A 57,671-nucleotide genomic window follows, 5' to 3' on the forward strand; every position below is an offset into this window, starting at 1 on the left:
CGCCTTTGAGGTGCCTATTCAAGAAAAAGTTGATTTACTTCTAGGAGTAAACGACGCCGCTATAAAAAATGGAGCAAACTATGTTAACTCTATTCTGTTCTTAGTTAATGAACAAAAATACTTTGCCTCATCTGATGGCACTTATGTAGACCAAGACATACACCGCACTTGGCCGATTTTCAATGTAACTTGTATTGATCCTAAATCAGGAAAATTTGAAACAAGAAATGCACTTAGTGCTCCAATGGGCATGGGTTACGAGTATTTGCAAACCAATCCAAAGGACAAAATAACAGGCATAACTACCCGATATAACCGAGGCTATGACATGCTTGAAGACGCCATAGCGGCGGCCCAACAAGCCAAAGCGAAGCTTTCTGCAAAATCAGTAGAAGCTGGAAAATACGATTTGGTTCTAGATCCATCACATTTGTGGCTTACAATCCACGAGTCAGTTGGGCACCCACTAGAACTTGATAGAGTACTGGGTTATGAAGCTAATTTTGCAGGAACTTCTTTTGCGACTTTAGACAAATGGCAGTCTAAAAACTTCAACTATGGCAGTAAAGAAGTAACCCTTTTTGCTGATAAAACGCAAGTGGGATCATTAGGAGCAGTTGGTTGGGACGATGAGGGCGTTAAAACCAAAAAATGGGATTTGGTAAAAGACGGCACTTTGGTAAACTATCAAGCCATTCGTGATCAAGCTCATATTATAGGGGAAACAGAATCGCATGGATGTTGCTATGCGGACAGTTGGTCGTCGGTACAGTTCCAACGTATGGCCAATGTTTCCTTAGCCCCAGGCAAAGCTCCTCTTTCGGTAGAAGAAATGATAAAAGACGTTAAAAAAGGTATTTATATCATTGGAGATGGTTCATTCTCAATTGACCAGCAGCGTTATAACTTCCAATTTGGTGGCCAGCTTTATTACGAAATCAAAGATGGAAAAATAGGTGAAATGCTGAAAGACGTTGCATATCAGTCCAATACGCAGGAATTCTGGAATTCATGCAGTAAAATCTGTGATGAGAGAGATTATCGATTGGGTGGTTCATTTTTTGATGGGAAAGGCCAGCCTTCGCAATCAAGTGCTGTATCACATGGTAGCTCAACTGCCAGATTTGATGGAGTCAATGTCATTAACACCGGCAGAAAAATTTAATTGGTTAATTGGTTAATTGGTTAATTGGTTAATTGAAAATTAAGAGATGAATGGAAAGTTCAATCTGATTTAACAAAAAACCAAATCTGACCCAATTAGAATTTTAGTCATTCAAATCCTGAGTTTAAAATCATCAAAAAAGAACAAAGAACATGAACATAATATTAACAGAAGAAGAAGCCAAAGCCTTGCTCAAAAAAATCTTGAGCTACTCCAAGGCTGATGAATGTATTGTAAACATCATTGGCGAGCAACGTGGTAACATCCGCTATGCACGAAACGAAGTTTCTACGGCGGGTGGACTTACCAATAAAAACATCGCTGTTACCTCTGCATTTGGCAACAAAGTAGGCTCAGCCACCATAGACGAATTTGACGATGCCTCACTCGAAAAAGTTGTAAAAAGAGCCGAAGAACTGGCAAAACTGGCACCAGAAAATCCAGAATATGAAGGTTTAGTAGACCCACAAACCTACATGAAAGCCAATGGTTATTTTGAATCAACAGCCACCATAAATCCTGATAAAAGAGCCACCAAAGTAGCTCAAAGTTTGGAATTATGCCGAAAAGAGAAACTCGTTGGAGCAGGTTTTTTAGAAGACCAACATGGCTACACAGCCATTATGAATTCAAAAGGTTTGTTTGCATATTACGCATCTACCAATGTAAACTTCTCACTTACAGTAAGAACCGAAGATGGCAAAGGTTCTGGCTATGTGGCCAAAGGCTATAGTGATTTCAATAAATTAGATACGGCCGCTGCCACAAAAGTGGCACTCCAAAAAGCCAAAGCATCGGCAAGTGCTCAAGCCATAGAACCGGGAAAGTATACCGTAATTCTTGAACCAACAGCTGCGGCAGTTTTATTAGAAAACATTTTCTTCGGCATGGATGCTAGAAGTGCCGATGAAGGCCGTTCGTTTTTTAGTAAACCAGGCGGGAAAACTAAACTTGGTGATAAAATAGTAGACGAGGCCGTTACTTTCTACTCTGACCCCAACCATCCCGAATTGCCTGCTTCGCCATGGTCGGGTGATGGACAAGCCCAACAAAAACTCAAGTGGATAGATAAAGGAGTAGTAAAAAATCTGGCCTATTCTATTTTTTGGGCCAAAGAAAAGGGTGTAAAACCAGTACCATTTCCTAACAACATGATCATGGAAGGTGGAAAGGCAAGTTTGGAAGAAATGATAAAAAGCACAAAAAGAGGCATATTGGTTACCAAACTCTGGTACATCAGACCTGTAGATCCCCAAACATTGCTTTTGACGGGACTTACACGTGACGGGACTTTTTATATAGAAGACGGAAAAATAAAACATCCTATCAAAAACTTGAGGTTCAACGAAAGTCCGATTATCATGCTCAACAACCTTGAAACGCTTGGTGTATCTGAAAGAGTAGTAAGCACGGAATCTAACCAAAACTATATGATTCCTCCGATGAAAATCAGAGAATTTACTTTCTCGAGCTTAAGCGATGCGGTTTAGGAAACGCAAAAAATATGTTTCATTAAAGGCAAGACTTCAAAGAGTCTTGCCTTTTTTGTTCCCCAAAAACTATTCTAATGGCATAATTAAAATTAATTTGATCATTTATTTCAAAAAAGAACCAAACAAAAAACCAACATTATCAATATTTTTGTAAACAAAATAAAAGCATAAGATGTACAAAATCCTAGTGGTATTCGTCCTGTACTTTCAAATGGCCACCGCACAATCACCCATACATGACCTCAACAAAAAACTAGGAAAAGGAATAAACATGGGGAATATGTTTGAGGCACCGTCAGAAACCGAATGGGGAAATCCATTTAAAGATGATTATTTTACTCGAATAAAAAGCCAGGGATTTAATCACGTAAGAATACCTATCAGATGGGATGTAGCCGCAAGATGCCAACAAACTGAACCATTCACCATTAATGCTAACTTTTTAGAAAGAATTAAAACTGTTGTGGATTTGGCAAAAAAAGAAAATCTTTTGGTAATCATAAACATGCACCACCATGAGGCCATATTTGCAAATCCAGATGCACAAAAAGCGAAGTTTTTAAGTCAATGGACTCAAATAGCCACCTTTTTTAAAGATTATGATTCAAACCTGCTGTTTGAAGTCATGAACGAACCAAACACTAACCTCACACCAGATAAATGGAACACTTTTTTTGCTGAAGCACTTTCTGCTATTCGTAAAACCAACAAAACTAGGGCCGTTTTAATGGGAACGTCAAATTGGGGTGGACTTGCGGGTGTTTCATCGCTCAAAATACCTGCCGACGACAACATCATACTTACTATACACTATTACGACCCTTTCAATTTTACACACCAAGGGGCCGACTGGGTAGATGGCTCTACCCCATGGCTGGGTACAAAATGGGAAAACACTAACTTAGAAAGGGACGAAATAATTGGACAATTTAAATACTTAAAGGAATTTGGCAATCAAAATAACCTTCCGATTCATATCGGAGAATTTGGAGCGTTTTCAAAAGCCGACTTAGAAAGTAGGGTACTTTGGAGTAATTACCTCGCCCGATGGTTTGAACAACAAGGTTTTAGCTGGGCTTATTGGGAATTTAGTGCAGGTTTCGGAATTTACAATCCCTCAACTGGCCAATATCTACAACCTCTATTGGACGCTTTGGTCCGAAATCCAATTTCAGCCGCAAAAGAAATCAAAACCAACACTATTTACGAAAGTAACTTCACCTCAAATACCAACAATTGGAACTTATACCTTCAACCCTCAGCTACTGCAAACCTTGTAATTAAGGAAAACTTTGCAAACATTGAAATAAAGAAATCTTCCACTGAGGGATGGCATGTACAATTTGTAAAAAATGACATCCCGCTAAAAAAAGGAAAAAGATACTTAGTGCGATTTGAGGCAAAATCTGATACCGATATAGGCATAACCAACTATATTGGCCTAGCTTCTGGTACTTACAGTGCGTATTCAAGCTACAAAGGTTTCACTTTGACTAGCAACGAGACCAAATTTACCTATAGTTTTGTAATGACCTCACCAGATGACCCAAAAGCAAGAATAGTTTTTGATCTTGGTCTTAAAACTGGAAACGTATCCTTAAAAAATATCAAAGTTGAAGAAGTTCAAGACTCATCAAGTGTTTTATTATCAATTTCTAGCGAAAATAAAGTCCAAGTTTTTCCAAATCCAGTTTCTGACGAACTACACCTAAGCGAAATTCAAGAATTTTACCTACTCCATATTTACGACCAGCTTGGTCGAAAAATTCTCCAAAAAGACATTTCAAACCTAAAATCTACAAAACTTGACCTCAAAGAACTTCCACAAGGCGTATATTATTTGTACCTTTTGGGTTCAAAAGAACCAGAGAGCTATAAACTTTTTAAAAATTAAATAAATGCACCGCAATTTTATAAAAGTTCTATGTGCGATTTTGCTGCTTGGAAATTTTTCTTGCAGTAGAAAACCCATAGATATTAACCCCATAAACAACAACCCTAAGGATTCTACCATTACAATAGTTCCATCTAAATTTCTAAAAGAAAACAACTGGATTTATTCGCAAATGAAAAAGTATTATCTATGGGAAGAGGCCATGCCAGTAGAAGCCAAAACTGATAAATACTTAGAACCAATCAAATATTACAAATCGCTCATAAATGAAAATCAAGATTGGTTTTCATATATGAAAAGTGACAAAAACGACGTTTTGAACTTTTGGTTGGGCACACCAGTAGGATACGGATTTAGATACAAAACTTTTAAACCAGACCCATTAAAAGACCAAATATTTCTGGCGATTTCATTGGTAGCACAAAATAGCCCAGCAGAAAAAGCGGGCCTATACAGGGCAGATATTATCCAGAAGATAAATGGAAATACGATTACTGAAAATAATATTTTGACACTTTTAGCCCAGCCGAATATCGACATAACCTGGCTAAATACTTCAGACGAAATCAAAAATGCCAATATCGCAAAAACTGGCTACAAAGTAAAACCCATTTATGACTTTAGGGTGATCGAAACTGGAAAACAAAAAATTGGTTATTTGGCTTTTACACAATTTCTCCATGATATCGATCCAGAACTCAGAGCCGTTTTTGGCTATTTCAAAAACCAGAAAATAGATGATTTCATACTCGATTTAAGATTCAATCCAGGAGGATTTACACCAAATGCAGAAGTTGTAGGCTCTTTGATTGTTAAAAATCTAAATCCAAATGAGAAAATGTTTGGAGGCCACATGAATAAAAACCAAACACTCGAGGCTCAAAGCAAACCTGATGGAAATAAAGACGGAAGAAACTGGACAAATGAAACTTTTAATTTAAATACGCTCAATAGAGTTTTTGTAATAACCTCAAAATCAACGTCTTCTTCATCTGAATTGGTAATAAACTGCCTAAAACCGTATATGGAGGTGATTTTAATCGGAGACAATACCATGGGTAAAAGCGTAATTTCGACCATCATAACAGATGAAACTGGCCAACTACCTTTGGTTCTTATGCCTGCCTATTCAACCTTGGAAAACTCAAGAGGGGAAGCTATTTATGCAAGAAAAGAAGGATTTATCCCGAATTATGTGGTTCAAGATGATGTTTTGCCTTATTATCCCATCGGAAATCTCAATGAAACGCTTTTGAAAAAAACACTTCAAATAATTAACAATACCATAACCACCGATGTAATAGATTCAAACCATTACAAAGTGAACTTCATGGATAGGCTCCACCATTATGATAGTTTAACGCCGTTTGTATCCAACTAAAATTTAATTTAGCTGAAAGCATAAATTTTCTTTTTATTAAAAAAGCAACAAAAAATATAATTTGTCGTCATTTAATCTCCATTCGTCAAGTTTTTGAAGGTTAAATAAGCCTTTTTTATTAAGTTTAGTGGTTTTTTAATTCATCTGAAAAAGCAAACTTGAAACCTTTCGTATTTACACGTATTCAATATAACTCTGGCGACTGGGATACTGACCAACGTATGCCTAGTAATATCTTGAATTCGCTTGTCGAATATACAACCATTCCGATAGACGAAAAAGAACGAACCATTTTTCTGACTGATAAAAACCTATTCCGAAGTCCAATCTGTTATTTAAGTGGACACAAATTAGTAGAATTTTCGAGTATGGAAAGAGATAACCTGCATCGGTACATACAAAATGGAGGATTTCTTTTTGTGGATGATTGCAACCATGATATAGATGGACTTTTTGCAAAATCGTTTGAGCAGGAAATCGGGAGAGTTTTTGGACAAAAAGCCTTGCAGAAAATCCCAAATACGCATCCAATTTACCAATCTTTCTTTGAATTTGAAGGCCCTCCTACCACAAGTTTTGAGCTCAATGGCTGGGGTGACGACCTCGTTCATGATTATCTAAAAGCAGTAACGGTAAACGGAAGAATAGGAATTTTATACTCAAACAAAGACTACGGCTGCGAATGGGACTATGATTTTCGCAACAAACGCTGGCTGGCCGAAGACAACACCAAGTTTGGTGTGAATATTATCAACTATGCATTAACACATTAGAATAAATTGGAAACCAAAGAACAATACAAATCGCTGGTAGAGAAATTGCCGCTCTTAAAAAAAGAAATTGCCAAGGTAATAGTTGGGCAAAACGAAGTTATTGAGGAAATCTTAATCGCTTTTTTGGCAGGGGGACATTGCCTACTCGAAGGCGTTCCAGGATTAGCAAAAACCTTAATGGTAAAGACGATATCTGAGGCTTTAGAGATGGAATTCAAAAGAATCCAATTTACGCCCGATCTTATGCCAGGCGATATTATTGGAACCGAGATATTGGAAGAAGACCACGAAACTGGAAAGAAATTCTTCAAATTCAACAAAGGCCCTTTGTTTGCTAACATAGTTTTAGCAGACGAAATAAACCGTACGCCACCTAAAACTCAAGCTGCCCTATTGGAAGCTATGCAAGAATATAAAGTGACTTACGGTGGTGTAAATTATGATTTAGACAAGCCATTTTTGATTATCGCTACCCAAAATCCAATTGAGCAATCTGGAACCTACCCCTTGCCTGAAGCTCAATTAGACAGATTTTTGTTGTTTATAAAACTCTATTATCCTTCTGAAACAGAAGAATTGGAAGTGTTAAAGTCTACGACTGCTGTGAAAAAAAATACAATTAACAGTGTATTTAACGCACTGGATATCATAGCCTTACAAAATCTCACTCGCCAAGTTCATATAGACGACAGCTTGATAGTGGAAGTAAATAACCTAGTAAGAAATTCGCGACCACAGAATTCTACTTCAGAGTTTGTAAAAAAATGGTGTGAATGGGGTGCAGGACCTCGAGCGGGCCAGGCATTGATACTTTGTGCCAAAGCCAGGGCTGTGGTAAAAGGTAGATTTTCGGTAATTCCCGAAGACATTCATACGCTGGCATATCCAGTTTTAAGACATAGAATTTCGCTAAACTTTCGTGCTGAAGCCGAAGGAATAAGCACCGATGATGTCATAAAAAATTTATTGAAATCATAAAGCAAACTATCTCATAAGCTACGCATGTCTTTAGCCCAAGACCTAAAAAAAGTCAATAACCTACAGCTCGCTGCCAAATTGGTGAGTGATCAAGTAGTGCTTGGGCTTCATAATAGCAAAAGGTCAGGCACTGGGGCAGAGTTTGAACAATACCGACATTACAGACCGGGTGACGACCCAAAGAGTATAGACTGGAAGCTTTTTGCCCGTACTGAAAAACACCAGGTAAGAGAATCAGCCACTGAAAGTACACTCACTATCAACTTCATTATTGACCTATCTGGCTCGATGAACTATGAAGAAAAGGGCGTTTCTCGGCTATATTTTGCCAAAATATTACTCGCATCTTTCGCCTATCTGGGTTTTAAGCAGAGTGACAACATGAATCTTTTTGGCTTAAAAAATGGCAAATTGGAATTGTTGGCTAGCCAAGGCAAACAAAGTTTTCAAAAAATACTTTATGGCCTAGAAAATGCTAAAGCAGAAGGAAACTGGAATTTTGAGAAAATAAATTTTCCTGAATTTCAATCAAAAAATAAAGAATTATTGATATTCGTCTCCGACTTCTTTCAAACAAACAGTGAGTTTTATCAGCTCGTGAATCTATGGTCGAGGCCTGGAAAACAACTTTTACTCTTTCAAATTCTTGGTGAAAAAGAAGTTAGCTTTGAATGGGATGAAGTTATCAAATTTAAAGACTTAGAAACTGGAAAAAGTATAGAATTAAGTCCTGAGGAAACAAAAAACGCATATCTGAAATCCTTTCATGGTTACCTAGATGATTTTGAAAATGAGCTAAAAATTGAAAATGTCCATTTTTACAGGTGTCAACTCAATGACCCAATAGCTGAAGTATTGAAAAACTCTCTCAAAAAATTAAAATGGAGCTAATAAACCCAAATGTTCTTTGGGGATTAGCTGCTATAGCTGCCCCAATTTTGATTCACTTTTGGAATCAAAAACAAGCCAAAAATGTGGATTGGGCAGCTATGAAATGGTTGGTAGAAAGCCAAAAACTAAAAGCCAAAGGATTCAGGTTTGATGATTGGTTACTATTAATTCTAAGGATTTTAGCCATTGCATTATTAGTTTTAATAATTGCTAAACCTCTCTTAAATAAATTAGGAGAAAATAACGAGACTCCACTTGGTAAAATTCATGTTGTAGCAAAAGACAAAGCAACTACGGAGAATTTTAAATTCGAAATAAATGAGGCTTTAACCAAAAAAGAACCTGTATTTTGGATTGACAATCTCAATAAAAACATTGAGAAATTAGAAGCCAATTTTGTAGAAAAAGAAACGTATATTTCTGATATTCAAAACATTGCAAATAATAAAAAAATAGATTTTTCAAAAAAAATTCTTCACCTATATTTACCTAATGATATAAATTTAGGAGAAAACCCAAATCTATATTTACCAAGAAACTTTGAAGTTTTCTTTTCAAATAAAACCCCAAAAGAAGAAGGTAAGGCTCTGTCAACCAATGAATATATTTATGTAGATGCTGATAAAAAACTAACGAATAATAGCACCAAACCATCGAAAAAAATTATTGAGAAAAAAGAAATAAAAGTTGCCATAAATATCACGAATCAAACAGAAAACAATAATGCGAAAGCAGCTTTTGAAGCCATAAAAGAAGTTTATGGATTTCCATTTATTTACGTAAATCAAAGTCCAGAAATAGTTATCGGTGATCAAATTGAAAAATACAAAAATGCTGAATTGATAATTTTATTAAAAGGAAGTCAAAATACTGCCAAAAACGTGGTGTTTCTCAATGAAAATCTAAAAGCTGGAAGTGTATTCAGAGCAGAACTACCAGAACAAATACTTGAAATTCTTTTGAATCATTATCAATTGCACTCGCAGAAATCGCCATTGAGCAAGCAACAGTTAAGGCAGGTTTTTAAAGAGCATATAGGCAAAAAAACGAATGATAAAATACTTATTGACAAATACTTATGTTTGTTACTTTTAGGAATTATAATAACAGAGCGTTGGATATCACTAAAAAAAAATAAATGAACAGAATAAGTAATACAGTTTCCAAAATAGCCATCAGGTTGTTCTTGATAGACATGCTGAAGTGCATTTTTGTAGGCCTTGCTTCTTATTTCGTTTTAAACTACTTTATTCAAAATAAGTCGCTATCCATTTTAGGTGCAACCTTTGGATTTGTTGCATTGGGTTTTTATCTAAACATTTGGAAAAATAAAAAAGAAGCTGCCAAAAAATTTGTTCATCAACACAATCCAAAGCTAGAACACAGCCTTTCATTATTAGAGAAAAAGGAGCTAAACGTAGTGGAAATCATGCAAGTGGATAGAATCATGGACACAAAAATACAGCTCCCATTGAAGCTAGATAAGGCATTCTGGATTTTGTTATCGGTAGCCATTTTGAGTTCCGGATTTTCATTTATTCCAAAAAAACTGAAAAGCCTAAATTTGCCAATCGCAAACTTGCTTGATACAACCGAGAGTAGTTCGGCAGTAAAACAGCCAAAGTTCAACTCTTCCGTTCTAAAAATTACACCTCCAAAATATACTGGATTGAGCCAAAAAACTTCTGCCAACCTTAATGCGGAAGTAATAGTAGGTTCCAACCTCGAATGGATTGTGAAATTTGATAATTCACCAGAGGTCTCAGTTGTTTTAGAAAATGCCAAGGGTAAAAGCTTGGAATTCATCAAAAGTGGAGACAATTACCTACACATTGATCAAATATTACACAGCGGTTTTTATTCTATCAAAGCATTTCAAAAAGACTCATTAATATATCAATCAGCGTTTTACAGAATTGAAGCTTTGCCCGATAATCCTCCAAAAATAGAACCAGCCTCCAAAAATCTGTATACAATCCATCAAATGAAAGACCCGAAAACCATCCAAATTTCAGCAAAAATATCTGATGATTTTAAGGTGAGTCAAGCTTATATTGTAGCTACTGTAGCCAGGGGGTCTGGTGAAAATGTAAAATTCAGAGAGGCAAAGTGGCCAGTGGGAAGTACAAATTTTCAATCTGCCAATATCTCCAAAAATATAGATTTAAAAGCACTCAACTTCAGCCCTGGAGATGAATTGTACTATTATTGGGCTGCAATTGACAACAAACAGCCTGAACCAAATTTCACAAAATCAGATACTTACTTCGTGGTTTTCAAAGACACAGCTTCAAAAGATGAATCTGATTTAGCCACCATGGCCATGAATATTCTACCAGAATACTTCAGAAGCCAGAGACAAATAATCATTGATACCGAAAAGCTCATAAAAAAACGCAGTAAAATTAAAACTGCCATGTTTAATTCAGAATCCAATGAAATCGGATATGACCAAAAAGTGCTTCGGTTGAGATATGGACAATATTTAGGAGAGGAATTTGAAAATAGTATTGGAGCAGCTCCGCATGAAGAGGAAGATGGGGACTTCATGAAGGGTTTTGTACATGCCCATGACACTGAGGAACAGGAGGATAACCACGGGCATGAGGAACATGGACATGAACACGCACATGCTGTAGAAAATCCGAACACAAACCAGGATCCTTTAGCTGCCTTAATGGCCGAATATGTGCATTCCCATGATGATGCAGAAACCAACACTTTCTATGAGCAATCGACCAGGAGTCTCTTAAAAATGGCTTTGGAGCAAATGTGGCAATCGGAACTTCACTTGAGACTTTACGAACCAGAAAAAGCCTTACCGTTTGAAAACAAAGCACTTGCCTACTTAAAGGAAGCTCAACAAAAAGCCAGAGTTTATGTAAAGAAGACGGGATTTGACCCGCCTCCAATCAAAGAAAAAGAGAAAAGACTCACAGGTGAACTGACCAAATTCAATGCAAAACAAAATATCAGTAAAGTGTTCTTTGAAGACGAAACCAGACTATTGGCCGCTTCGATAATAGATATTCTTGAAAAAGAAAAGATTGATAATAAGGATAAGCAAAAAATGCTAAGACTTGGTCAGGCATTATCGGAATTGTCCAACATAAAAGGCTCTATTTTGAAGGATATTCAGACCATAATAAACGCCAAAAACGTAACAAAACAGCAGAAAGAAACGCTAAAAAATAGCTTATTGCTCATCTTAAATTTCGAAAATCAGAAAAATAAAGGAGGAAAAACCACCATAAATAATAAGGAATTGGAAACAGCTTTCAGAAAAAACTTAAAGTAAATTGTCAGAGAACATACAACATATTACCCTTATCACATTGCTAATCATATTGTTAGCTACTCAATTGTATGGGACTTTAAGTCAAAAAAATCTCAAAAGGAAATACACCAAACTAACGCTCAACATCTTGCTTTGGATATCTATTGTCATTTTGATATTTCCGCCAACGACGAACAACAATAAGTATTTAGTTAAAATTGGAATTAAGGATGAAATAGTTTCTCCAGATTTTGAAAAAAAAATAAAGGACAGTTTAGGCCTTAAAATGGTGGTTTCGACTAGCAAATTTGAAAAGGAATATGCCGATAAAAACCAAGAGGTAAAATTAATTGGTCAAAGCTTTAATCCAGAGTTTTTGAGTTTACTTTCTGACAGAAAAGTAGAATTTTTACCGGAATTCCAACAAAATGAAATCCAAAACCTGAACTGGCGAGCAGTCGTATTTCAAAACGAAACCCAAATGGTAAACGGATGGTTAGATTTAGAAAAAGCAGGTACATTAAAACTAAAATATGGAAGTCAAATACTTGATAGTGTGAAACTTGAAAAAGGAAAACAACACTTTAACCTGTCATACCCATCATTTTCAGTAGGTAAAACTAACATCAGTTTAAACCTTGAAGAAGAAACAATTTCTGAAATAAAGTATTATTCAAGGACATCTCCTAAACTAAAAATCCTTGTTTTGGCAGAAAATCCAGACTTTGAAACGAAAATGTTATCGGAGTGGCTAGGAAAAAATGGACATACCGTTGATGTTGAAACAATCATTACCAAAAACACACAAAACAAAACGGTCATAAATCAAAATAAAGATGCTAATTATAATATTGTTTTTACTACTCCAGCTAGAGCCAATAATCCCGTTTGCCAAAAAACTTTGAAGGCTGGCGGCGGCGTTTTTGTTTTCAATTTGACAGAAAACGACCTTTCAATTGTCAATAAATCATTCTCCGAAAACTTTGAAATTCAGAGAATTAGCCAAGAAACAGAATCTAAACTACCAAACGATTTAATTGGTATCCCCTTCGGCTTAAAAGAAAACAAAAACCAACAAAAATTCAACAAATGGCCAATTTCCGTATCAAATAAAAGAGTTGGAATAACCTTAATATCTGAGACCTATCCCCTACTACTTTCTGGCGATAGTATTACTTATCGGCAAATTTGGGGAAATGTGCTGCAATTTTTGCAACCAGTTCAAAAGAATAATATAGAAATAGCAGCTCCTATTGTTTCTGGTCTTTGGACGAACATAAAATTTAATAATTTCGATAATTCTTCAGCGATTTTCAAAACGACAAACGACACTATTTTCACTAGAATTTCGCCTATCAATTCGAAAACGCGAATGGGAAAATACGTATTTAGACAAACTGACTGGCAAAAAATAAATGATAGTTTAGAAGTATTTGTAGAAGTCAATGCTAAACCATATTTAAGTTTCATGCAGACAAAATCCATAATCAATTCTTACGATTCCAAAATGACTGCACATACTTTCCAATCAAATAGTAGTTTTGAAATTCTACCCGATTGGTTGAGATTAATTTTATGTATTATCCTGTTTATTGTGGTTTGGATAGAGGCAAAATGGTGAAACAAATTGATAAAACTTTGTTAACTTTTGGGTTTGCCACCAATTATTGTCATCTTAGTAGTCCAAAAATACCCAACCTTAAATGATTCTAATTATCGTTCTGATTGCAATTGCTTTCATTGTGCTGTCTTCTACGGTTTTCAAAATTCACCCACTGGCCGGACTGCTGATTGCGGCTCTGTTTGTGGGCATTTCAGCTGGCCTACCCATTGACAAATTGGCAGAAACCATAGGCAAAGGATTTGGGGATTTAATGACCAAAATAGGCTTAATGGTGATTCTCGGTTGTGTAATTGGGGCAATTTTGGATAAATCAGGAGCTGCTATAAAGGTAGCGGACTTAATCATTGATTCTTTTGGAAAAAAATATCCCACTTTCGCCATGTCTATCATCGGGGCTTTGGTAGGTATCCCCGTTTTCTGCGATTCAGGCTTTATTATACATTCTAAACTCAATAAAATAGTCGCTCAAAAATCTAAAGTTCCGCTAGGAACCATAGCTATTGGGCTCTCAGGAGGCCTTTTTGCTACCCATACTTTAGTGCCACCAACACCAGGACCATTATCAGCTGCTGGAAATTTAAATATTTCTGATTCTATTGGCTTGGTAATTATCATTGGTCTCGTAGTTTCTATACCAAGCTTATTTTTGTCCACTTGGTTTGCCAATAAATTTGCAAAAAACCTTACTTTAATATCAGAAGATGAAGAAAATATAGCCATTCAAAATCACAAAAAATTACCTTCGGCTTGGTTGGCATTTATGCCCATTTTGTTGCCTATTTTATTAATTTCATTGGCCTCATTCGCTAAAATATTACACTTTCCAGAAACCGTCACAACATGGTTGAGTTTTATTGGTAGTCCGTTGATTTCATTTTTACTTGCTATATTTCTTTCTTATTTTCTTTTTCCTGAGAAGCCCTCAGAATGGCTTTTAGAATGCTTCAAAAGTGGAATAAATCACTGCGGAACTACCTTGGTTTTGGTAGGTGCTGGAGGAGCTTTTGGTGCTGTTTTAAAAGAAACCTCACTTAAACAAACGATGACCGATTGGCTTATAAATAATCAAAGTTCTGGTCTATTATTCTTACTTTTTGCTTTTTTAATTGCAGCATTTTTCAAAACTGCCCAAGGTTCTACTACTTCGGCTATGGTACTCTCTTCAAGCCTCTTAGCTCCTATACTAATATCTGTAGGATTCACTCAAGCATTTGAGCTCACATTACTTTTGATGGCCATTGGTAGCGGTGCAATGGTGGTTTCACATGCCAACGATGCATGGTTTTGGGTGGTCTCTCAATTTACTGGAATCAGCCAAAAAGACGCTTTCAAAACGCACACGCTATTGACGGGCTTACAAGGAATTGCGAGTTTCATTACCGTGTGTTTATTATATATTATTTTCAATTAAGCATTAAAAAAACAACTAAACGCATGAAAATATTAAAAATAAGAATTCAAATATTTTTACTTCTTCTTTTAATAATAACAAAAACTCAGGCCCAAACCAACGCCCTCTTCACTCAGGAAACTGCGGAAAAACTGGCCACATTGCCTTTGCATTGTATAACTCAGGAATTTCCCAATAAAACAGGACACAGCTCCGATGGGGCAGCTGATCACAAGCTTCTTCCTTCTGACCTACACCCGAGTTTTTATGGATGTTTAGACTGGCACTCCAGTGTGCATGGCCACTGGATGTTGGTGAAATTACTAAAAACCTTTCCTGACTTAAAAGATAAAGCTAAGATTATCAAAACCTTAGAAAGCAGTTTTCAGTCCGAAAAAATTAAAACAGAGGCTGAATACTTTACCAAATACAAAACAACCAAGACTTTTGAAAGAACATACGGTTGGGCATGGATACTCAAACTCGATCAAGAATTATTAACTTGGAACGATCCTATTGCTCAAAAATGGCATAAAAACTTGCAGCCACTAACCATGGAAATAGTAAGACTTTGGTCAGAGTTTTTACCTAAACAAACTTATCCAAATAGAACAGGCGTGCACCCAAATACCGCCTTCGGATTATGTTTTGCACTCGATTGGGCAATCGCTACTAAAAATGACAATTTTGAATTGGCGGTTATTGCTAAAGCGAATGAATTTTACTATGAACAAAAAAATGCACCTGCATATCTAGAACCTGATGGCTCTGATTTTCTCTCACCAAATTTAGAAATTGCAGATTTAATGCGTAGAATTATGCCTCCTCGCGAATTTGAATCTTGGTTTAAAACTTTTATGGAACCAAAATCGATCACAAATATCCTGAAAATGCCAGTAGTTTCAGACAGAACTGACTTTCAAATTGTTCATTTGGATGGTTTAAGTTTGAGCCGTGCTTGGTGTTTAAAAGGTATAGCGAAATCTTTAGATAAAACTAATCCTTTAAAAGTGAGGTTCGAGAAAAAATCTCAAGAGTTTCTTGAAAAGACTTTACCCAACGTAACCTCTGGAAATTATGGTGGTGATCATTGGTTAGCTTCTTTTGCTGTTTATGCCATTTTTGATTGAAACCATTTTGTTTTTGATAGAAGAGTTGGCATTTAATCCATCAGTATTATTTTACCGAAAAAATTGACAATAAAAAAAGCACCAAACTGGTGCTTTTTTTATTGCCTAATTCTCTAAAGACTATTGAAAAAATCCAACTTCTGTCAATTGAAGTATTACATCAGTTTTGGCGGCTTTCTCGTTTCTGAACACCAAATAAACGTCATGTTTTCCATTTACACTTTGGTTTAAGGTCAATTTAGCTTTTCCAGAACGATTGCGACTCCATTCAGCCATATTCGTACCAGCAGGTGGTCTTTCAAAGCCTAATTCTTTCAAACCCACGTATTCCGAAGTTGCCAAAAGTGGTCCGTCTACTTTGTCGAGTCTTAGCTCTACTTTACCGCCAACAGCCCCATTTCTAGCACTTGCTTGAACATAGGCTATAATTTCCTTGATTGAAGTCAAATCAATGTTTTTGTAATATCCATAAGACTTATCGCCAACCAACGAAAACGAATACCCAGGAGTGGTTATTACCTGCGTGCCAAATGAGCCATTCAGATCTTGAGGACGAAGATAATTTGGACGCAAAATTACCAATTTCTCATTCAAAAGAGCCTTGGTTTTCATGGCTCCCTTGTCTTTATAAGCTGCTCTTAAAACAAAACTACCTGCAGTATTCTCATAAATTGGGTTTTCAGGTTTTACAGTTCCAGTTAATGCCAATTTAGATACATTGGCATTATTTGAAGCAAGGCTAAAGATATAATCTGCCATACGTTTAGCATTTACTTCGCTCAAGTCTGGGTGTGCACTCATACCATGTTCTCCCCAAACACCACTACCACCTTCTTTGATTTTTTTCACTAAATACGTCATATTTTCAGGGGTATTTGGATATTTATCCGCTACGGCTTGGTAGCTAGGTCCAATAGATTTTGTCGTATACTGGTGGCAAGATTTACAGTCAGAAGCCTCTATCAAGTTGCGTCCCACAGCATAAGAAGCCATATCATCAGCACTTTTTTGTTTGGCCGCAATTTCTATTGGATCAAAACCTTGTGGCAAATAATCGAACGTTACCGCCACTTCCTCAGGTTTAATTTTATCGCCATCTTCTTTGTCTTTTACCTTCACTTTATAACCAATAGGATTTTTTCCAAAGTAAAAGGTCTGATTAGAAGCTTCAAGTTCAATGTCTACTTCAGGTGCAGTATTTCCAGCTGTAACCGGTAAAGAAATACTGTTCTTAGCACCTTTGGTATCTGTTACTTCAAGTGTTACCGTAAAGTTTCCAGCAGTTTTAAAAATGAAATTTGGTTCTTTACCCACTAAATTCGCAACGATTGCTTTCTTTGAATCAGCAATTTTCCATTTGTAAGTCAATTTACCAGCATCTTCTGGGTCAAAGTCATTCGAGCCTTCAGCTGAAAACTTAACTGCTAAGGGTAATGCACCAGAAGTTTTATCAGAAACAGCCACAACATTTGGTCTTCTATTTCCAGCGTTGTATTCTATTTTCACCAATTTCGAATTGTCATTACCTCTAAACCAGGCTGAACCGTACTCCAGCACATACATATCGCCGCTTGGACCAAAATCCATGTCGATGGCAGAACTAAAGTTCATGTCTGGCAATACTCTTTCCATTGATACATAATCACCTTTCTCGTCCATGGTAACTGCCATTATCCATCCACGCATAAACTCAGTAATAAGCCATTTTCCTTCATAATAATCAGGCCAAGGTCTTGGAGCTGTTTTGAAATCGGCTTTTCTAAACACTGGGCCCCCTGTAGCACTTCTTCCGGAAGTACCTACCAATGGGAAATCAGTTGAAGGTCCATAAGGATAATAAATCATTGCAGGAACTGGCTTAGGCAAATTCACCAAACCTGTATTGTTAACTGAGTTGTTTACTGGGTTATTTACATCGAAAGGTTCACCATAAGTGCCGTCAGAAGAGTTGTATTTTTTATAAGGAAAGTTTTTCCCAATAAAATATGGCCATCCAAAAAAACCTGGGCCCTTGGCTTGGTTAAACTCATCATATCCTCTTGGTCCCCAAGTAGAATCTTTGGAGGCATCTGGGCCAACTTCGCCCCAATACAAAAAGCCAGTTTTTGAATCCAAAGAAGGTCTCCAAGCATTTCTATGACCCATGGTATAAATTTCAGGACGGGTTTTGGCTGTGCCAACTGGGAATAAATTGCCTTTTGGAATGGTATATGTCCCGTTGGCTTCTGGATGAATTCTCAATATTTTACCTCTCAAATCATTTGTATTACCAGGGGCTCTTTGATCATCTTCATTTTCCTTTCCTGGAGTTTCTACCAAGTTTGAAGATCCTTGACGTGGATTTACAGTATTATTCCCCACTGTCAAAAATAAGTTGCCCGCATTGTCCCAAGTCATACCACCACCAGTGTGACAACACTCTTCTCGCTGTGTTATTACATCCAATACTTGCTTTTCAGAAGCCATATCTAATGTATCGTTTTTCAAAGTAAATCTAGACAAAACATGTTTAGACTGCTTTGGATGGGCATAATATAAATAAACCCAACGGTTTGTTGCAAATTTTGGATCAAGACTTACACCCATCAGTCCTTCTTCGGCTTCACGTGTTTGGCCTTGTTTGTTGGTATATTTGGTGTTAACGGTTATAAAACCCGCATCCAAAACTTCCTTAGTTTTTTCATTGATGATTTTCACACCACCTTTCCTTTCTACCACAATAATCTTATTTCCTGGCAAAAAAGCCATTTCCATTGGCTCATCTAAACCTTCAGCCAAAACAACTTTCGTGAATCGATTCCAATCTGGAGGAGCAGGTTTATCAGCTAAAAAGCCAAACCAAGCCAAAACGCTTAAAAACAAAGTAGAGAAAATCTTAATCATAGAAATAGGTTGATTGAGTTTGAAAAATCCAAATTTACCATCATTTTATTATAAAGATACAATTATTAGATATATAGGCTTTTTTATTAGATGATTAGGAAGTTTTGTGGGGTTAGTTATGTAGAAAAACAAAATGCTACTCATATTTTTGGCATTGTATTTTGCTCTAAAAAAAACTTATATAAAGAAGAAAAAATAAAAAGATGTTCTCCTTCCCTAGAGATTTCAAATAAGCTAAATAAACAAGAGAAGTTGAAATTTCTTGAAAATCATACTTGTTAACTAATATTATTTATCAAAGTATGGAGGATACTAGCCTAAATCACAAATAATTTTGGCCATAACACGAGTTTAACGTAGTTAGAAAAACCTTTCTTATCTCACAAAGACCCAATTTACATCGTCTTATTCAACTTAGATTTTTTCCAAGCCGCATCTGTAGCAAAAAGCGGATATTCAGTAAAAATATTGGCCACAATATTTTTGAAATAACTCTTTTTGTGCGAGTTATCATTGAAAATGCCGTTGGCGTATCCTCTCCAAACTATTTCTGAAGTGGTACCTTCTATCAACGAAATCATTAAAGTGCCTTGTTTAAGATTATATCTAATGGCCTTGTATGAATCGTTATCAGTGTTATTGTTAAGCCAAAAATTCATGCTGGGCTGGTCGTAGCCCGTATATTTTATGGCGTCGTAATAAACGAAAAAATTAACAAACAAATCGGGTTTTTCATAAGTAAAAACATAGCCTCTGGCTGCCATTTGCTGTTTTATAGCTTGTTGTACATCCTCACAGATATAATTGGTATCTCGCTGGCATTCAACAAATGAATAGGTTTTATAGTCTGTAAAACCTAAGGAGTATTTGTAATCGTGCTCTATGAACACTCTATTCCTCAAGCAACTTGTTGAAATCACTGAAATTAAAAGCAATACAAATAACTTGTTCATGATTACATTTCGGTAATCTTCCTAGGTTTTTCTCCTGCAGCAAAGAGCGGATATTGGTCAAATATACTTCTGACCACTGAACGATAGTAGTTTACTGGCTTGTTTACTTGCTTATTAAAGACACCAGAGGCGTAACCTCGCCAAATCAGACGGCTACTTTCGGCATCTAAAAGAGACACCAAAATCATTCCTCCCCCAAAGTTGTAGGTTTGGACTTTGTAGGTTTCGTCATTCTCGTATCTGTTTACCCATCGTTCCATAGAAGGTTGAAAATAGCCTTTATAACCCACTCTGTCTTTGATGATACTGTAGCTTACCAAAAGTCCTGGTTTTTCGTCAGTCATTTTGTAACCGCGGGCTTTCATTTGTCGGCGAATGGCATCTTGGATTTCTGAGCAAATGTCTGAGGTGTCGATCTCGCAATTGAGAAAATTGTAACTGGTGTAGGTAGTAAAGTCGGTGTCGTAACTGTAGTCGTTGTCAACCATCAACTTTAGAGAATTGCAACTAGTAAGACCTACAAACACAAAAAAAGTCAAAATAAAGATTTTTTTCATTCGGGTAATAAGTTTAGAATTCCAATACATACGTAAAACCAACAATATCAGTTGCTTGTTTAAACAAATTTTGCAAAAAGAATTCCAAAATGCAAGTCTATGCCCGAAAAGGTTTTAGTAGCCGCAATAATAATTCAAGGCTTTCAGCATTTCTGACTTGTTAATGGCCACATCAAATTGACATGAGCCAATGCCATCTAGTAAGGAGGCTTTTACCACATTCCCAATATTTTTTTTATCTTGAAGCGTCAGTTTTACTATGGCCTCCATGTCTTCTTTTCTAATTTTAACACTTCCGTACACGGCAAAAATAAACTCTTCTATTTGTAATAAAGTTGGCTCATCAATGAGTTTTTTGACAAAAGAAATATATGCCTCTGCTATCATTCCTGCAGCAATCGCCTCACCGTGGAGCAATCTATCTTTGCCTTTGTCAAGATAAAATGTTTCAATGGCATGCCCCAAAGTGTGTCCAAAGTTCAATATTTTTCGTAAACCTTTCTCGGTTGGATCTTCAGCAACGACTTGTTTCTTTATTTCTACAGAATGTTGAATCAAATCCGCCAAATTCTGATTTTCAAGATCAATAGTCTTTATTTCATTCCATTTGTTTCTATCTCTAATCAAACAGTGTTTTATTATTTCCGCAAATCCCGATCGAATCTCGTTATGTGGAAGAGTTTTCAAAAAAGTATCGTCTATAAAAACCGTTTTTGGAAGTGTAAAAACACCAATATGGTTTTTAAAACCTTTAAAATCAATACCTAATTTTCCACCAACGCTGGCATCAACTTGCGAAAGTAACGTGGTAGGTATTTGAATAAAATCTATCCCACGTTTATATGTAGCCGCACAAAAACCTCCCATATCGCCTATTACCCCGCCGCCAAGATTAATCAAAAGAGCATGTCGATCTAGCTCATTTTGTGTCATTTCTTCCCATATCTGTTGGCAAGTGTCCAAGTTTTTAAAATGCTCACCTGCCTTGATGGTAATCACTTTATGAGCTGGAAGATTGTCCTTTACTAATGGATAGCAGTTTTTTTTGGTATGATTATCCACCAATACCATCACTTTTGAGTATGAATTCTGTGCAAAAAACTGAGAAAGACTATCTGAGATTGGGCTAATGATTACTGACATCGTGTTATATTTTGCAGCAAAATTAAGGCTATTTTTGTTACAAAGCTGATTTCAATAGCCAAAATTACAAACAACAAATAATTGAATAAACTAAAGATACCCTTTATGAACCTAAAGTGAAACAATGGAAAAAGAGTACCTCCTGCAATCAATTCTCACTATGGAATATTAAAAAGTAAAAACTACAAAAGTTTGTAAAAACTATTTCGAATTGGGGCAAACAAATCGCTAATTTTAGTCAATTCCAAAAATCTAGATTATTAATTTATTTTATCTTTGTAAAAAAAATACACTTTTGGACAGCATAGATATTATTTTAAAATACTTTCCTGATCTCACAGAAACTCAGAAAGAGCAATTTGGGCGTTTGGGTGAGCTTTATGAACTTTGGAATGGACAAATCAACGTTATTTCCAGAAAGGACATGGAACATCTTTACGAAAAACACGTTTTGCACTCCTTGGGAATTGCCAAAGTTTGCAGTTTTGTGGACGACACCGACATCTTAGATGTGGGCACTGGAGGCGGTTTTCCAGGAATTCCATTGGCCATTATGTTTCCAAACTGTAACTTCCATTTGGTAGATTCAATAGGCAAAAAGATAAAAGTAGTGACCGAAGTGGCCAACGCTTTAGGTCTAAAAAACGTGAAAGCGGAACACCAGAGAGCTGAAAACATTCATGGAACCTATGATTTTGTGGTAAGTCGAGCTGTTACAAGAATGGCTCCTTTTGTTGATTGGATCAAACACAAATTCAACAAAAACCATTTCAATCCATTGGATAACGGCATTCTTTACCTCAAAGGTGGCGATTTGGAGGAAGAATTGGCTGAAGCCAAAAGAAAATATACGATGTACGATTTGCCAAGTTTCTATGAAGAAGAATTTTTCGAAACGAAAAAAGTGGTTTATCTACCTTTCTGATTATGTCAGCAATAGCCACAATAAATTCTGACACTTCACAAATTACCATAGAGGCCGAATTGGTTTTTTACGGAAAATATGCCAGCGATGATTTAGCTCATAAAATTGTTTGGGAAATAAACCAGATGTGGAATGAGCCAAGTGCGAAACTACAGCTTGGCTCCCGGCTTTTTGATATTGTTTTTGATATAAAATTTGAATGTTTAAGTAATTCTGAAGTTCTGTTGAAGGTTCTGAACAATACAGATTATGCTGTTAATTTTATAAGAATTGAGGACAAAAACATTGCTGAACGCTCCATGATGGGCTTTGGATTGGGTGAAAACTCTGGCCACTGGCTCATTTCCGACCAGCTCGGAGAAAGTACCACCGCCGCACACGAATTTGGCCATGCTTTAGGCTTGCCACATCCTGATCAACTCGATTTTAGATTTTCAGGCAACCCGCCCATTATGGCACCGCGGGGTACGCTTGTGGATGCTGATTTCCAATGGAATCCTTTAGCCGAAGCTGGTACTATTGGCGGAACTATGCGACCGATTTTTAGACGCGTAAGGGCTGGTGAGGTACTACAAGTTTTAAAAAATCTAAATCCTGAAAGTACAGAAAATGTAAAAATTGGAAAACTCACGAATCAACTATTTGATGAAGTAGCTAGACCTGTAACATTAAATCAAGACTTAACAATTGAATAACAAACTTTTAAATACCAAATTGGTCTAAAGACAAAAGCTTATCTTATGAAAAACTTAATAGTTCTTTTCATTTTCTTTTTAATGACTTCTTGTGTCAGTACATCACCGAGTAGTAACACAAACAATCAGACCAGTGTAAGCCCTGAAATACAAGCAAGAAAAAGGACTACCGAAATGAAAAATGTTTTGGGTTTAAATGCTGCACAAGAGGAAAAAGTTCTTTTAATAAACGTAGTAAACTTTAGCCTTTTGAAAAAATTGACAGAAAGCAATCAAACCAGCCAAATACCATTGACATATGAAAAATATAGAATGGAGATAAAGGAAGTATTAAACCCAGAACAATATAGTAAGTTTTTAGACCAATTTGGGAATTTGTAGTTACGATTTTGTACATTGATTAAAATTTATATCTCATGAAAAATATTATTGTTGGTTTAATTCTATTAGCAGGAATTGTTTCTTGCGTTCCAAGTGCTACCCCGACTTCAAGTGTGCCAAAAGCTGTGGAGTATAGCCCTGAAACAGAAGCTAGGGAACTAACTACAAAAATGAAAACCAAACTCAATCTAGATACTCCTCAAGAGGATAAAATATTGATGATTAATGTGGTTAACTATAAGATATTAAAAAGATTGCGTGAGAACAACGAAACAGACAAACTATCAAGCACCAAAGAGAAGTTTCATCAAGAATTAAAATCTGTACTTACAGAAAGCCAGTTTGAAAAATTTCTTGTAGAATTTCCCAATTTGTAGTATTAAAATTTCCCTGATCTCGTAAAATGGAATTCGATAATATCATAAGAGTAGAAACTAAAAAACTTATGGAAGGGCAAACTTATAGGGCTGTTCGTGAGGAATTATTGGATAGATTTTATCCTGAGGATGCTCTTAAAATAGCGACAGAAAGTTATAAAAACTTCAAGAAAGAAAAAGTGAAGTCTTTTTTTAAATATTTATTTATCAATATTTTAGTGCTTATTGTGGTGTATTTCATCGCACCCAAGAGTCATGCATTAAAACCAAAAATCGGTTACATTGTATGGGGTTCATTAATCATAAAGACCATATACGATTGGTATAGAATTCGAAAATCCGATAAGGAATACAACGAAGTAACTGAAAGTCATTAATTGGGCTATTTCGCTACACTGATAAGAGATCCATAAGTTACCTTTTTCGTATTGATAAAGGGCATCTGAACAAAAGCAACTACATCAGAATCTTTGCTCTCTACTTTTTTTACGATTGTAGGATACTTAACACCTAATCTAATATTTTGGTATTTTTTTGAAGAAGAATAGGTGACTTTTTGAGCCTGAGATAGATTTGAAAAGAAAATTACTACGGATAACACTAAAGCGTATTTCATTATGGTTTGTTATTGTTTTAACCCGATAACGAATCTATTCGTAAAATATTCTAAAATGGCAATCCAACTGCAAAATTCCATACTACATTTTCTTTTCGCCAAGCCTTATTGCCTAGGCTAATATCTTTGAGAACCCACCTGTCGCCAACTGGCAACCAAGGTTTTACAACTGGTGTAGCTACATCAATACGGAAAATTATAAAAGAAAAATCAAAACGAAAACCAAGCCCCGTGCCGACTGCCAATTCTTTATAAAAGTTTTTGCTAAACAATGCTCCATCACCATAAATATACTCATCTTTGTACATCCACACATTGCCCGCATCTACAAATACGGCCGTATTTAGGAAACTATTAAATTTAAAACGTACTTCAGTATTCAGTTCAAGTTTTACGTCACCTGTGTTATTACCCAGAAATTGCTCCGCCAAAGTACCCGTTCTGGCGTAAGTTCCTGGCCCTACACCTCTGGCTCTAAATGCCCTCAAAGAATTGTTTCCACCTACAAAAAATTGATTTACGAATGGCAACTGTAACGAATTGCCATACGGTACTCCTAGTCCGACAATGGCCCTATTTGCCCAAGAAATAGTGGGATTTACATCATACTTAAATCTAATGTCGTTTTCTAATCTTACAAATTGAGAGAAATATTCTCCAAAAACTCGCCCGGTTTTTTCTGGATCATTCCTTATTTTATCATATAAACCAAAAACATTTCCAGCAAAATCAAAACTGCCTCTGTAAGAAAAGTTAGTCTTTTTATATTGCTTGGGATTTACCGAAATTTCATAACCTCCGCCTACAATAAATTGATTTTCGAGGATTATCAGTAGCCTCGGATCCGCAAAAATTTCTTCAATAAATACAGTGCTAATGTTTGAGGACTTAACGAGATTTACTCCGATTGGGCGAAGCGAATGTTCTATTCCTTTGCCTCGAGTCCAAACATAGTTGAGTGATCCACCTGCAGAATTTAAATTATAAAGGCCAGTTTTTATAAAACTTTCATAGCCCAGTTTTATTTGTGTTTTGGGCAAAACCTTGCTTTCTTCAGGGTCAATTTTGATGAACGGAGCCACAAAACGAGGAATATTAAACTGGGCATCGGCACCCACACGATAGTTGTCGCGGTATTCACTACTTTTATTGCCCCCGATTTGTATCTCAAAATTGGCATTGGTCGACAACTTAAAAAACTCCCCACGCTTAAAAGTATTGATATTCTGCCAGTTAACACTCAACTGCGAACCTGCCAATCCGCTCGAACGGGTAATGGCGTTGGCCTCAATTCTGAGCGATTTCTTTTTGTTTGTTTGTAGATTATAATAAACATCTATCAAGGTGGAATCCAGACGATTAACTACTTCAAAATGACTTTTGATGAACTTAAAATTGGACAACCCTATCAAACGATTATTGGTAATAGACTGTAAGTCAGAGTTAAAAAATGTACCTGGACGGAAGGCAATGGCATCAGAAAAAATATCTTCCTTGTACTTTTTGGTAGGATCATCGAGTATTAATCCCCTAAAAAAATCGAGAGAATTGGGATTGGTATTCGAAAGTATGTCGGTTTTGGTATCGATATTTACATAAATGTCATTGATCTGATAACGCCTTTTCGCTTGTTCGGAAATGTCTGGTTTTGGACCAACTTTTAGTACAACCATTTGTGGTTTAATGGTGGTATCGGCCTCTATACCAATGTAATCAGGCTTGAAATAAAAATACCCTTCGTTTCTTAATTCCCTGTCCATTTCAATTCGAGATTGCTTCAATGAACTTAAATCAAAGTAATCTCCAGGCTTAAACTTTGCCGAGGCTATTTCAAAATCTTGTTCAAATTTACTGTCTCCTTTTACGATAATAATAGAATCAATACCGAAACGACGGTTAAGCGTGGCGGTATATTCGGCAGACGCCAAAGCTTTCTTTTCCTCCAATTTCCAGTCAACATTGGCATGAAAATATCCTTTAGACTTTAGAATTGATTCAAGATTTTCTGCGTTTTTTTCAACCAAAACCCGATTGATAAAAACAGGCTCTTCTGTTAATTTTTTCTTCAGCCATTCTTTAAAATTGTACCAAAGTTTAAATTTCCCTTTACCTTCAGAATTACCAAAGAAATAATAAAAACCTACTTTATAGGGGTATTTACTCAAAAAAGGCAGCGGAAGCGTAGTATTGGGCAAAGGTCGTGTAAACGAAAGTAGCTGCTCTTTGAGTGCGGGAATTTTTTCAGAATCAAGACTATCATTTTTTATAATCTTTATCGTGGCACCAGCATACAGTTTTTCACCTGCAGGGAGTTTGGAAGCTACCTTACATGAACTCACCGCAATGCCCAACAAGCCTAAAACCGATATGTATTTTATAAACTTCATTTGCGTTTCATCAATTCCTTCCAAGTGTCGTAATCTATGGCGAAAATAAAACCCACCCCAGTTTCTACTACTGAACCTTCAATAACCATTTGGGTGAGATTTTTCCTAAAAACCTTCACCCTGTATCTGCCATCTTTGGTTACTTGCCAATTGGCCTCAATGTTGTCGAAAATCTCGTCTGATTTCAAGTCCTTGTTTTCTAGCTCGAAGTTTTTACCTACCGAAATTGATATCCTGTCGTTCGCCAGTTTTTTACTTACTCCAAGATTTAGATTTGTATTTCGCTCATCATTTAAAGAATTATATCCTGACTGCAGGCCCAAATCCAAATCAATACCTTTGATGAGCCCAGAAGCATAATTATCTAATTGACTAGAAATCAAGTCACTAACCTTTTGTCTGGCGATATTCTCTACATTGGTCAAATTCTCACCAATTTGACTTGCATTAAACCCTCCGCCTACCAAAAGCATGATGGCATTTCTGCTGATATTTTCTTGATGTCTCCTAAATTCTTCATCGTTGTTAGATTTTGTTCCATTGTCAGCAATAATTCTAAATCCTTCATTTGATAAATCGTTTTTCACATCACCCACATCAGAAGCTTTGGTCACCAATTCAAATTTGATGTCAGGCGAGGATAATATACCCAAAACTCTTAAATCTACCCTCATAGGTACATTTAATCTTAGATTTTTTAGCCTTTCGGTAATTTGTGTATCGCTAAATGGGTAAGAGGATAGATTTTTTTTACCTGCATTATACTCTGCCGTGATATCTAGGTTTGCAGACATGGGATCACCAGACCACACAATATAACTATTACTGTTAGAATTAATTGTAAAAGCCTTTCTGATCGCCTGATAGGTTAAATCATACTTTCCATTATCAATATCATATCTACCCAAAATAAACAAATCACCCGTATTATCAAAACCCACATTGAGTTTTCCTTTTCCATTAACACTCATCAAATCTCCAGTAATAGGGTCCATAAGTATCTTCAAGGTAGCTTTTGAAGGCACATCTACGTTAATGTTTACTGCATTTGCATAGTTCAGAACACTCTTTTTGTTCTCAATTTTTCGTGTTTCTGGATTATTAAAATCAACAAACTTTACAACATTCTCGAGTTCTGTGGTGGCATTGGTTTCGTCAGACAGTAAAAGTGTGATGTCAGTTTTATCTTTTACCTCAACGTCTCCTGTTAATCTAAAATCAAGGTTTCTTCCGTTCAAAAGTAAATCACCACCTAGATATCCAACCCCATAGAACAAATCATTTTGCCCTTTTTTGGCATTAATGAGCTTAAAATCTTGGGTTTTTATGGCTAAATCATAGCTGTAGTCGGGAAGAAATCCCAAGTTTATTTTACCGTCAACATCCATCTTTTGGTTGTTTTCGTCTTCCAAGCTTATATGGTTTAAAACAACATTTTGGTTTTCAAAAAGCAATTTTTGCTTGTTCAGTTTCAACTTGGCACCTGTCTCTACCAGTATAAATTCGAACTTACCAAAAGTTACTTCTCCTTCAATATTTGGTTTTTCGGTAGAGCCTTTTACAGTAAATTCACCCAAAAGATTGCCATTTATGCTCGTTATGTTATCTTTCACAAAATATTGAATGGCCACCAAATCGACATTTTTTATATCTACTTTAAAGTCTAATGATTCTTTTTTCTTTGGATAATAATAACCTTTGATGTCCAAATCTGTCGTCTCACCTTTTAGCGTAGCCGTAAGGCGGATTTGCTCCATAGAATTGCTTTCCGCTTTGCCTTCCAAGGTTCCTAATTTGGTTTTATTTAACTCAAATTCAGTCACCAAAACATCTCCGACAAAAGACGGATTGCCTTCCATATAGTTTAATATTTCTAGATCAAGATCTGCATAACCTGCCACAAATGAGGAGTCTTGCAAAAATGCCTGAGCAAGGAAGTTGAGGTCAATGTTTTGCGAAAAAACATTGAGCGGACCGTTAGGCTTATCGCTAAGACTGTTAAGCCTCAATATCTGGTCTTTTGACGTGAATATCACATCATTGACAAGAAAGCCTGCAGAGCTATAGCTTATATTTCCGTAAGGATTACCAGCCCAAGGCTCATAATAAAGCATGCTGCCGTCCTCATCAAAACTGATTTGGAGTTGATTATTTACACTTTGAACAGAGCCTGTGAGCGAATGTATGTCATTATCCACAGAATCTTTTACAGAAAGGTCAAAGCTTCCTATGTTGTTTTCAAGTTTACCCACCAAACTCGCATTTCTGATTCTTAAGTTATTATTGGTAATTTGCTTGGTATTCAACTGATATTTTAAGGCTTTTCGGTCGCCTACATAGTCAAAAACAGTATTGTAAACCTTAATAGAGTCGTATTGCAAAAATGGAATTATTACATTTCCTGATATCGGAATGTTGCCTTCGCTTTGCAGAGTTGCATGAACAACCACGTCAGAAAATGATTTTATAGCAGGCAAAAAAGCACTAAAAACAGGATCATAAGAAACTTTGCCGTCTAACTTAAAATTATAGGACTCTTGTGTGGGTGGAGCTTTAAAATTAATCAGGTTGAAATAATTATTGATTTCATTCAGCATAATGGTTTGTAGCTGATTGTAGTTAAAATTTCCCGCCAAAGAAAGGTCTAAAAAAGATGTGGTTACCTCCAGTTTTTTACTCGTTTCTGTGGAGGATGTTAAAACGGTTATGTCCCCAATGGGAAATAATTTATCGTCTTTATAAACATTAATGTTTTTACCTTTAAAGTCTATAAATGGCGACTTGGGGTCCAAAACAATGTTATTTAAGGCAATATCGCCTTTGATTTCGATATTCTCCTTGGTAATTCCGAGTTTTTGAAGGTTCACAAAATCCAACTTTGTGGTACCCTCAAGCTGAATTTGAGGTTTTGACAAATCCACAATGCCATCCCATTTAAAGCTAGCACTTGGGTCATTAACAGTAATTTTTGTATCTAACATCTGTTTTTTCAAGTCCCCTGAAAACGCAATATTCTGGTATTTTTTACCTTCATAAAAAGCTTCTGAAATATTTCCAGAAAGCACAACGTTTGCGGTTTTTAGGTCAGTACCCGAGCCTTTGAATTCTATTTCGGAGCTTATGGCTCCCAAAGCAGGATTTTTGATTAATTCGCCTACTTTATACCCTTTGGTATTCAATTTCCCAGAATAAACCAAACCTCCCGATTTATTGATGAGGTGGCTGTTTAATTGTGCAAATCCTTGCTCAGAAGTAATAGAAAGATTAGAAACAAAGTCTGCAACTTTGCCCTTCACAGTACCACTCAGAACAAAATCGTTGGGGATATTAATGTTCTCGGGCAAAACACCAGAAGGGACAATTCGTTCAATGTCTGCCTTAGATGAAACCAATTTAGAGATATTTAAATCAAAAAAGGGATCACTAAAATTCTTTATGCTACCAGAAAAAGCCAAGCTCGAATTTTGAATTCCTCGAAGAAATATTTTATCTAGCTTTACCGAAGAAATATCACCAGCAATACCCCCACTTAGAATAATTTTATCTTTTGAAATATTCTTTAAATAGGCATTTTTTGAAATATTTGTATTAAAAAACAAAGCATCAGATGCAGATAAACTACTAGAGATCAACTTGAAAGCAAAAACGCTTTTAGCCAAATTAGCCTTATTGAGTTCAACTTCACCGCTAGCCTCCAAAGCTGAATTGTTCGTTTTTAAAATAAGATCAGATAAAACCAGCCTTTGGTTTCTATAAACCGATTTAGCTGTTAATTCCTTTATTTCAAAACCTGATTTTTCTTTGGCCATTAGTTTAGAAATCTCCCCCTCAAGATTTGCTTTATTGTACTTAATTTTTGAGGCCTTAAAAACCAAGTCAGATAAATTCAGGTCTTGGAAATTAATTTGACCAACCACACTTTTGGGAGATTTTGTATCTAAAATTGTTATTCTATTGCCATTTACGGCCAAAGAATTCACCGAAACTTCACTTTTAGGTAAATCTATTTTATCTAACACTACTGCCAAATTAAATTTACTCCCTTTGGTCTTGGAACTCCCAAAAGTCAAATCCCAGTTGAAATTTTCAGAGCTAAATTCCTTAATCTGAATATCAGGAAAAACACTTGATCCGTTGGACTTAGAAGGCTTCGATTCTGATTTACCAAAATTGGCAGTCAGAAATACATTTTTGACTGAAGTATTTTTAAGAAAAAACTGATTTTTATGGAGTTCAATCTTAGAAAAACCCGTATTCAAATCCCCAAAAACAGCTTCTAATTCTTGAATGGCCTTTTTGTCTGAATACTTTACTCTTAAATTTTTTGCCAATAAAGTCTCTAGAGCATACTTAACAGGAATGGCCGTCGTGTCTTTAGGTCCTTTTGAGGAAAAAGCAATTAGTGCATATTCATAATTAAAGACCGAGTCGCGTTTATAAATATTTAAAAGCGAGCCTTCTAGTTCTAATTTATTAATTTTCAGATTATTATCCAGATAAGCCAACATATCTACATCGATATAAGCACGCTTGGCAGACAATAAAGTATCAAGACTTTGGTCTCTTATGAGCAGGTTTTCAATATTTACCCAGTCAGGAAAACCATAAGATATATTTCCTGTAACAGGTGTTTGAAGTCTTTCGGAAAGAAAATTCGTAACAAAATCACTTAACCTTTTTTGTCCAGGTTTTGAATTGAAATATAAAATCAAACCCACAGCCAATGCCAACAATATAAATATTAATATTGCAAGAGTTTTTAAAGTACGTTTTAAAACCACTTGGGCCATATGTGAATTGGGAATCTTACTACAAAAATAAGCTAATATGCCTATTTATAACGCTACAAACAGGCATTTAGCTGAATCTAATTTTATATTTTCGTCATCAATTTGCTACCGTAAGAAAATCGCAAAATATATTATCCTGATTTCTCAACTTAAGTACATAGAAATAGGTACCTGATTTTATATTATTGATATTATCAAAAACAATATTCATTTTACCTAGATCCTCAGAATTTTGAATCCTATGCGGTTTTTCGAGGCCATTTTTATCAAATATTTTTAGATATTCCAGCTCTGCATTTTCCAACATTCGCAATTCGAATTTTTCATTTTTCAAATCATCGTTGGGCGAAATCCCTCTAGAAATTTCAAAAAAACGAATTGGAGTAGTTTCTACTTTTTCAATTAATTGCTCATCACTTTTATGGGCAATGGTTTCATAAATGGCCGAAATAGTAGTGTCTGAAGTTATATTTACTTGCAATTCTGTTTCAAAAAATTGCTTTTGACCAATCATCCAGTAAGAGAATTTTTTAGATTCAGCATCTAAAGGTTTGATGTTTAATAGGCTATTATCTTCTTTGAAAACGCTAAAAGATCGATTTTCTAATTTATTATCAATTGAAAGCTCAGCCACAAACGGATTCAAAATTTTAACTTCATTGAAATTTGTTCCCAATTCAGATTTCAACTGTGCTCTAATTATATTTGGTCTCATTTTTAAGTAATCCAAAACAACTTGACAATTTTGCTCCCAAGCTGTTTTTGATTGAATGATATTCCACCTTGATAAATGTTTTTCCATTTCTGGTTCATACAGTTTCTTAATGTCTAAGAAAACCTTTGAGCTATTTTCATATTTGAAATTTTTATCTAACAATTCCGAAAACCTTTCAATAAATTGTTTCTTAAATGTTTGATTTTGAAGGAGTTTATTAAAAATAAAATTCTCTGACCTATTTATTGCATCGGCTAAATTGTTATGGGAAACATTCACCGTTTCACCTAATGAACGATCTGCATCAAAAAACACCCAACGCCATTTACCATCATTTGGAGGACTGTCAGATTTATTGGTTTTCACACGCCAAAGTCTTACATTATTTTGAGGCCAGTCAATATTACCTACAAATATGTGTGCTATTTGGAAGTCGATAAAATTTTCCATGTCTATCAACAACTTGGCTTTTTCAAAATTTGATGCATCCTTAAAATTGTTACCTTTGAAAAAAGTCTTCATCTCATTATAGGCTGTAATATCGCCATATTCCAACTCTTCAGGGCCGTCAAAAACCACTTTTATCATGTCCACATTGCCCTTATCTACGCCATAAACTTTGTTGAGGTAATCGTTATCTACCCTATCTCTTAGGTTATGAATTCCCCAATATTCCCCATTGATATATACAATGCTCGGCCTAAATTCCTGAATCGGAATTTTCAAATCCTTAACCATTTGGTGAATAAAAACGTCTTTAAACAAAGTTCCATTATAATCATTTCCGCTATTACGAAGCACTAAACTACCTTGATTGGTGGTTTTTTCTTTTCTAATAAGATCATATTTGTCAAAATTATCTTCGGAAAATAGCTTGAAAGATTTGTAGGGAAACGACCTGCTACATCCGCCATGAATTCTTCCCGTTATGGGTTGCGAAATCTTTTGAACTGAATTTTCGAAAAACTCAAAACTGGCGTCTTTCTCCCAAAGAGAGGAACGATTAGTATAATTACCAATGGTACAGAGAGCAGTGACTTCGAATGAAGATCTCCTAAAATTATCAAAAGTACTACCTGCCACGTACATACCTCTTTCATAATCAAATAATTCATCAGGATTAAATGCCAAGGATACAATCGGAAATGTGTAAGGGCTCTTTTTCGTGGTTTCAAAAAAGTAGGTATTGCTTACAATTTCACTGGGTAGTTTACCCTTTTTGACTGAAATAGCTCTAACAACTTGAGCCTTAGGAATTTCTACACGCGGCAAATAAGTGGCTGATCGGTCAAAGGTACTTGGAATCAAACTGTATCTATTTTTACCTAAATTTGCTTCCGATATTTCAAGTTTGTTTTCATACAGAAAACTTTGCTTTTGGTCACTGAACTTTTGATTTACAACTGGGTCACCCGGATTCTCTTGATAATTCTTTTTGAATTCATACTTAACTCCGGCGGTGTTATTTGGAGAAGGTTCGGATCCGTCGAGCGTATAATAAATGTCCGCATTGCTTAAAAAACGTGAAATTTTCAAGCCAAAAGAACTAGAATTAAAACCTCCTTCTTTTGAAAACTTAGGAGCTTTCGAAATTTTCTTAGCTGGAGTTTGCTCACTATTGCTCGCTTCAGGGCTAGGTTCTGAAAAGTATCTCAATCGCCTAGCTCCATTTGAAATTCTACCATAGGAAATATTTTTCCTGAGTGCGGGATATTCAAACTTATCCGAAACACTGCCCGAAGCCGAAAACAATTTGATGGTTTCACCATCATCATCGAGGCTGAAATTTAAATGTCTAGGCCCAGCAGAAACATTGCCACTTGCAATGAACAACAAAAACCCTTTTGCTGGAATTTTTAGACCTGTATTTGGGAATATAAACTTGATAGAATTATCGTCAGATATACCCATTCCAGCAATGTCCACTTCCTGGTCGCTTGAATTATAGAGTTCTATCCAATCCTCGAACTGATAAGCAGGATTATTGCGTACTCCCTGATTATTGGCTAAAACTTCGTTTATCTTGATTTGCCCAGAAGATAATGTAACGGCAAAAAGAGCAAACAGGATTGTCTGGTATATTTTTTTTGTCCCAATCATTGTAAATATTTTTTCGAATTTTTAGAAAATTTTAATTACGAAATATATTTCAAGATGGTAGTATAAGGTTATTTTGTAGAATTACGGTGTAAAGGTAAAAAATGCATCATAAACATTTGCGAGAAATTCTAAAATTTTATTTCATGCAAATTAAAATACGAATGAATAACAAAAAACAGCCAACCCATAATGAGCTGACTGTCTACATTTTATGCTGAATAAACAATTAAAAAGGCTTATATATACTGATTGATAATCATTTCCATGAGCTCTTGCTTACCTGATATTTGAGCTGGTTCACCTACCTCTTTGGCTATTTTTGCCAAGTCTTCAAGGCTCAATTCTCCTTTCTCATATCTCGCCCCATTGCCAGTATTAAAAGATGCGTAGCGGTCGTCACGCAACTTTTTGTAAGGCGATTTGGTAAGAATGTCGTTGGCAACCAGAAGAGCACGAGCAAACACGTCCATACCACCTATGTGAGCTATAAATATATCTTCGAGATCCGTAGAATTTCTTCTTGTTTTGGCATCGAAATTTATACCACCATGTTTAAAACCATCTGTTTCTAATATAATCAGCATGGCTTCAGTCAATTCGAAAACATCAACTGGAAACTGATCTGTATCCCATCCATTTTGGTAGTCACCACGGTTGGCATCAATTGAAGACAACATACCTGCATCAGCAGCCATTTGGAGCTCATGAGCAAAAGTATGCCCAGCCAATGTAGCATGGTTTACTTCAATATTTAAACCGAAATCTTTTTCTAATCCTTGTGCTCTCAAGAAACCAATAACCGTCTGAGCATCAAAATCATACTGATGCTTAGAAGGCTCAGCTGGCTTAGGTTCAATGTAGAAAGTACCTGTAAATCCATTTTTGCGACCGTAATCTCTAGCTGTTCTTAAAAACTGTCCTAAATGATCCAGTTCTTTCTTGGTTTTGGTATTCAAAAGCGACATGTATCCTTCTCTTCCTCCCCAAAATGTATAACCCATTCCACCCAATGCAATGGTTGCGTCGATACAGCTTTTAACTTGAAAACCCGCGTGAGCCACTACATCAAAGTTAGGATTGGTAGAAGCCCCATTCATATATCTCGGATTCGAAAACAAATTAGCAGTTCCCCAAAGCAATTGAGCTCCTGAGGCCTTTTGCTTAGCTTTTGCGTATTCTACGATTTTGGCCAAATTACTTTCATATTCTGCCAAAGAGTTTCCTTCTGGAGACATATCGACATCGTGAAAACACCAAAATTCAGTTCCTAGTTTTGTAAAAAATTCGAATGCAGCATCCATTTTGTCGTGTGCAGCTTGAAGTGCATTGGCATTGGCATCCCACGGAAATACTTTGGTACCTGGACCAAACGGATCACCACCTGTACCACAGAATGTATGCCAGTAAGAAACCGCAAAACGTAAATGCTCACGCATAGTTTTACCTCCTACAAGTCTGTTTTCATCATAAAATTTGAAAGCAAGTGGATTGTCCGACTCTCTTCCTTCAAACTTTATAGGTTCTTTTATAAATGGAAAATATTCCTTATCGCCTAAAGTAACTGTTAATTTTGACATAGGTTTTATTGCGTTTTGAAGTAAAAATATAAATTTTTCTTATTAAGTGTCAAAAGTACAATTAAAAATAATTGTTTCAAAATAATATTAATTAATTTTTTTAAAAAATAATTACTAAAATATTTAGCCATTTAAAATAATTGAAAAGGAATCAAATAGTTTTAATTTTGAACAGATATTATATTAAAATCTTATATGAATCGTCTCGACCGATTGACAGCAATTTTAATTCAACTTCAATCTAAAAGAATTGTAAAAGCTCAAGAAATAGCCGAACGATTTGAAATAAGCTTGAGAACTGTTTATAGAGATATTCGCACCTTAGAACTTGCGGGAGTACCGATTATGAGCGAAGCTGGAATTGGATATTCTTTAATGAAAGAATACAGACTTCCGCCAGTTCAGTTTACTACAGATGAGGCAGTTGCTTTCTTTACAGCAGATAAAATTTTGGCTAAAATTGGAAATACACAAACCAGAAAAAACTTTGAATCAGGACTATACAAAATAAAGTCGGTGTTGGGTCATCAAGAAAAAGAACTCTTAGATGATGCCAATCAATACATCAGTGTAGTAGAAAACCAATATGTTCCGAATACTTCGGATGTCAAAATCGGTGAAATATTACAAGCCATTATAGATAAAAATATTCTAAAAATTAGATATTTCAGTGCTCAACAATACGAAGAAAACTCAAGAAATATTGAACCCATTGGACTTTACAATCAGTCTCAATATTGGTATCTGATAGCATGGTGCCAGATGCGGAAAGATTACCGGAACTTCAGACTGGATAGAATTCGCGAAATGGAAAAACAAAGCAAAAGATTTGATCAAAAACATCCAACTTTTACTTCCTTTCTGAAACAAACGGCCAAAGAGCATCTTTTGACCAAGATTACTGTGAGAATAGACAAAAACGCTTATCACTATTTGGGAAATCAACATTTCTATATGGGATTTGTGTCTGAAAAGCAAGTTGGAAATCAAATAGAAATGACTTTTCTTTCTTCTAATCTAAATGGATTTTCGCATTGGTATATGTTAATTGGTGGAGAGTCTGATATTCTGGAGCCAGCAATACTCAAAGAAATGGTACTCGAAAAAGTAGAAAATGTAAAAACCAGACTGCATGGAAAAGCCGATCATCAATAAAAAAGTAAAAGTGCAGAAATACCCAGGAAAAGGCGGCTGGACTTACGTGGTTTTGGAATACACTCCTTCTGAGAAAGGAAATTCGCTTTGGGTGAAAGTGAAAGGCACCGTAAACGGAGCTGAAATAGAACAATATAAGATAGCATCTATGAAAAACGGCCTTTATATGTTGCCCCTAAAAGTAGAACTAAGAAAAAAATACAATATAAAGGAAGGCGATGTTGTAGATGTTTGCATCTACTTGGACAAAAGCGATCTAATAGTACCACTGGAAATAATGGAATGTCTGGAAGATTTCCCAAAAGCTCTAGAATTCTTTAACAATATGACTGAAAGCAATAAAAAATATTACATTGAATGGATAGCCGAAGCTAAAAACCTCGACACCAAAGTTAATAGAATCAATAAAATGATAGATAGATTGATGGAAGGAAAAAGAATGTATGATATTTAGTTATTCGCAATTCGTTATTAGTTATTGGTTATTGGTTATTGGTTATTAGTTATTGGTTATTAGTTATTAGTTATTAGTTATTAGTTATTAGTTATTAGGGAAGTTTTATTTTATAATAATAGTTTTCTATCCAAATTTCAATCCTCTAGAATTAATAAATTTCAAACACTACTGACATAGGGCTGTCATTTCACATAATTAGTTTTGCTTCATAAGAAATTCGGATCAAAATCGAATCTCTCGATAATTATCGAGACGTAAATCGGATCAATCTAAAATCGTAAATCAAAACAATCAAATCATGATCTCATTTATTGAAGCTTTTAAGAAAGAATTGGAGGCAGAAGCCATCCAAACACGCAGAATGTTGGAAATAGTACCAACAGATAAAATGGATTGGAGACCACATCCAAAAAGCATGAACATTAAAACATTAGCCACTCACTTGGCTGAGATTCCGCTCATGATAGTGATGGGCCTAAAACATGACAAGTGGGATTTTGGAAACTCACCCTATAAGGCTGCCAATTGCAACAATACAGAAGAGTTATTAGCCTGTTTTGATGATTGCATTGCAGAGGCAAGAATTGCTCTTGATGAATCAACAGACGACATTTTGCAAAATCCTTGGGTGATGTGTTCTGGAGATCAAGTTTGGCTCACGTTAGAAAAATGGGAAACTTTCCGGCACGCTATGGGACAAAATGCTCATCACCGAGCTCAGCTTCAAGTTTGTTTACGCTTGCTAGGTATCCCTGTCCCAGGCCCTTATGGCCCAAGTGCTGACGAGATGTAGAATTTACAGTTAACCAAACTCTTGTCAAAACAGGCCTGAATTAGACAAAATCTAAAATTCAGGCCTGTTTTTTTGATTATAATCTATAAATTAGGCGTATTTTTTTGAATTCAATGTAAATGAGGTTTCCCTAATCGAATTTGAAATTAATTGAAATCTCAAAACGTACGAATTCCGAAATAAATTCTTGAAGCTTAGACCAATATCAATGAAGTTTTGAGATAAAAAACTATATAGGTTTCTTGATTTTGAAAATTTTTTTGTAAATTTTATTTGCTATTAAGTAAAGTATATTTTACATTTGGTAAATTATTCTTTACAATAGTAAAATTACAAGAAAATGAAATCAAGATTTTTGTTTCCGCATCGATTCAAACTCATGGGTTGGATCATCGCTATTCCTGCTTTGATATTAGGTGGCTTCGTACTTTTTAATGATTTGAGTCTCGATTTTCTAACCATCAAATTGCCCTTCAAATATTACTTTTCAGATAGTTTTGTGATAGGTTCGAGTAAAACCCATTTCAATGATGAAGTTTCAGTATTGAACTTTACAGACGAAGTTGCGGCAATTGGGAGTATTATTGGCCTAATACTCATAGCCTTTTCTAAGGTAAAAATCGAAGACGAATATGTGACAATCACCCGACTAGAATCTCTTCAGTGGGCAATTTATTTTAATTTTAGCCTTTTGATATTAGCCACGGTTTTTGTTCATGGAATGGCATATTTCCAAGTCATTATCTTCAATATGTTTACGCCATTGGTATTTTTCATTGTCAGATTCTACTTTATTCTTTTTCTAAAACCTCGTTTTGAGAAAAACTAAAATAACGATTAAAGCTAAACAATCATGAAAAAGTTCAAAGGCTCATTGATATCACTTTCAATCTTTGGGTCTTAGCGAATTTGCATGAAAATAAAACCGAAATGAAAAATAGAATAAGAATAGAAAGAGCCATAATGAACATCACACAGGCTGATTTGGCAGAAAAGATAGGCGTAAGCCGTCAAACCATCAATGCCATGGAAAGCAACAAATATGTACCCTCCACAGTTTTAGCCCTTAAAATTGCCAGACTATTTGGCAAAACTGTAGAGGATATATTTGAACTAGAATTCGAAGACTAAATCTCGGCCAGAAGTATTTTGCTATACTGAATGCTCATGTTATTGCCAGGGTGCAACTGAATTCCTATTGGACCAGAAGCTGGTATCTTTTCAGAGACATAGGTCATTACTTCTTTCCCATTTAGCCAAACAGTGTAGGTTTTATCCACCACTTTTATTTTTATGGTATTCCATTCGCCCACTTTCAATATTCCATCCGTTTTCGCTTCTGAAGGATATCGCAATCCTGGAATATAGGGCGATGCCGTAAGATCTCTTTTGAGCGAACCCGAAATTCCGATTTGAATTTGGTCATTTTCCCCCCTCAAAAAAACACCCGAATCCACTACGCCACTCACATCTTTATAGGTTACTTCAACAATAAAATCTTTGTACGATTTCTCTGTCCAAAGTATGCTTCCCTTGCGGTCGTCGCTACTTTTTACAAGGAGCATTTTGTCTTTCACCGTCCAATTATCATAGTTTGGCTGAGGAACTACCCAACCGCTCAAGTTTTTCCCATTAAATATCTTTTTAAGTTTCTGCCCAGAAACCACTACCGAAAAACCTAAAATCAAGAAACAAAGAATTGCTTTTTTCATGAGAAAATTTGAAATGGTTTAAAATAAAAAGGTACCTAAAACAGCACCCACAATTGGCCCTACTACCGGAACCCAAGCATACGACCAACCACTATCACCTTTGCCTGCAATCGGTAGCACCGCGTGGGCAATACGTGGACCTAAATCACGGGCAGGATTTATAGCATAGCCAGTGGTGCCTCCCAAGGCATTACCAATAACCAATACCAACATACCCACCAAATAAGGTGCTAATCCTGAGCCTGTTGTAGCATAAATAGAAGAAACACCAACAAACAAAACAAAAGTACCTACGATTTCTGTGAACAAATTGGAAGGAGTATGTTTGATGGCTGGACTCGTACAAAACACCGCTTGCTTGGCTCCTTGGTCCTCAGTAGCCGCCCAATGCGGATAATAAATCAACCATGAAAGTGATGAACCTAAAAAAGCACCCAAAAGCTGGGCTACAATAAAAGAGAAAACGTTGGACCAATCGCCTGATTGAAAAGCAAATGCGATAGTCAGAGCAGGATTAAGGTGAGCATCTGGACTGCCAAATTTTTGTGCCACAAATACACCCATTGTGACAGCCATAGCCCAAGCTAATGTTATGACTATCAATCCGCTATTATGTCCTTTGGTATGCTTTAGAAGCACGTTGGCCACTACGCCGCTTCCAAACAAAATTAATACTAGAGTTCCTAAAAATTCGCCTAAAAAAGGAGATGTAGTCATAATTCAATTAATGTTTTAAGGTTGATTGTGAGAGCAATTTAGTAATTTTGCGGTTTATTAAATATAATATGCAATTAAATTCTTTAAGTGCCATTTCGCCAATAGACGGAAGGTATCGCAGACAAGTGGAAGATTTGGCCGCCTATTTCTCTGAATTTGGCTTGATTAAGTACAGAGTTAGGATAGAAATCGAGTATTTCATAGAACTTTGTGAACTTCCATTACCTCAATTGTCTGATTTTCCAAAAAATCTCTACGGTGAACTTAGAAATATTTATCACAATTTTTCAGAGGAAAACGCACTTGAAATTAAAGAAATAGAAAAAACGACCAACCACGATGTGAAGGCCGTAGAATATTTTATTAAAAAACGATTCGAAAACTTCGGAATCGAGAAATATTCAGAGTTTATACACTTTGGTTTGACTTCACAAGATATCAATAATACTTCCATTCCACTTTCTTTGAAAGAGGCTCACGATACCATATTTTTTCCTCAATTGATGGCCGTTGTTGAGCAAATCCAAGAATTAGCAGAAGCTTGGAAATCAATTCCTATGTTGGCTAAAACACACGGTCAACCGGCCTCTCCTACTCGTTTGGGTAAAGAAATGAAAGTATTTGTGGAAAGACTGGTAAACCAAATTGGACTTTTGGCGGCAATTCCATACTCAGCAAAATTTGGAGGGGCAACAGGAAACTTCAACGCCCATTTTGTGGCTTATTCAGAAACCAACTGGGTAGATTTTGGAAATAAATTTGTAAATGAAACACTAGGGCTAAGCCGAAGCCAAACCACTACTCAGATAGAGCACTACGATAATTTAGGAGCCTATTGCGACAATATAAAGCGTATCAATACCATACTTTTAGATTTCTCTCGAGATGTTTGGCAGTATGTTTCTATGAATTATTTCAAACAGAAAATCAAAGCGGGCGAAATTGGTTCTTCAGCCATGCCTCACAAAGTCAACCCAATAGATTTTGAAAATGCAGAAGGAAATTTAGGAATTGCCAACGCACTTTTTGAGCATTTTTCGGCCAAATTACCCATCTCAAGACTTCAAAGAGACTTGACAGATTCCACAGTATTAAGAAATTTAGGTGTGCCATTGGCACATACATTGATTGCTCTTAAATCTTTGATAAAGGGAATCGGAAAATTAGAATTGAATCAATCCGCTATCGATGCAGATTTGGAAGAAAACTGGGCCGTGGTAGCCGAAGCTATACAGACGGTTTTACGCAGAGAAGGATTCCCTAAACCTTACGAAGCCCTGAAAGATTTAACCCGCAAAAACGACAAAATCACTGAACGAGCCATTAAAGAGTTTATAGAAACCTTGGATATTTCTGAAAAAACCAAGTATGAGTTAAAACAAATAACTCCGTTTACTTTTACGGGAATCTAAGATAATTATTTACAGATAATGGATAAATTAAATAAACTGTCAATTGCATTTTTTATATGCTTCTTGGCAATTAATGTATTTATATTTTCTGACATTTTTATAAACTTCCCCTTACTTGACGACTTCGGAGCTATTGTTAATTTTCAAGTTGATTATCTAAAAACTAGTGGTTTCAAAGAAACTCTTCAGCTACTTTTTTCTCAAAACAATGACTTCCGTTTGGTGGTCTTGAAGCTATTCGTACTTTCAGATTATTATTTAATTGGCCAAATTAACTTTCAGCATTTGCGGTTAATAGGATTCCTTTTTTTTCTAAGTACTTTATTTTTTTTCTTTAAACTTGGAAAATTCCAACTTTCGAGATTTTGTTATTTTCTACCTGTTCCATTACTCATGATTTCATTTGCATATGCTGAAATCAACGGTTTAGCGATGGAGTCTTTGTCACACTTCGTAGTGATCTTCTTTGTAATAACTTCTTTATATTATTTATTTGAAACCAAGCACATCGTGCTTCCAATCATTCTATTGTTTTTTGGGATATTCTCAAATGGTAACGGGCTTTTATTAGTACCTCTAGGAATTGTTGGCCTAATAATCACTAAAGATTATAAAAAACTCACGCTTTGGACAGTATTCTCTATAGTGGCTATTATAATTTTTTTTATAGATTATGAAAAAGGAAATACGCCCTTCGATGCATCTATTTTCAAAAGACTAGCTTATGTTTTCCCCATTTATATGGGTGGAATTGGTGGATTAGAATCTATTAAAATCAATCAAATATTAGGTGTTCTAGGCATACTTTTTTCGATTTATTTCTTGATTTTCAAAAAATCATATCAAAGTCATATAACGCTTAGTGCATTGTTACTGTTTTTTTTAGGTACTTATTTATTGATTTCATCTAAAAGACAATATACTGATTCAATAGCTCTTTTACGAGGTGCATACCTGATAAATAGTGTATGTATATTTGTGGTTTTTTATATTTTGTTTTATAAAATTCATTTAAAAACTTGGATTAAGTCTAAAAATTATAAACTTAGTAACTGGGTTTTTCTGTCTATACTCTTCCTCACTTTGATTTACCAAGCAAGAAATTATACCAAATGGATACAAATTTTTGGTTATCAAAAAAGATCGATTCAATCGGTTCTAGTGATGATTACGGGAAACACCAAACAATTATATCTGGACGAAGGAACCATTCATAATATTCCCCTGAATATGCGACCAGGTCTAGACACCTTGATAAAAAAAGGTATTTTTGACAATTCCGATGTTTTGAAAACATTACTTGTTAAACCTATGGACATTAATCACAAGGATATTTTAGGTGATTTTGACAATAAAATAGATATCATAAGCATTGATGGCACGCAAATACCTGACAATCCTTATATTACTATCAATGCAAAAATTAATGGCTATTTGAAAAACCCTTCAAATGGTTTGGGATTAATTTGCCTACAGAATGGAGAAAAAACCTATTACGAACTTCCCCTTAAAAATGATAAACTTTTTCATGTAAAACCAATAAAGGGAAGAGATTTTTACTTTGAGTATATGATCCCGAAGCGATTTCTAAAAAGTAACAGTTTTGAAATGTCTTTCTTGATGTTTCAAAACAGAAAAATCTATCAATCGAATGGGACTCAAAAAATCAATTGGAACAACCAGTACAATACAAATTTAACTTTCTCAAAATTCCTTAATTTGAATATTATGGAGCCTGCTTTAGATACTCTTCAAAAACCTCAGTTTTTTGAAGCTTTTTATAATGGCGAAAAGCATGAAATTGTAGTTCATTTAGACACCGCACAAAACGGAAATATCAACTATTTGCAATTCTCAGATACTGAAAGTTTAAATACTTTTCAAATAGAACTTACTCACTTAAAAGAACGTGCAGAAAAAAATCTAGCAAGCGTAATTTTTAGCCAAAAAGAGGCCAAATCTTTTTTGAAAAAAAGAAATGGACTTTTTAAACTTTCGCTAATTAGCAAAAAAGGGGAAGAGAAATTTAAAACTTATCCTTTGAAGTCTCTCTATTATTTCAAATTCAACTAAAAGAAAAAGAGTCCTTTCAGACTCTTTTCATGCCCTAAACTATATTTTTTCGATTAAACTCCTGCTGTTTCTACTTCAGGTGAAATCTTTTTTACTAGGCCTTGTAAAACTTTACCAGGTCCGCATTCTACAAATTTTGATGCACCGTCAGCCACCATGTGCTGAACACTTTGGGTCCATCGCACTGGGGCAGTTAACTGATGAATCAAGTTCATTTTAATATGCTCAACCTCGGTAAATGGCTTGGCACTTACGTTTTGGTAAATCGGACAAATAGGAGTTTTGAATTCAGTATTTTTGATAGCTTCAGCCAATTCTTCACGAGCTGGCTCCATCAATGGCGAATGAAATGCTCCACCTACTTGAAGAACCAATGCACGTTTGGCACCTGCTTCTTTCATTTTTTCACAAGCCACATTTATTCCTTCAATACTTCCCGAAATCACTAACTGACCTGGGCAGTTATAATTTGCAGCAACCACCACTTCCTTAGTTTCTGCATGCACTGCTGCACAAACCTCCTCTACTTTTTCATCCGAAAGATTCAAAACTGCGGCCATCGTTGATGGATTCAATTCACAAGCTTTTTGCATAGCATCAGCACGTTTTGCCACTAATCTAAGTCCATCTTCAAAAGACAATGCACCTGCCGCAACCAAAGCCGAAAACTCACCCAAAGAGTGCCCTGCAACCATATCGGGCTTGAAATCCTCGATGGTAGAAGCCAAAATAACCGAATGCAAAAACACTGCTGGCTGCGTAACGTTGGTTTGTTTAAGTTCCTCATCAGAACCCTCAAACATTATTTTTGTAATATCAAATCCTAAAATCTCATTGGCTTTATCAAAAAGTGCCTTAGCCTTCTCATTAGTTTCGTAAAGCTCCTTCCCCATGCCACTAAACTGTGCACCTTGTCCTGGAAATACGTATGCTGTCATCTTATCAGAGGTTTTGTTTATGGTGCAAAATTAGTTAAAAAGTCTGTAAGTTGGTAGGTTAGAAAGTTGGCAAGCTAGAAAGAATGGTGGAAAATAGTCTAATTTATAGGTTAAAGTTTGTGCCAATCCGCTAGGCATTAGTTTATTTCATCACAAACAAAGACACTTTAAACCAAAAAATCCCCGAATCGCTTCGAGGATTTTTTGAATATCGAAAGAAAATATTTCTTAGTTATTTTCTGGTCTAAGGCTTCTAACAGTCTTACCAGCTCTCCACATTTCTGAGTCACGAAGTTCAGCTAACTCAACTTCCAATTTCTCACGGTAGTCTGGTTGAGAGTTACGCTCGATAGAAATTGCAGCTTCGTTTTGAGTGATAACGGAGTTGTATAATTTCTCAAAAACAGGCTTAGTTGCATCACGGAAAGGCTTCCACCAGTCCAAAGCACCTCTTTGAGCTGTTGTAGAACAGTTGGCATACATCCAGTCCATTCCGTTTTCAGCTACCAATGGCATTAACGATTGCGTTAATTCTTCAACAGTTTCGTTGAAAGCTTCTGATGGAGAGTGACCATTTGCACGCAATACTTCATATTGAGCAGCAAAAATACCTTGGATAGCTCCCATCAAAGTTCCTCTTTCGCCTGTAAGGTCAGAAGATACTTCTTTATAGAAATCTGTTTCAAACAAATATCCAGAACCCACACCGATAGCCATAGCTATACATTTCTCACGAGCTTTGCCCGTAGCATCTTGGTAAATAGCGAAAGAAGAGTTCAAACCTTTACCTTCTACAAACAAACGACGTAGTGAAGTACCTGATCCTTTTGGAGCAGCCAAAAATACGTCTACATCAGCAGGAGGAACGATACCCGTTTTTTCTTTGTAAGTAATACCAAATCCGTGAGAGAAATACAATGATTTCCCTGGAGTAAGGTATTTTTTAACAGTTGGCCAAAGCTCTATTTGAGCGGCATCAGATAGCAAATAACAAATGATTGTTCCTTTTTCAAGAGCTTCTTCGATTTCGAAAAGGGTTTCGCCTGGTACAAATCCGTCAGCAACAGCTTTGTCGTAAGTTTTACCTTTACGTTGTCCAACGATTACTGGAAGACCGTTGTCACGCATGTTCATAGCTTGACCAGGGCCTTGTACTCCATATCCAATTACAGCGATAACTTCGTTGCTTAATACTTCTCTTGCTTTTTCAAGGGGAAATTCTTCTCTTGTTACTACTTCCTCCTCAACACCACCAAAATTTAACTTTGCCATTTATATACTATTTTGTTTTAGAAAATCGAACAATATGTTCTACGTTATATTTATTTAAAAAATCTCAAAAACGCTGCAAATTTCCGAATAAATTCGGCGAAATTCAAATTATCACAGATAATATTCCCATTCCTGATCCTCAGGTAAGTACTCTACCAATCCTTGCGGCGTTTTGCCAATGGCCACTCTGCCAGAGCGTACAAATTCTATGATGCCGTGAGGTTTAAGATATCTAAAAAAGTCAAATATTTCTTCTTCAGTACCCGTTTTCTGGATGGTTACATAATCTAAGCCCCAATAAACGACCCAAGCTTTATAAATGCGGTTGATGGTATCTATGTCCAAGGCTTTTCCGCCAATTGGCGTCGAAATCTTGAAAAGAGCTATTTCGTTGTAAACGATTTCATCATTCAGGTATCCAAAAACTGCCAAAACTTCAACAATTTTTCTGATTTGGCGAACCAACTTTTCAACCTCTTCACGCTTCTCGTGTTTGATAACTATCGTAAAGCGAGAAACGCCTTTTCTAACAGTTTCAGAAACGGTAAGACTTTCTATATTTATTCTTCTACGTGTAAAGATTACCGTGATCTTGTTCAAAAGACCAATGCTATTTTCGGTAAAAACACATATCGTATATTGCGTCATAATTTTTCTAATTTGCTGTAAATGTTGCTTTAAACCTCGATTTATGTAAGTCTGATTTCGCTTACACTTCTACCCGCAGGTACCATCGGAAATACGTTTTCTTCTTTTTCAACAACAACTTCCAACACATATCCACCGTCATGGGCCAACATTTTGTCAATTGCCTCACTTAATTGATCTCTTTCAGTAATTTTTTCACCTTCTAAGCCAAATCCTTTAGAAATCATGATAAAATCAGGATTTTGAAGCTCCACAAACGAGTATCTTTTATCAAAGAACAATTGTTGCCACTGACGTACCATACCGAGATAGTTGTTATTGAGGATAATCAATTTTACTGGCAATTTGCTCTGGGCAATGGTGCCCAATTCTTGTATAGTCATCTGAAAACACCCATCTCCTATGAATGCAATAACATCTCTGTCTGGGGCTCCCATTTTGGCACCTAATGCTGCTGGTATGGCAAAGCCCATTGTACCTAAGCCGCCTGAAGCGATATAAGAATTAGGTCTTTTAAACTCAAAATATCTTGCCGTAACCATCTGATGCTGACCCACATCCACTACTACACAGGCTTCACCTTTGGTTTTGTCCGAAACCATTTTCACTACCTCGGCCATTTTAATTTGACCTTCAAACTTCAGGTCTCTATCCGTAACAGCTTCTTTTTCTCTCGGTTCAAGTTTCCTAAATTCGTTCTTCCAGCCGGTATAATCGCCTTTTTTGACCAATGGCGTAAGAAGATTCAAAACCTCTTTTATATCACCGATAACTGGAGCCTCTGTTTTCTTTATTTTTTCAACTTCTGCAGGATCTATTTCAATGTGTATTATCCTGGCTTGCTTGGCAAAAAGCGAAGCATCACCCGTAACTCTGTCGTCAAAACGCATACCGATGGCGATGAGAATATCACACTGATCCGTCATGACGTTTGGTGCATACATACCGTGCATTCCCAACCAACCCATGTAGTTTGGATGATCTATAGAAATACCTGACAAACCCAAAAGGGTACTTGCACAAGGAATATCGGTTTTTTCGACAAATGCTCTAAATTCCTCCATGGCTTCTGATATCAAAACACCATGTCCAAATAATATATAAGGTCTTTTGGCTTTGTTGATCAATTCGGCAGCCTTTTCCACCTGATCCATCTTTGGAACTCTACGTGGATGGTATCCTGGCAATCCTTCAATTGGCTTATATTCAAAAGGCTTGGTCATGCTTTTAATCTGAGCATCTTTGGTGATGTCGATCAAAACTGGACCAGGTTTTCCAGCTCTTGCTATAAAAAAAGCTTTTGCCAAAATCAACGGAATTTCATCCGGATCAGTTACTTGATAGTTCCATTTACATATAGGCGTAGTAATACCAATCACATCGGTTTCTTGAAAAGCATCTGTGCCTAACAAGTTAGAAGCTACTTGTCCTGTTATGGCAACCATAGGGGTGCAATCAATGATGGCATCTGCTATACCAGTCACCAAATTGGTAGCTCCTGGACCAGAAGTAGCCATACAAACACCCACCCTACCACTTGACCGAGCATAGCCTTCGGCAGCATGTGAAGCACCTTGTTCATGACGAACCAGAATGTGATTGATGCGATCGGTGTAGTCGTAAAGGGCATCGTAAATAGGCATAATGGCACCGCCAGGGTACCCAAAAATGGTATCCACACCTTCTGCAACAAAGCATTCCATCAGTGCTTGTCCACCTGACAAAAACTTTACCTCTTCTATTTTAATGTCTTCTTCCATGAAAGCTATTTCTTTACTCATGGTATATTTGGTTTTTGTTTGTTATATTTTTTAGCTTTTAGCTTTTAGCTTTTAGCTTTTAGCTTTTAGCTTTTAGCTTTTAGCTTTTAGCTTTTAGCTTTTGAAAATCCGATTTGAATTTCTAGGGTTCAATTATTCCAATTTTATCTTTAGAAATTTTTGAAAACTCCTAACCCTCCTTACAAATCTGTAACACAGCCTTTGCTTGCTGAGCTAACATTTTTGATGTATTTTCTCAAGACTCCTTTTGTAAATGGAGAAGGGATTTGCTTCCATTCGGCTCTTCTTACCGCCAGTTCCTCGTCGGAAACGTGCAAAATCAGTTGATTAGAATCCGCATCAATTGTAATTTTATCACCATCTTTTACCAAGGCTATGTTTCCTCCATCAAATGCCTCTGGCGTAACATGACCCACTACAAATCCATGAGTACCACCAGAAAAACGACCATCTGTTATCATAGCAACATCATTACCAAGACCAGCCCCCATTACAGCCGAAGTTGGTTTAAGCATCTCAGGCATTCCTGGACCACCTTTTGGTCCTTCGTTTCTAATAACCACCACATGACCTGGTTTTATCTCTCCTTTTGCCAAAAAATCAATCACTTCTTCTTCAGACTCGCAAACTTTGGCAGCTCCTTCAAATTTTAAACCTTCTTTTCCAGTAATTTTGGCCACAGCTCCATCTGGGGCTAGATTACCATACAATATCTGTAAATGTCCGCTTGGTTTGATGGGATTAGAAAGTGGACGAATAATATTCTGATTTTCAAACTCCAACTCAATAACATCGACAAGATTCTCTGCAAGTGTTTTGCCAGTAATGGTCATACAATCACCGTGTAACAAGTTATTGTTCAACAAATACTTCATCAAAGCAGGCAAACCGCCAATAGCAAGCATATCTTCCATGTAATATTTACCTGATGGCTTCAAGTCAGCCAAGAAAGGCACTCGGTCGGAAATCGCCTGAACATCTTTCAAGGTAAAATCAACATCCGCGGCATGGGCAATTGCCAAATAATGCAAAACTGCGTTTGTTGAACCGCCAAGAGCCATTACTACCGTCATAGCGTTTTCAAATGCCTTACGGGTCATAATGTCTTTTGGAAGTATGTTGAGTTCCAACATGTTTTTCATTGCGGCTCCAATGGCTATGCACTCTGCCACTTTTCCTTCGTGCGTAGCTGGGTAACTCGAAGAGTTTGGTAGAGTTAAGCCCATCGCTTCCATGGATGACGCCATGGTATTGGCTGTGTACATACCTCCACATGCTCCAGCACCCGGAATTGCATTTTTTATTACGCCTTCATAGTCCTCATCTGAGATATTTCCAGCGAACTTTTTACCCAAGGCCTCAAATGCAGATACGATATCTAATTTTTGTCCTTTATACTCGCCTGAGCGGATAGTTCCACCATATACCAACATAGCGGGGCGGTTAAGCCTCGCAATGGCTATCATAGCTCCTGGCATATTTTTGTCGCAGCCTACTACCGCAATTACTCCGTCATACCATTGAGCAGCCACTACGTCTTCAATAGAATCGGCAATCAAATCACGGCTTGGCAATGAATAACTCATACCGTTGTTGCCGTTTGTCATACCGTCTGATACACCTATAGTATGAAAAATAAGACCTACCATGTCGTTGGCCTGAATCCCTTTTTTCACATGAACAGAAAGTCCATTTAAGTGCATATTACAGGTATTGCCTTCATAACCAGTACTTGCGATACCGATTTGCGGCTTTTGCATGTCATCTGAGGAAAGACCGATACCGTAAAGCATGGCTTTAGCGGCTGGATTGGTGATTTCTTGCGTAAGTGTTCTGCTGAACTTATTGAGGTTTTGCGACATTTTTGTTTTAATGTAATTTGTTATTTAGCGAATATTCGCTAAAATACTTATTTCAACTTTACAAATAAAAAAACATAAAATAATAATTACAAATAAAACTTGTAAAAATCGGCAGCAATAGGCCTCCTTGTTGAATTAGTGAAATATCGCACTTAAAAAAGTACAATTATTTGGAGTCCATCCCCTCCATATTGAACATATCAAAGCCCTCGTTTTTCTTTTTTTGGCCGAAATTGTAGCGAATATTGATGCCGAAACGACGAGAATCGCTTCTGCGAAAGCCCGTGGCGTTGATGTTTCCTTGGTTTAAAGTAAAGGAATAGTTGTAAGAATAAAACATATCTCGCATCTGGGCTGTAACGACCAACTTCTTGTTAAAGAACTGTCTATTGATGCTCAAATCCAAGTCGCCAAAATTACTGAGTTCATAAAATTGTTGCTGCCCGTTGGTTCTGAAAAAACCATTGAGGTAAACCGACGAATTGGCGTCGATTTTCAACTGATGAAAAGTAAAAAAGGACCAAGTGCCTTTGGAGAAAGTGATGGGTTTATTGTCCAATTGGCCTTCATAATCGTTAAACATAAACATGGTGCCCACCACAAAAAAGTACTTTTTACCAGGTGGAACAGCACCCAAAAGCCTGAAATAGGTTTCGGTATTTTTACCTAAATTTTGATAGGTTCTGTAAGAAACTCTAGCGTCCGATTTGTCCTGAAGCACCACCGAAGTGAAGATATCCTTCACGTAATTCCGACCAATGGCGAAAATCGGTCGCTCATCAAAACTAATATTGGCCTCAATGTTGTTGGTAAACTGTGGCCTAAGCGATGGATTTCCGGCCTCATAAATGTATTGATCCACAAAACGTGGAAATGGATTCAGATATTCATAGACTGGCCTGCTAATAGTTCTACGAGCTATCAAATATCCCCGAAGGTCATAAGAAGCTATTTTAAATAACTTTCTACTGAAGAAAATATAAGGAAAAAGATCTGTTCTATTGATACTAAAAGTAGTATCCGACGGCACAGTTTGACGGCCTTTCATGACCGTATTTTCCAATCTCGCACCGGTTTTAAGTACATATTTCCCAAAGCTTTTTGACATCTGAGCATAGGCCGCATTGATATTCTCAAAATAATCAAAGGCGTTGGTTCTAAAAGCATCTTTGGCCGTAATACCATTTCTGGTTATTGTATATTCGGTTTTAGAGTCAAAATTCTGAATGGAGGTTTTCAAACCCGACTCCAGCGTTAATTTTTTAGGAAAAAGATATTTAAAATCTAACATTGAAGCGAATAAAGTTCTGGAATTGAGCCAGTCGCCCGCACCACTGAAACTTATGGCTGTAGGAATCACAAAGTTAGTATTATAACCCTGCCCTCCGTTTGTCTCAAAATAATCTAAAGATGCATCAAACCTTAATTCTGAGCCTTTTTCATCGAATTTATATTTGGCGTTTACGCCTTGATTGATGTTGTAGTTTTGGGTATTATTTTCTACCAAGTTTTTATTTTGAGAAAATTTTTCAGCAAAACTTACTGAATTCACCACCTCGCTGTTGTTTTCAATTCTGCTTTGGTTGTCGTTAAAACTGAGCCTGCCATCGTAGCCCACTTCTAGTTTTTTGGAAAGGTCGAAATTAGCTCCAAATCCTGAAAAAATACTGTAGGCAGGAAAAATTGAATAGCTATCCGTATTTAGATTTCGATTTTCTGTTCCTAAAACACGCTCAAAAGTCGATTCGTCAAACGATTTGCGGTGGTTAAAATTCAGGTTGAGATACGAGCTTCGGGTTTCTAGACTTCGGTTGAGATTTATACCTACAAACTGATTCCCGAATCTTCCTTGATTAAAACCTGCGTTTACGGTTCCTGTTCTGCCCAATTTTACGCCTTTTTTTAAAACTACATTGACTGCTCCTCCCGAACTAGAGGCATCCATACTGGCCGATGGGGTTCTGATAATTTCTATTTTTTCAATGCTATTGGGTGGCAAGCTTTTAAGAATCGACGCAATATCGGAAGGCCCCAGCTTTTGTTCTCGGCCGTTGATATAAATTCTCGCTGGACTCGAGCTATTGAGATAAACATTGCCATCTTGGTCCACAAAAAGTCCAGGCGTTTTTTCTATCAACTCAAAAGCATTGGTACTCATACCTGCAAGAGGCTCGGGATCTACAATAGTTTTATCGTCTTCCTGCCTCATGAGCGGCTTTTTGGCAGATACTGTCACAGAACTCAGGGTTTGAGAATCATCTTGCAAAGTAAAAATATATGCTTTACCCTTATCAGAAGTATTAATTACTGCTCCGAAAGGCCTGTACCCTACAGAGCTAGCCTTCAAAAGATAAATAGAATTGGATTTAAGGTTAAACTCCGCCCTTCCTGAGGTGTCTGTAAAGTTGTTGAGCTGAAAAGATTTATTCAAAGAATCTCTTAAATTAACTGTAACCCCAAATAGTGGTGCCGAAAACTTATCTACAAATCTTATTTGTATTTTTTGTGAAAAAGCTTGAATACCTGAGTTCAAAATTAGAATTAGTAAAAATAGCTTTTTCATGTTGCTTTGAGAGTAACTTATTTGTGTTTTTAATGATCAAAAATACGACATAATTTATTAAAGATTTGGCTCAAATTGATGAATGGTCCTTAAAACTTTTTACAAAACATTTAATCTTTTAGTAAAAAAACTAAGAATTATTAAAAATCTGAAAAATAGTTATGTTAGTTACCAAAATAAACCTAAAACTATGAAAGGCTCCATAAGACTTTTTCAGATTTATTTAATGTACAATTTATTTTTCAACTTTTGCCCAAAAATATTTTGGCAAAAATCTAGCTTCCAGCAATAATATCATGCTAATCACAAAACACTAAAAACCATTGTGGGGGTTTTTGGGAAGGGCATGAAGTCTATAATTAGTTGATTTTAAATTCTTGAGGGTTTCATCATCAGGCTGCTGCTTGAAAACAATAATTGAAAGGTGTTGATAAGGTAAAATAGATAAGTTACAAAGTACGTTATTTAGGAATCTTTTAAAATTCTGCGTCGATTTTGACTGCCAACGAGCCTCTATTGCCGAATTAAATCCTTTTACTGCTATCATGGGCAAATCTAAGCCTGTGGCCATTTTCTCAAATTCTCTAAAAGAAACCTTGTAAACGTAGTTGCCTACCACTTCATAAGAGTATTGATTTTTCCATATTTTTTTTATTAGCTTGGTATTGACTCTGTCTAATATGTTTCGCACCATTGCCAATAATGGAAAAGAAATTCCTATATCGTTCGGCTCCATAACAATCACACCTTTTTTAGCAACTCTTATCATTTCGTAAAACCCTATTGCAGGCCTCGGAAAGTGATGATAGGCTTCTTTACAGCATACATAATCAAAAGAATTGTTATCAAATGTCAGCATTTCAACATTTTGAATGCAACATTCATCTACAAGGCCTTTGGATAAAACTTTCTCCTCCAAGGTTTTTATGCTGAGGTCTGAAGCAACCGTATAAGCTCCTTTTTTCTTGATGTAGGCGGCATCTATACCTGTAAAATCACCCACTGTAAGCCATTTTTCATCCTCCTCAATAATTGGATCAATGTTTTTAAAGAAACCTCTGTTGTAATGAAGAATCGGACTGTTTTCATCAAAAAGATCTTCTAAATAATTTTCATCAATACCTTTGTCTATGAAATCTTGATGTTTCTTGTAGCTTTCAGAATTGTACATGGTATTTTATTAGGGGGCCAAATTGGGTAAGGAAAACAATTGATAGGTTAAATAACAAGCAATAATTCAACCGTCCGCAAAATAAATAATTATTTTCAAAACAAAGGTATAGAAATTGAAAAGTGGATCTAAAATTATTTTTAATAATCATTACATAATAAACAAACAGTTTATTACAATTTTGAATCGTTTAAGCTTTCCTTTATTAAAAAACTAAAAACGAATTTACACAAAAAAAGAACTGATTTTGATTAAAACCAGCCCTTTAAATATTTTTTATAAACTTATAAACTTACTTCTTCTCTGCCAATTCCTGGATTTTTTGGTGAATCATAACTTGGTTAGAGGCTATTTTTGAGAATCCCCTTACATCGTCGCCCGACCAAGCATTGTTCATTTCGCCATAGCTTCCAAATACCGGAGACATCAGGTCATAGTCTGATTTTATTCCCAAAATTTGGAAATTATACGGTGCCAACTGCACTCTTATTACACCTGAAACATTGCTTTGACTGTTATCAAAATACGCTTCAATGTCACGCAAAACTGGCTCATTAAACTGACCTTCATGGAGCAACATGCCATACCATTCGGCAAGGTTTTGTTTCCAATATTGTTGCCACTTGGTCAGAACGTGTTTCTCGAGCAAATGATGCGATTTTATAATAATAAGCGGTGCCGCTGCCTCAAATCCTACACGACCTTTGATACCAATGATGGTATCTCCAACGTGTGTGTCGCGGCCAATGGCATAAGGTGATGCCAATTCATGCACTCTTCTAATGGCCTCCACTGGATTCTTGAATCTACGGTTATTGACAGCCTTAAGCTCCCCTTTTACAAATTCTAAGGTTATTTCTGTAGGCTTTTTCTTGGTCAATTGTGTCGGCCAGGCACTTTCTGGTAGATTATCCCAAGAATTTAGGGTTTCTTTTCCACCTACCGAAGTTCCCCAAAGGCCTTGGTTAATAGAGTAAGTCGATTTGTGCCATTCACGCACGACTCCTTTGGCTTTTAAAAACTCAATTTCTTCTTCTCTCGAAAGTTTGAGGTCTCTAATTGGTGTGATAATTTCAGCTTCAGGAACTATAATTCTGAATGCCATATCAAATCTCACTTGGTCGTTGCCTGCACCTGTTGAACCGTGAGCGATGGCTGTTGCACCGATAGACTTGGCATACTCTGCCACAGCGATGGCTTGAAAAATTCGCTCAGCACTTACCGAAAGTGGGTAAGTATTATTTTTTAGGATATTTCCGAAAACCAAATATTTGATACATTCTTTGTAGTATTTGTCTGCAACTCGTGCCGTGTAATGAGATTTCACGCCCAATTCGTAGGCTTTTTTCTCTATGTCAGCCACTTCAGCATCTGTAAATCCACCCGTATCCACCAAAACTGAGTGCACTTCCATTCCTTTTTCTTCACCCAAATATTTTACACAAAATGATGTGTCTAATCCGCCACTGTATGCTAAAACTACTTTTTTCATTTATCTGATTTTTGAAAACCTAAAATTTCCGCAAAATTAGGACTTAATGGCTTTAATTGGAAGTTTTATTAGTTATAGTTTACCCAAGAAACCAAAAAAGTCTCTTTAGTTTAACCCAAAGAGACTTTTAACCAAAAGACCATCGCATTAACGCATCTCTTTTTTGTATTTTTCTATATGTTCTTTTATTCTGCCTATTCTGTTATCGGGGCTGGGATGCGAACTCATAAATTCGTCTCTACTCCTTCCGCCAGAGGCTTCGGCCAAAATCTCCATCACTTCAATCATCGACTCAGCATTGTATCCTGCTTTGAGCATATATTTCACTCCAAACTCGTCAGATTCTAACTCATCGTCTCTTCCAAATTTCATGAGTTTCATTTGAGCCACGTAATTTGCTATTTGGGATGCCCCCATGTCGCCAGCAGCGGCTGTTGCTGCTCCTGCCAAACCTTGATAAAACTCCGTTTTGGCCATCTGCTCCGACGAATGCCTATACACCACATGACCGATTTCATGTCCTAAAACCCCCGCAATCTGGTCCTCAGACTTGAGTCTACTTAGTAATCCAACTGTTATAAAAATCTGCCCGCCAGGCAGTGCAAATGCGTTGACAGTTTGTGGATCACGAAGAACATGAAAATCAAATTGATAAGGATTTCCATGACCAAAAGATTCCACTTCATTATTGAAAGTGCGTACCAACTCGTTGCCGATATACTTTACTTTCTGTTGAACTTTATCGTCAGGAAATAACCCGCCATATTCCTCTGCCATTTGTGGTGCAGACTGTAGTCCCATGGCAACTTCCTCGTCAGGAGAAAGACTAACTTGCTGTTTTTCACCAGTTAACGGGTTTTCTTGGGTTTTTCCATAATAACTCAATAGAGCCATTACAGCCATTACCAAACCAATAACCAATCTTAACTTAAAGCCACCGCTGTTGTTCATTTTATTAAAGAATAATGAATTATAACCCCCTTAAAAACCTAAAATTAGAATAAATTACAAACAAAAAAAACAGAATCGGGTTATTAAAATCAGTGAATCTAAAAAAGACAAAAAAATATTTTTGTTACTAATTTTTTGATGTAATTTTGAAATAAAGAATGAAATTTTATACTACGCTTACATAATGACAGACGCAGACCTAAAACTTACCGAACCCTTACTAATTGAAGACCCCAATAGATTCGTAATTTTCCCTATCAAGCACTCTAATATTTGGGAATTTTATAAAAACGCTGAAGCTTCTTTTTGGACAGCTGAAGAATTGGATTTATCACAAGACACCAAAGATTGGGAAGCCATGAATGACGGCGAGCGTCATTTTATTTCGCACGTACTAGCATTTTTTGCTGCTTCTGATGGAATAGTAAACGAAAATCTTGCCGTTGGATTCCTTTCCAATGTGCAGTTTCCAGAAGCCAAATGTTTCTATGGTTTTCAAATAATGATCGAGAATATTCACGCAGAGGTATATTCTTTACTGATTGATACTTATATCAAAGACCAAAAGGAGAGAGATAG

The 57,671-nt window shown here is 36.2% G+C and carries 45 protein-coding genes (2 of these 45 cut by a window edge); 25 read left to right on the forward strand and 20 right to left on the reverse strand.

The window, feature by feature from the left end:
* From EGI24_RS07050 to EGI24_RS07105, 12 genes are all read left to right on the forward strand, one after another.
* On the forward strand, window positions 1–1,165 hold the 3' portion of the coding sequence (locus EGI24_RS07050; RefSeq protein ID WP_255047660.1) for a TldD/PmbA family protein. It extends 476 nt beyond the left edge of the window; the window shows 1,165 of its 1,641 coding nt (coding positions 477–1,641); the start codon falls outside the window, past its left edge; its stop codon occupies window positions 1,163–1,165.
* Window positions 1,166–1,317: 152 nt separating this feature from the next.
* Window positions 1,318–2,655: a TldD/PmbA family protein gene (locus EGI24_RS07055; protein ID WP_255047661.1), complete on the forward strand. Its 1,338-nt coding sequence runs from the start codon at window positions 1,318–1,320 to the stop codon at window positions 2,653–2,655.
* Window positions 2,656–2,830: 175 nt separating this feature from the next.
* A complete protein-coding gene (locus EGI24_RS07060; protein WP_255047662.1) occupies window positions 2,831–4,552 on the forward strand; it encodes a cellulase family glycosylhydrolase in 1,722 nt (573 codons plus the stop codon).
* Between the two features lie 4 nt (window positions 4,553–4,556).
* Window positions 4,557–5,933, forward strand: coding sequence for a S41 family peptidase (locus EGI24_RS07065; protein WP_255047663.1), 1,377 nt, complete (start codon window positions 4,557–4,559; stop codon window positions 5,931–5,933).
* Between the two features lie 158 nt (window positions 5,934–6,091).
* Window positions 6,092–6,706 carry a DUF4159 domain-containing protein gene (locus EGI24_RS07070; protein ID WP_255047664.1) on the forward strand — a complete coding sequence of 205 codons (615 nt, stop codon included), beginning with the start codon at window positions 6,092–6,094 and terminating at the stop codon, window positions 6,704–6,706.
* 6 nt (window positions 6,707–6,712) lie between these two features.
* The gene (locus tag EGI24_RS07075; protein ID WP_255047665.1) at window positions 6,713–7,684 is read left to right on the forward strand and encodes a MoxR family ATPase; all 972 of its coding nucleotides are present in this window, start codon (window positions 6,713–6,715) and stop codon (window positions 7,682–7,684) included.
* 24 nt (window positions 7,685–7,708) lie between these two features.
* Window positions 7,709–8,575 (forward strand): DUF58 domain-containing protein, encoded by an 867-nt coding sequence (locus EGI24_RS07080; protein WP_255047666.1) that lies wholly within the window; start codon window positions 7,709–7,711, stop codon window positions 8,573–8,575.
* Window positions 8,566–9,717 (forward strand): BatA domain-containing protein, encoded by a 1,152-nt coding sequence (locus EGI24_RS07085; RefSeq protein WP_255047667.1) that lies wholly within the window; start codon window positions 8,566–8,568, stop codon window positions 9,715–9,717. The genes EGI24_RS07080 and EGI24_RS07085 overlap by 10 nt, the downstream gene beginning before the upstream one ends.
* Window positions 9,714–11,873, forward strand: a complete 2,160-nt coding sequence (locus EGI24_RS07090; protein ID WP_255047668.1) for a hypothetical protein — start codon at window positions 9,714–9,716, stop codon at window positions 11,871–11,873. The genes EGI24_RS07085 and EGI24_RS07090 overlap by 4 nt, the downstream gene beginning before the upstream one ends.
* Window position 11,874: 1 nt before the next feature.
* On the forward strand, window positions 11,875–13,473 hold the full coding sequence (locus EGI24_RS07095; RefSeq protein WP_255047669.1) for a hypothetical protein: 1,599 nt from the start codon (window positions 11,875–11,877) through the stop codon (window positions 13,471–13,473).
* An 82-nt stretch (window positions 13,474–13,555) separates the two neighbouring features.
* Complete coding sequence (locus EGI24_RS07100; RefSeq protein ID WP_255047670.1) at window positions 13,556–14,887, forward strand: GntP family permease; 1,332 nt, start codon at window positions 13,556–13,558, stop codon at window positions 14,885–14,887.
* A 23-nt stretch (window positions 14,888–14,910) separates the two neighbouring features.
* Window positions 14,911–15,996, forward strand: coding sequence for a DUF2891 domain-containing protein (locus tag EGI24_RS07105; RefSeq protein WP_255047671.1), 1,086 nt, complete (start codon window positions 14,911–14,913; stop codon window positions 15,994–15,996).
* A 120-nt stretch (window positions 15,997–16,116) separates the two neighbouring features.
* Here the strand turns inward: EGI24_RS07105 and EGI24_RS07110 are convergent, their stop codons facing one another.
* From EGI24_RS07110 to aroB, 4 genes are all read right to left on the reverse strand, one after another.
* A complete protein-coding gene (locus EGI24_RS07110; protein WP_255047672.1) occupies window positions 16,117–18,879 on the reverse strand; it encodes a PQQ-dependent sugar dehydrogenase in 2,763 nt (920 codons plus the stop codon).
* A gap of 395 nt (window positions 18,880–19,274) precedes the next feature.
* On the reverse strand, window positions 19,275–19,832 hold the full coding sequence (locus tag EGI24_RS07115) for a DUF4136 domain-containing protein (protein WP_255047673.1): 558 nt from the start codon (window positions 19,830–19,832) through the stop codon (window positions 19,275–19,277).
* Between the two features lie 2 nt (window positions 19,833–19,834).
* Window positions 19,835–20,389 (reverse strand): DUF4136 domain-containing protein, encoded by a 555-nt coding sequence (locus EGI24_RS07120; protein WP_255036338.1) that lies wholly within the window; start codon window positions 20,387–20,389, stop codon window positions 19,835–19,837.
* A gap of 114 nt (window positions 20,390–20,503) precedes the next feature.
* On the reverse strand, window positions 20,504–21,532 hold the full coding sequence (gene aroB, locus EGI24_RS07125; RefSeq protein ID WP_255047674.1) for a 3-dehydroquinate synthase: 1,029 nt from the start codon (window positions 21,530–21,532) through the stop codon (window positions 20,504–20,506).
* A gap of 304 nt (window positions 21,533–21,836) precedes the next feature.
* On the opposite strand from aroB, the gene rsmG reads away from it, so the two are divergent.
* Genes rsmG through EGI24_RS07150 form a run of 5 tightly spaced genes read left to right on the forward strand, consistent with a single transcriptional unit; the run spans window position 21,837 to window position 24,287 of the window.
* On the forward strand, window positions 21,837–22,457 hold the full coding sequence (gene rsmG, locus EGI24_RS07130) for a 16S rRNA (guanine(527)-N(7))-methyltransferase RsmG (RefSeq protein ID WP_255047744.1): 621 nt from the start codon (window positions 21,837–21,839) through the stop codon (window positions 22,455–22,457).
* A gap of 2 nt (window positions 22,458–22,459) precedes the next feature.
* Window positions 22,460–23,152: a M10 family metallopeptidase domain-containing protein gene (locus EGI24_RS07135; protein ID WP_255047675.1), complete on the forward strand. Its 693-nt coding sequence runs from the start codon at window positions 22,460–22,462 to the stop codon at window positions 23,150–23,152.
* A gap of 45 nt (window positions 23,153–23,197) precedes the next feature.
* Window positions 23,198–23,533 (forward strand): hypothetical protein, encoded by a 336-nt coding sequence (locus tag EGI24_RS07140; protein ID WP_255047676.1) that lies wholly within the window; start codon window positions 23,198–23,200, stop codon window positions 23,531–23,533.
* Window positions 23,534–23,568: 35 nt separating this feature from the next.
* Complete coding sequence (locus EGI24_RS07145; RefSeq protein WP_255047677.1) at window positions 23,569–23,910, forward strand: hypothetical protein; 342 nt, start codon at window positions 23,569–23,571, stop codon at window positions 23,908–23,910.
* Window positions 23,911–23,936: 26 nt separating this feature from the next.
* On the forward strand, window positions 23,937–24,287 hold the full coding sequence (locus EGI24_RS07150; RefSeq protein ID WP_255047678.1) for a hypothetical protein: 351 nt from the start codon (window positions 23,937–23,939) through the stop codon (window positions 24,285–24,287).
* Between the two features lie 5 nt (window positions 24,288–24,292).
* Here EGI24_RS07150 and EGI24_RS07155 read toward each other — a convergent pair whose 3' ends face one another.
* From EGI24_RS07155 to xylA, 5 genes are all read right to left on the reverse strand, one after another.
* Window positions 24,293–24,526, reverse strand: coding sequence for a hypothetical protein (locus tag EGI24_RS07155; RefSeq protein WP_255047679.1), 234 nt, complete (start codon window positions 24,524–24,526; stop codon window positions 24,293–24,295).
* Between the two features lie 50 nt (window positions 24,527–24,576).
* Window positions 24,577–26,913 carry a BamA/TamA family outer membrane protein gene (locus EGI24_RS07160; RefSeq protein ID WP_255047680.1) on the reverse strand — a complete coding sequence of 779 codons (2,337 nt, stop codon included), beginning with the start codon at window positions 26,911–26,913 and terminating at the stop codon, window positions 24,577–24,579.
* A complete protein-coding gene (locus tag EGI24_RS07165; protein ID WP_255047681.1) occupies window positions 26,910–31,703 on the reverse strand; it encodes a translocation/assembly module TamB domain-containing protein in 4,794 nt (1,597 codons plus the stop codon). Before EGI24_RS07165 ends, EGI24_RS07160 begins: the two co-directional genes overlap by 4 nt.
* A 97-nt stretch (window positions 31,704–31,800) precedes the next feature.
* Window positions 31,801–34,518: a CotH kinase family protein gene (locus EGI24_RS07170; protein WP_255047682.1), complete on the reverse strand. Its 2,718-nt coding sequence runs from the start codon at window positions 34,516–34,518 to the stop codon at window positions 31,801–31,803.
* A 236-nt stretch (window positions 34,519–34,754) separates the two neighbouring features.
* The gene (gene xylA, locus EGI24_RS07175; protein ID WP_255047683.1) at window positions 34,755–36,095 is read right to left on the reverse strand and encodes a xylose isomerase; all 1,341 of its coding nucleotides are present in this window, start codon (window positions 36,093–36,095) and stop codon (window positions 34,755–34,757) included.
* 195 nt (window positions 36,096–36,290) lie between these two features.
* Here xylA and EGI24_RS07180 point away from each other — a divergent pair, with 195 nt between their 5' ends.
* The 5 genes from EGI24_RS07180 to EGI24_RS07200 all read left to right on the forward strand — a co-directional run bounded on the left by EGI24_RS07180 (window position 36,291) and on the right by EGI24_RS07200 (window position 39,631).
* Window positions 36,291–37,250 carry a YafY family protein gene (locus EGI24_RS07180; protein WP_255047684.1) on the forward strand — a complete coding sequence of 320 codons (960 nt, stop codon included), beginning with the start codon at window positions 36,291–36,293 and terminating at the stop codon, window positions 37,248–37,250.
* Window positions 37,228–37,704 (forward strand): YdeI/OmpD-associated family protein, encoded by a 477-nt coding sequence (locus EGI24_RS07185; protein ID WP_255047685.1) that lies wholly within the window; start codon window positions 37,228–37,230, stop codon window positions 37,702–37,704. The genes EGI24_RS07180 and EGI24_RS07185 overlap by 23 nt, the downstream gene beginning before the upstream one ends.
* 301 nt (window positions 37,705–38,005) lie before the next feature.
* Window positions 38,006–38,500 (forward strand): DinB family protein, encoded by a 495-nt coding sequence (locus EGI24_RS07190; RefSeq protein WP_255047686.1) that lies wholly within the window; start codon window positions 38,006–38,008, stop codon window positions 38,498–38,500.
* A gap of 340 nt (window positions 38,501–38,840) precedes the next feature.
* Window positions 38,841–39,329: a hypothetical protein gene (locus tag EGI24_RS07195; protein WP_255047687.1), complete on the forward strand. Its 489-nt coding sequence runs from the start codon at window positions 38,841–38,843 to the stop codon at window positions 39,327–39,329.
* Between the two features lie 101 nt (window positions 39,330–39,430).
* Window positions 39,431–39,631, forward strand: coding sequence for a helix-turn-helix transcriptional regulator (locus EGI24_RS07200; RefSeq protein WP_255047688.1), 201 nt, complete (start codon window positions 39,431–39,433; stop codon window positions 39,629–39,631).
* Here EGI24_RS07200 and EGI24_RS07205 read toward each other — a convergent pair.
* Window positions 39,628–40,212, reverse strand: a complete 585-nt coding sequence (locus EGI24_RS07205) for a DUF1080 domain-containing protein (RefSeq protein ID WP_255047689.1) — start codon at window positions 40,210–40,212, stop codon at window positions 39,628–39,630. The two genes, EGI24_RS07200 and EGI24_RS07205, sit on opposite strands and share 4 nt — an antisense overlap.
* A gap of 18 nt (window positions 40,213–40,230) precedes the next feature.
* Entirely contained in the window at window positions 40,231–40,929 is a 699-nt protein-coding gene (locus EGI24_RS07210) for an MIP/aquaporin family protein (RefSeq protein WP_255047690.1), read from the reverse strand.
* Window positions 40,930–40,997: 68 nt separating this feature from the next.
* Here EGI24_RS07210 and purB point away from each other — a divergent pair, with 68 nt between their 5' ends.
* On the forward strand, window positions 40,998–42,341 hold the full coding sequence (purB, locus tag EGI24_RS07215; protein WP_255047691.1) for an adenylosuccinate lyase: 1,344 nt from the start codon (window positions 40,998–41,000) through the stop codon (window positions 42,339–42,341).
* Between the two features lie 393 nt (window positions 42,342–42,734).
* Window positions 42,735–44,414: a hypothetical protein gene (locus EGI24_RS07220; RefSeq protein WP_255047692.1), complete on the forward strand. Its 1,680-nt coding sequence runs from the start codon at window positions 42,735–42,737 to the stop codon at window positions 44,412–44,414.
* A gap of 53 nt (window positions 44,415–44,467) precedes the next feature.
* Here the strand turns inward: EGI24_RS07220 and fabD are convergent, their stop codons facing one another.
* From fabD to EGI24_RS07265, 9 genes are all read right to left on the reverse strand, one after another.
* Entirely contained in the window at window positions 44,468–45,352 is an 885-nt protein-coding gene (gene fabD / locus EGI24_RS07225) for an ACP S-malonyltransferase (RefSeq protein WP_255047693.1), read from the reverse strand.
* Window positions 45,353–45,580: 228 nt separating this feature from the next.
* Window positions 45,581–46,624, reverse strand: a complete 1,044-nt coding sequence (ilvC, locus tag EGI24_RS07230; protein ID WP_255047694.1) for a ketol-acid reductoisomerase — start codon at window positions 46,622–46,624, stop codon at window positions 45,581–45,583.
* Window positions 46,625–46,735: 111 nt separating this feature from the next.
* Window positions 46,736–47,272, reverse strand: coding sequence for an acetolactate synthase small subunit (gene ilvN, locus EGI24_RS07235; protein ID WP_255039793.1), 537 nt, complete (start codon window positions 47,270–47,272; stop codon window positions 46,736–46,738).
* A gap of 41 nt (window positions 47,273–47,313) precedes the next feature.
* Window positions 47,314–49,053, reverse strand: coding sequence for a biosynthetic-type acetolactate synthase large subunit (gene ilvB / locus EGI24_RS07240; protein WP_255047695.1), 1,740 nt, complete (start codon window positions 49,051–49,053; stop codon window positions 47,314–47,316).
* A gap of 179 nt (window positions 49,054–49,232) precedes the next feature.
* Window positions 49,233–50,915 (reverse strand): dihydroxy-acid dehydratase, encoded by a 1,683-nt coding sequence (gene ilvD / locus EGI24_RS07245; protein WP_255047696.1) that lies wholly within the window; start codon window positions 50,913–50,915, stop codon window positions 49,233–49,235.
* 166 nt (window positions 50,916–51,081) lie between these two features.
* On the reverse strand, window positions 51,082–53,478 hold the full coding sequence (locus tag EGI24_RS07250) for an outer membrane beta-barrel protein (protein ID WP_255047697.1): 2,397 nt from the start codon (window positions 53,476–53,478) through the stop codon (window positions 51,082–51,084).
* Between the two features lie 313 nt (window positions 53,479–53,791).
* On the reverse strand, window positions 53,792–54,649 hold the full coding sequence (locus tag EGI24_RS07255; RefSeq protein WP_255047698.1) for a class I SAM-dependent methyltransferase: 858 nt from the start codon (window positions 54,647–54,649) through the stop codon (window positions 53,792–53,794).
* Between the two features lie 292 nt (window positions 54,650–54,941).
* Window positions 54,942–56,141, reverse strand: coding sequence for an argininosuccinate synthase (locus EGI24_RS07260; protein ID WP_255047699.1), 1,200 nt, complete (start codon window positions 56,139–56,141; stop codon window positions 54,942–54,944).
* Between the two features lie 147 nt (window positions 56,142–56,288).
* A complete protein-coding gene (locus EGI24_RS07265) occupies window positions 56,289–57,092 on the reverse strand; it encodes a M48 family metalloprotease (protein ID WP_255047700.1) in 804 nt (267 codons plus the stop codon).
* Between the two features lie 184 nt (window positions 57,093–57,276).
* Here EGI24_RS07265 and EGI24_RS07270 point away from each other — a divergent pair, with 184 nt between their 5' ends.
* Window positions 57,277–57,671, forward strand: the start of a protein-coding gene (locus EGI24_RS07270; RefSeq protein ID WP_255047701.1) for a ribonucleotide-diphosphate reductase subunit beta. It continues 592 nt past the right edge of the window; only the first 395 of its 987 coding nucleotides appear in the window; its start codon is at window positions 57,277–57,279; its stop codon lies beyond the right edge, outside the window.

It is taken from the genome of Lacihabitans sp. CS3-21, from assembly GCF_024343675.1.
Taxonomy (GTDB): Bacteria; Bacteroidota; Bacteroidia; order Cytophagales; family Spirosomataceae; genus Leadbetterella.

Bases quoted from the DNA above. Each gene is read 5' to 3' on its own strand.
- EGI24_RS07055 (WP_255047661.1), top strand. From the start codon at position 1,318: ATGAACATAATATTAACAGAAGAAGAAGCCAAAGCCTTGCTCAAAAAA.
- EGI24_RS07060 (WP_255047662.1), top strand. From the start codon at position 2,831: ATGTACAAAATCCTAGTGGTATTCGTCCTGTACTTTCAAATGGCCACC.
- EGI24_RS07065 (WP_255047663.1), top strand. From the start codon at position 4,557: ATGCACCGCAATTTTATAAAAGTTCTATGTGCGATTTTGCTGCTTGGA.
- EGI24_RS07080 (WP_255047666.1), top strand. From the start codon at position 7,709: ATGTCTTTAGCCCAAGACCTAAAAAAAGTCAATAACCTACAGCTCGCT.
- EGI24_RS07085 (WP_255047667.1), top strand. From the start codon at position 8,566: ATGGAGCTAATAAACCCAAATGTTCTTTGGGGATTAGCTGCTATAGCT.
- EGI24_RS07090 (WP_255047668.1), top strand. From the start codon at position 9,714: ATGAACAGAATAAGTAATACAGTTTCCAAAATAGCCATCAGGTTGTTC.
- EGI24_RS07100 (WP_255047670.1), top strand. From the start codon at position 13,556: ATGATTCTAATTATCGTTCTGATTGCAATTGCTTTCATTGTGCTGTCT.
- EGI24_RS07105 (WP_255047671.1), top strand. From the start codon at position 14,911: ATGAAAATATTAAAAATAAGAATTCAAATATTTTTACTTCTTCTTTTA.
- EGI24_RS07110 (WP_255047672.1), bottom strand. From the start codon at position 18,879: ATGATTAAGATTTTCTCTACTTTGTTTTTAAGCGTTTTGGCTTGGTTT.
- EGI24_RS07115 (WP_255047673.1), bottom strand. From the start codon at position 19,832: ATGAACAAGTTATTTGTATTGCTTTTAATTTCAGTGATTTCAACAAGT.
- EGI24_RS07120 (WP_255036338.1), bottom strand. From the start codon at position 20,389: ATGAAAAAAATCTTTATTTTGACTTTTTTTGTGTTTGTAGGTCTTACT.
- aroB (WP_255047674.1), bottom strand. From the start codon at position 21,532: ATGTCAGTAATCATTAGCCCAATCTCAGATAGTCTTTCTCAGTTTTTT.
- EGI24_RS07135 (WP_255047675.1), top strand. From the start codon at position 22,460: ATGTCAGCAATAGCCACAATAAATTCTGACACTTCACAAATTACCATA.
- EGI24_RS07140 (WP_255047676.1), top strand. From the start codon at position 23,198: ATGAAAAACTTAATAGTTCTTTTCATTTTCTTTTTAATGACTTCTTGT.
- EGI24_RS07145 (WP_255047677.1), top strand. From the start codon at position 23,569: ATGAAAAATATTATTGTTGGTTTAATTCTATTAGCAGGAATTGTTTCT.
- EGI24_RS07150 (WP_255047678.1), top strand. From the start codon at position 23,937: ATGGAATTCGATAATATCATAAGAGTAGAAACTAAAAAACTTATGGAA.
- EGI24_RS07155 (WP_255047679.1), bottom strand. From the start codon at position 24,526: ATGAAATACGCTTTAGTGTTATCCGTAGTAATTTTCTTTTCAAATCTA.
- EGI24_RS07160 (WP_255047680.1), bottom strand. From the start codon at position 26,913: ATGAAGTTTATAAAATACATATCGGTTTTAGGCTTGTTGGGCATTGCG.
- EGI24_RS07165 (WP_255047681.1), bottom strand. From the start codon at position 31,703: ATGGCCCAAGTGGTTTTAAAACGTACTTTAAAAACTCTTGCAATATTA.
- EGI24_RS07170 (WP_255047682.1), bottom strand. From the start codon at position 34,518: ATGATTGGGACAAAAAAAATATACCAGACAATCCTGTTTGCTCTTTTT.
- xylA (WP_255047683.1), bottom strand. From the start codon at position 36,095: ATGTCAAAATTAACAGTTACTTTAGGCGATAAGGAATATTTTCCATTT.
- EGI24_RS07180 (WP_255047684.1), top strand. From the start codon at position 36,291: ATGAATCGTCTCGACCGATTGACAGCAATTTTAATTCAACTTCAATCT.
- EGI24_RS07185 (WP_255047685.1), top strand. From the start codon at position 37,228: ATGGAAAAGCCGATCATCAATAAAAAAGTAAAAGTGCAGAAATACCCA.
- EGI24_RS07190 (WP_255047686.1), top strand. From the start codon at position 38,006: ATGATCTCATTTATTGAAGCTTTTAAGAAAGAATTGGAGGCAGAAGCC.
- EGI24_RS07195 (WP_255047687.1), top strand. From the start codon at position 38,841: ATGAAATCAAGATTTTTGTTTCCGCATCGATTCAAACTCATGGGTTGG.
- EGI24_RS07200 (WP_255047688.1), top strand. From the start codon at position 39,431: ATGAAAAATAGAATAAGAATAGAAAGAGCCATAATGAACATCACACAG.
- EGI24_RS07205 (WP_255047689.1), bottom strand. From the start codon at position 40,212: ATGAAAAAAGCAATTCTTTGTTTCTTGATTTTAGGTTTTTCGGTAGTG.
- EGI24_RS07210 (WP_255047690.1), bottom strand. From the start codon at position 40,929: ATGACTACATCTCCTTTTTTAGGCGAATTTTTAGGAACTCTAGTATTA.
- purB (WP_255047691.1), top strand. From the start codon at position 40,998: ATGCAATTAAATTCTTTAAGTGCCATTTCGCCAATAGACGGAAGGTAT.
- EGI24_RS07220 (WP_255047692.1), top strand. From the start codon at position 42,735: ATGATTTCATTTGCATATGCTGAAATCAACGGTTTAGCGATGGAGTCT.
- fabD (WP_255047693.1), bottom strand. From the start codon at position 45,352: ATGACAGCATACGTATTTCCAGGACAAGGTGCACAGTTTAGTGGCATG.
- ilvC (WP_255047694.1), bottom strand. From the start codon at position 46,624: ATGGCAAAGTTAAATTTTGGTGGTGTTGAGGAGGAAGTAGTAACAAGA.
- ilvN (WP_255039793.1), bottom strand. From the start codon at position 47,272: ATGACGCAATATACGATATGTGTTTTTACCGAAAATAGCATTGGTCTT.
- ilvB (WP_255047695.1), bottom strand. From the start codon at position 49,053: ATGAGTAAAGAAATAGCTTTCATGGAAGAAGACATTAAAATAGAAGAG.
- ilvD (WP_255047696.1), bottom strand. From the start codon at position 50,915: ATGTCGCAAAACCTCAATAAGTTCAGCAGAACACTTACGCAAGAAATC.
- EGI24_RS07250 (WP_255047697.1), bottom strand. From the start codon at position 53,478: ATGAAAAAGCTATTTTTACTAATTCTAATTTTGAACTCAGGTATTCAA.
- EGI24_RS07255 (WP_255047698.1), bottom strand. From the start codon at position 54,649: ATGTACAATTCTGAAAGCTACAAGAAACATCAAGATTTCATAGACAAA.
- EGI24_RS07260 (WP_255047699.1), bottom strand. From the start codon at position 56,141: ATGAAAAAAGTAGTTTTAGCATACAGTGGCGGATTAGACACATCATTT.
- EGI24_RS07265 (WP_255047700.1), bottom strand. From the start codon at position 57,092: ATGAACAACAGCGGTGGCTTTAAGTTAAGATTGGTTATTGGTTTGGTA.